Source organism: Acinetobacter sp. YH01020 (assembly GCF_013420275.1).
Taxonomy (GTDB): Bacteria; Pseudomonadota; Gammaproteobacteria; order Pseudomonadales; family Moraxellaceae; genus Acinetobacter; species Acinetobacter amyesii.
Genome location: NZ_VOYN01000018.1, coordinates 1 through 57,671, shown reverse-complemented (window position 1 = coordinate 57,671; position 57,671 = coordinate 1). Strand labels below are relative to the sequence as shown.

55 protein-coding genes (1 of these 55 running past the window's edge) are annotated in these 57,671 nt (G+C 39.7%); 34 read left to right on the top strand and 21 right to left on the bottom strand.

Features of this window, described 5'->3' with window-relative positions:
* From FTT85_RS09020 to FTT85_RS08960, 13 genes are all read left to right on the top strand, one after another.
* Nucleotides 1-358, top strand: the final stretch of a protein-coding gene (locus tag FTT85_RS09020; protein WP_180183368.1) for a lysine N(6)-hydroxylase/L-ornithine N(5)-oxygenase family protein. Its footprint begins 1,100 nt before the window's first position; 358 of the gene's 1,458 nt are visible here — the last part of the coding sequence; the start codon falls outside the window, past its left edge; its stop codon occupies nt 356-358.
* A complete protein-coding gene (locus FTT85_RS09015; protein ID WP_180183367.1) occupies nt 358-2,193 on the top strand; it encodes an IucA/IucC family siderophore biosynthesis protein in 1,836 nt (611 codons plus the stop codon). The genes FTT85_RS09020 and FTT85_RS09015 overlap by 1 nt, the downstream gene beginning before the upstream one ends.
* A 54-nt stretch (nt 2,194-2,247) precedes the next feature.
* Nucleotides 2,248-2,880 (top strand): GNAT family N-acetyltransferase, encoded by a 633-nt coding sequence (locus FTT85_RS09010; RefSeq protein WP_168378659.1) that lies wholly within the window; start codon nt 2,248-2,250, stop codon nt 2,878-2,880.
* Nucleotides 2,877-3,269: a hypothetical protein gene (locus FTT85_RS09005; protein WP_078190999.1), complete on the top strand. Its 393-nt coding sequence runs from the start codon at nt 2,877-2,879 to the stop codon at nt 3,267-3,269. The genes FTT85_RS09010 and FTT85_RS09005 overlap by 4 nt, the downstream gene beginning before the upstream one ends.
* Nucleotides 3,245-4,516 (top strand): MFS transporter, encoded by a 1,272-nt coding sequence (locus tag FTT85_RS09000; protein WP_257232134.1) that lies wholly within the window; start codon nt 3,245-3,247, stop codon nt 4,514-4,516. Before FTT85_RS09005 ends, FTT85_RS09000 begins: the two co-directional genes overlap by 25 nt.
* A 15-nt stretch (nt 4,517-4,531) precedes the next feature.
* On the top strand, nt 4,532-6,799 hold the full coding sequence (locus FTT85_RS08995; protein ID WP_180183365.1) for a TonB-dependent receptor: 2,268 nt from the start codon (nt 4,532-4,534) through the stop codon (nt 6,797-6,799).
* 111 nt (nt 6,800-6,910) lie between these two features.
* Nucleotides 6,911-8,131: an MFS transporter gene (locus FTT85_RS08990; RefSeq protein ID WP_180183364.1), complete on the top strand. Its 1,221-nt coding sequence runs from the start codon at nt 6,911-6,913 to the stop codon at nt 8,129-8,131.
* A 235-nt stretch (nt 8,132-8,366) separates the two neighbouring features.
* A complete protein-coding gene (mtlD, locus tag FTT85_RS08985; protein ID WP_180183363.1) occupies nt 8,367-10,538 on the top strand; it encodes a bifunctional mannitol-1-phosphate dehydrogenase/phosphatase in 2,172 nt (723 codons plus the stop codon).
* A gap of 192 nt (nt 10,539-10,730) precedes the next feature.
* The gene (locus FTT85_RS08980) at nt 10,731-11,405 is read left to right on the top strand and encodes a 2'-5' RNA ligase family protein (protein ID WP_180133429.1); all 675 of its coding nucleotides are present in this window, start codon (nt 10,731-10,733) and stop codon (nt 11,403-11,405) included.
* Nucleotides 11,402-11,923 carry a bifunctional adenosylcobinamide kinase/adenosylcobinamide-phosphate guanylyltransferase gene (gene cobU, locus FTT85_RS08975; protein ID WP_180183362.1) on the top strand — a complete coding sequence of 174 codons (522 nt, stop codon included), beginning with the start codon at nt 11,402-11,404 and terminating at the stop codon, nt 11,921-11,923. Before FTT85_RS08980 ends, cobU begins: the two co-directional genes overlap by 4 nt.
* On the top strand, nt 11,920-12,972 hold the full coding sequence (gene cobT / locus FTT85_RS08970; RefSeq protein ID WP_180133427.1) for a nicotinate-nucleotide--dimethylbenzimidazole phosphoribosyltransferase: 1,053 nt from the start codon (nt 11,920-11,922) through the stop codon (nt 12,970-12,972). The genes cobU and cobT overlap by 4 nt, the downstream gene beginning before the upstream one ends.
* Entirely contained in the window at nt 12,973-13,596 is a 624-nt protein-coding gene (locus tag FTT85_RS08965; RefSeq protein ID WP_180133426.1) for a histidine phosphatase family protein, read from the top strand.
* Nucleotides 13,593-14,339 carry an adenosylcobinamide-GDP ribazoletransferase gene (locus FTT85_RS08960; RefSeq protein ID WP_180183361.1) on the top strand — a complete coding sequence of 249 codons (747 nt, stop codon included), beginning with the start codon at nt 13,593-13,595 and terminating at the stop codon, nt 14,337-14,339. Before FTT85_RS08965 ends, FTT85_RS08960 begins: the two co-directional genes overlap by 4 nt.
* Nucleotides 14,340-14,406: 67 nt before the next feature.
* Here the strand turns inward: FTT85_RS08960 and FTT85_RS08955 are convergent, their stop codons facing one another.
* On the bottom strand, nt 14,407-15,117 hold the full coding sequence (locus FTT85_RS08955) for an LrgB family protein (protein ID WP_171262654.1): 711 nt from the start codon (nt 15,115-15,117) through the stop codon (nt 14,407-14,409).
* Nucleotides 15,114-15,566, bottom strand: a complete 453-nt coding sequence (locus tag FTT85_RS08950) for a CidA/LrgA family protein (RefSeq protein ID WP_180011411.1) — start codon at nt 15,564-15,566, stop codon at nt 15,114-15,116. Before FTT85_RS08950 ends, FTT85_RS08955 begins: the two co-directional genes overlap by 4 nt.
* 97 nt (nt 15,567-15,663) lie before the next feature.
* Between FTT85_RS08950 and FTT85_RS08945 the strand changes: the two genes are divergently transcribed.
* Both FTT85_RS08945 and FTT85_RS08940 read left to right on the top strand, forming a co-directional pair.
* Nucleotides 15,664-16,563, top strand: a complete 900-nt coding sequence (locus FTT85_RS08945; protein ID WP_180007851.1) for a LysR family transcriptional regulator — start codon at nt 15,664-15,666, stop codon at nt 16,561-16,563.
* A gap of 149 nt (nt 16,564-16,712) precedes the next feature.
* Complete coding sequence (locus tag FTT85_RS08940) at nt 16,713-17,192, top strand: helix-turn-helix domain-containing protein (RefSeq protein ID WP_180183360.1); 480 nt, start codon at nt 16,713-16,715, stop codon at nt 17,190-17,192.
* An 82-nt stretch (nt 17,193-17,274) separates the two neighbouring features.
* Here FTT85_RS08940 and FTT85_RS08935 read toward each other — a convergent pair whose 3' ends face one another.
* The 4 genes from FTT85_RS08935 to tusD are packed head-to-tail and all read right to left on the bottom strand — an operon-like array spanning nt 17,275 to nt 18,700.
* Complete coding sequence (locus tag FTT85_RS08935) at nt 17,275-17,586, bottom strand: TusE/DsrC/DsvC family sulfur relay protein (RefSeq protein ID WP_168378648.1); 312 nt, start codon at nt 17,584-17,586, stop codon at nt 17,275-17,277.
* A gap of 48 nt (nt 17,587-17,634) precedes the next feature.
* Nucleotides 17,635-17,922: a DsrH/TusB family sulfur metabolism protein gene (locus FTT85_RS08930; RefSeq protein ID WP_180115564.1), complete on the bottom strand. Its 288-nt coding sequence runs from the start codon at nt 17,920-17,922 to the stop codon at nt 17,635-17,637.
* Nucleotides 17,923-17,935: 13 nt separating this feature from the next.
* Nucleotides 17,936-18,286 carry a hypothetical protein gene (locus tag FTT85_RS08925; protein WP_111884337.1) on the bottom strand — a complete coding sequence of 117 codons (351 nt, stop codon included), beginning with the start codon at nt 18,284-18,286 and terminating at the stop codon, nt 17,936-17,938.
* Between the two features lie 45 nt (nt 18,287-18,331).
* The gene (tusD, locus tag FTT85_RS08920) at nt 18,332-18,700 is read right to left on the bottom strand and encodes a sulfurtransferase complex subunit TusD (RefSeq protein ID WP_078190984.1); all 369 of its coding nucleotides are present in this window, start codon (nt 18,698-18,700) and stop codon (nt 18,332-18,334) included.
* 301 nt (nt 18,701-19,001) lie between these two features.
* On the opposite strand from tusD, the gene FTT85_RS08915 reads away from it, so the two are divergent.
* From FTT85_RS08915 to FTT85_RS08895, 5 genes are all read left to right on the top strand, one after another.
* Nucleotides 19,002-19,598: a phosphatase PAP2 family protein gene (locus FTT85_RS08915; RefSeq protein WP_180003743.1), complete on the top strand. Its 597-nt coding sequence runs from the start codon at nt 19,002-19,004 to the stop codon at nt 19,596-19,598.
* A 515-nt stretch (nt 19,599-20,113) separates the two neighbouring features.
* A complete protein-coding gene (locus FTT85_RS08910) occupies nt 20,114-21,121 on the top strand; it encodes an SDR family NAD(P)-dependent oxidoreductase (RefSeq protein WP_180023610.1) in 1,008 nt (335 codons plus the stop codon).
* 199 nt (nt 21,122-21,320) lie between these two features.
* On the top strand, nt 21,321-22,715 hold the full coding sequence (fumC, locus tag FTT85_RS08905; RefSeq protein ID WP_180183359.1) for a class II fumarate hydratase: 1,395 nt from the start codon (nt 21,321-21,323) through the stop codon (nt 22,713-22,715).
* A 361-nt stretch (nt 22,716-23,076) separates the two neighbouring features.
* A complete protein-coding gene (locus FTT85_RS08900) occupies nt 23,077-23,568 on the top strand; it encodes a hypothetical protein (protein ID WP_180183358.1) in 492 nt (163 codons plus the stop codon).
* A gap of 206 nt (nt 23,569-23,774) precedes the next feature.
* On the top strand, nt 23,775-24,377 hold the full coding sequence (locus FTT85_RS08895) for a nitroreductase family protein (RefSeq protein WP_180183357.1): 603 nt from the start codon (nt 23,775-23,777) through the stop codon (nt 24,375-24,377).
* A gap of 155 nt (nt 24,378-24,532) precedes the next feature.
* Here FTT85_RS08895 and FTT85_RS08890 read toward each other — a convergent pair whose 3' ends face one another.
* Complete coding sequence (locus tag FTT85_RS08890; protein ID WP_180183356.1) at nt 24,533-26,320, bottom strand: acyl-CoA dehydrogenase; 1,788 nt, start codon at nt 26,318-26,320, stop codon at nt 24,533-24,535.
* 122 nt (nt 26,321-26,442) lie between these two features.
* Here FTT85_RS08890 and FTT85_RS08885 point away from each other — a divergent pair, with 122 nt between their 5' ends.
* Nucleotides 26,443-27,429, top strand: a complete 987-nt coding sequence (locus FTT85_RS08885; RefSeq protein WP_180183355.1) for a GlxA family transcriptional regulator — start codon at nt 26,443-26,445, stop codon at nt 27,427-27,429.
* Between the two features lie 7 nt (nt 27,430-27,436).
* Here the strand turns inward: FTT85_RS08885 and FTT85_RS08880 are convergent, their stop codons facing one another.
* The 5 genes from FTT85_RS08880 to FTT85_RS08860 form a co-directional block, all read right to left on the bottom strand.
* Nucleotides 27,437-28,636: an MFS transporter gene (locus FTT85_RS08880; protein ID WP_180183354.1), complete on the bottom strand. Its 1,200-nt coding sequence runs from the start codon at nt 28,634-28,636 to the stop codon at nt 27,437-27,439.
* Complete coding sequence (locus tag FTT85_RS08875) at nt 28,620-29,066, bottom strand: MarR family winged helix-turn-helix transcriptional regulator (RefSeq protein WP_180183353.1); 447 nt, start codon at nt 29,064-29,066, stop codon at nt 28,620-28,622. Before FTT85_RS08875 ends, FTT85_RS08880 begins: the two co-directional genes overlap by 17 nt.
* 190 nt (nt 29,067-29,256) lie before the next feature.
* Entirely contained in the window at nt 29,257-30,033 is a 777-nt protein-coding gene (locus FTT85_RS08870; RefSeq protein WP_180048921.1) for a DUF805 domain-containing protein, read from the bottom strand.
* 136 nt (nt 30,034-30,169) lie between these two features.
* Nucleotides 30,170-30,727 carry a thermonuclease family protein gene (locus FTT85_RS08865; protein WP_180183352.1) on the bottom strand — a complete coding sequence of 186 codons (558 nt, stop codon included), beginning with the start codon at nt 30,725-30,727 and terminating at the stop codon, nt 30,170-30,172.
* Nucleotides 30,728-30,912: 185 nt separating this feature from the next.
* Entirely contained in the window at nt 30,913-31,830 is a 918-nt protein-coding gene (locus tag FTT85_RS08860; RefSeq protein ID WP_180183351.1) for a LysR family transcriptional regulator, read from the bottom strand.
* Nucleotides 31,831-31,923: 93 nt separating this feature from the next.
* On the opposite strand from FTT85_RS08860, the gene FTT85_RS08855 reads away from it, so the two are divergent.
* From FTT85_RS08855 to FTT85_RS08835, 5 genes are all read left to right on the top strand, one after another.
* The gene (locus FTT85_RS08855) at nt 31,924-33,165 is read left to right on the top strand and encodes an acyl-CoA dehydrogenase family protein (RefSeq protein WP_180003722.1); all 1,242 of its coding nucleotides are present in this window, start codon (nt 31,924-31,926) and stop codon (nt 33,163-33,165) included.
* 110 nt (nt 33,166-33,275) lie between these two features.
* Nucleotides 33,276-34,397 (top strand): phosphotransferase family protein, encoded by a 1,122-nt coding sequence (locus FTT85_RS08850; RefSeq protein WP_180183350.1) that lies wholly within the window; start codon nt 33,276-33,278, stop codon nt 34,395-34,397.
* Complete coding sequence (locus FTT85_RS08845; protein ID WP_180183349.1) at nt 34,394-35,092, top strand: histidine phosphatase family protein; 699 nt, start codon at nt 34,394-34,396, stop codon at nt 35,090-35,092. Before FTT85_RS08850 ends, FTT85_RS08845 begins: the two co-directional genes overlap by 4 nt.
* Nucleotides 35,093-35,111: 19 nt before the next feature.
* Entirely contained in the window at nt 35,112-35,855 is a 744-nt protein-coding gene (locus FTT85_RS08840; RefSeq protein WP_078190968.1) for an SDR family oxidoreductase, read from the top strand.
* A 294-nt stretch (nt 35,856-36,149) separates the two neighbouring features.
* Complete coding sequence (locus FTT85_RS08835; protein WP_180183348.1) at nt 36,150-37,196, top strand: fatty acid desaturase; 1,047 nt, start codon at nt 36,150-36,152, stop codon at nt 37,194-37,196.
* A 64-nt stretch (nt 37,197-37,260) separates the two neighbouring features.
* Here FTT85_RS08835 and FTT85_RS08830 read toward each other — a convergent pair whose 3' ends face one another.
* Nucleotides 37,261-38,661, bottom strand: a complete 1,401-nt coding sequence (locus FTT85_RS08830) for an alpha/beta fold hydrolase (RefSeq protein WP_180183347.1) — start codon at nt 38,659-38,661, stop codon at nt 37,261-37,263.
* A 191-nt stretch (nt 38,662-38,852) separates the two neighbouring features.
* On the opposite strand from FTT85_RS08830, the gene FTT85_RS08825 reads away from it, so the two are divergent.
* Together FTT85_RS08825 and FTT85_RS08820 are read left to right on the top strand one after the other, a co-directional pair.
* Nucleotides 38,853-39,569, top strand: coding sequence for an SGNH/GDSL hydrolase family protein (locus FTT85_RS08825; RefSeq protein ID WP_180183346.1), 717 nt, complete (start codon nt 38,853-38,855; stop codon nt 39,567-39,569).
* Between the two features lie 39 nt (nt 39,570-39,608).
* On the top strand, nt 39,609-40,217 hold the full coding sequence (locus FTT85_RS08820) for a uracil-DNA glycosylase family protein (protein WP_180113996.1): 609 nt from the start codon (nt 39,609-39,611) through the stop codon (nt 40,215-40,217).
* Between the two features lie 107 nt (nt 40,218-40,324).
* Here FTT85_RS08820 and FTT85_RS08815 read toward each other — a convergent pair whose 3' ends face one another.
* Nucleotides 40,325-40,762, bottom strand: a complete 438-nt coding sequence (locus FTT85_RS08815) for a hypothetical protein (RefSeq protein ID WP_180183345.1) — start codon at nt 40,760-40,762, stop codon at nt 40,325-40,327.
* Between the two features lie 137 nt (nt 40,763-40,899).
* Between FTT85_RS08815 and FTT85_RS08810 the strand changes: the two genes are divergently transcribed.
* On the top strand, nt 40,900-41,568 hold the full coding sequence (locus FTT85_RS08810) for a class I SAM-dependent methyltransferase (protein ID WP_180113994.1): 669 nt from the start codon (nt 40,900-40,902) through the stop codon (nt 41,566-41,568).
* A 92-nt stretch (nt 41,569-41,660) separates the two neighbouring features.
* Here FTT85_RS08810 and FTT85_RS08805 read toward each other — a convergent pair whose 3' ends face one another.
* Complete coding sequence (locus tag FTT85_RS08805; RefSeq protein ID WP_180183344.1) at nt 41,661-43,217, bottom strand: phospholipase D family protein; 1,557 nt, start codon at nt 43,215-43,217, stop codon at nt 41,661-41,663.
* A gap of 126 nt (nt 43,218-43,343) precedes the next feature.
* On the opposite strand from FTT85_RS08805, the gene FTT85_RS08800 reads away from it, so the two are divergent.
* The 3 genes from FTT85_RS08800 to FTT85_RS08790 all read left to right on the top strand — a co-directional run bounded on the left by FTT85_RS08800 (nt 43,344) and on the right by FTT85_RS08790 (nt 46,944).
* A complete protein-coding gene (locus FTT85_RS08800; protein WP_180183343.1) occupies nt 43,344-44,459 on the top strand; it encodes an S-(hydroxymethyl)glutathione dehydrogenase/class III alcohol dehydrogenase in 1,116 nt (371 codons plus the stop codon).
* Between the two features lie 260 nt (nt 44,460-44,719).
* Complete coding sequence (locus FTT85_RS08795) at nt 44,720-45,739, top strand: flavin reductase family protein (protein WP_180183342.1); 1,020 nt, start codon at nt 44,720-44,722, stop codon at nt 45,737-45,739.
* Between the two features lie 35 nt (nt 45,740-45,774).
* Complete coding sequence (locus FTT85_RS08790; protein WP_180048929.1) at nt 45,775-46,944, top strand: acyl-CoA desaturase; 1,170 nt, start codon at nt 45,775-45,777, stop codon at nt 46,942-46,944.
* A gap of 96 nt (nt 46,945-47,040) precedes the next feature.
* Here the strand turns inward: FTT85_RS08790 and FTT85_RS08785 are convergent, their stop codons facing one another.
* Entirely contained in the window at nt 47,041-48,624 is a 1,584-nt protein-coding gene (locus FTT85_RS08785) for an ATP-binding cassette domain-containing protein (RefSeq protein WP_180183341.1), read from the bottom strand.
* Between the two features lie 700 nt (nt 48,625-49,324).
* On the opposite strand from FTT85_RS08785, the gene FTT85_RS08780 reads away from it, so the two are divergent.
* Together FTT85_RS08780 and FTT85_RS08775 are read left to right on the top strand one after the other, a co-directional pair.
* A complete protein-coding gene (locus tag FTT85_RS08780) occupies nt 49,325-50,407 on the top strand; it encodes a 3-deoxy-7-phosphoheptulonate synthase (protein WP_180183340.1) in 1,083 nt (360 codons plus the stop codon).
* Nucleotides 50,408-50,677: 270 nt separating this feature from the next.
* Entirely contained in the window at nt 50,678-51,868 is a 1,191-nt protein-coding gene (locus tag FTT85_RS08775; RefSeq protein ID WP_180183339.1) for a PilT/PilU family type 4a pilus ATPase, read from the top strand.
* A gap of 97 nt (nt 51,869-51,965) precedes the next feature.
* Here FTT85_RS08775 and gcvH read toward each other — a convergent pair whose 3' ends face one another.
* The 5 genes from gcvH to FTT85_RS08750 all read right to left on the bottom strand — a co-directional run bounded on the left by gcvH (nt 51,966) and on the right by FTT85_RS08750 (nt 57,271).
* Entirely contained in the window at nt 51,966-52,340 is a 375-nt protein-coding gene (gene gcvH / locus FTT85_RS08770) for a glycine cleavage system protein GcvH (protein ID WP_078193810.1), read from the bottom strand.
* A gap of 72 nt (nt 52,341-52,412) precedes the next feature.
* On the bottom strand, nt 52,413-53,441 hold the full coding sequence (locus tag FTT85_RS08765) for an AraC family transcriptional regulator (RefSeq protein WP_078190954.1): 1,029 nt from the start codon (nt 53,439-53,441) through the stop codon (nt 52,413-52,415).
* Between the two features lie 149 nt (nt 53,442-53,590).
* Complete coding sequence (locus FTT85_RS08760; RefSeq protein WP_180183338.1) at nt 53,591-54,040, bottom strand: MaoC family dehydratase; 450 nt, start codon at nt 54,038-54,040, stop codon at nt 53,591-53,593.
* Entirely contained in the window at nt 54,018-55,892 is a 1,875-nt protein-coding gene (locus tag FTT85_RS08755; RefSeq protein WP_180183337.1) for an ABC transporter ATP-binding protein, read from the bottom strand. The genes FTT85_RS08760 and FTT85_RS08755 overlap by 23 nt, the downstream gene beginning before the upstream one ends.
* Nucleotides 55,893-55,990: 98 nt before the next feature.
* Complete coding sequence (locus tag FTT85_RS08750) at nt 55,991-57,271, bottom strand: GGDEF domain-containing protein (RefSeq protein WP_257232133.1); 1,281 nt, start codon at nt 57,269-57,271, stop codon at nt 55,991-55,993.
* Between the last annotated feature and the right edge of the window lie 400 nt (nt 57,272-57,671).

Below are 57,671 nucleotides of genomic sequence, written 5' to 3'. Positions count from 1 at the left end.
GGACTACCGCGTACAGCATGACGCTGTCGGTGAAATTTTTGTTCAAAATCAGGAAATGCACAGCCACGGCGTAGGAACACCAGATTTAGGGCTGGGTGCTCACCGTGCAGCGGTCATTGCCAATCAATTATTGGGTTTTGACTTATACGATTTAGGCGATCAAGCACAAAGTTTCCAACATTTTTCACCCAGTGAAAATACTGAAATGCACAGTATGGGCATTGTGAAGAAATCAGCGCCAACCAATATCCAAAGACCTTTATCCGTTAAAAAAACCATTGCCAACTACGCAATGAACCGCAATACGACCATGCCGAATAAGCAAGAACAGAATACGGTTAAACTCGAGAAATTATAATGACATTTGCAAAATTACAGATAAATCAAACGCAGTGGCGCCGTGCAGGGCAAAGACTGATTGAAATGGCGATTGCTGAATTTTTATATGAAGAAATTATTCAGATTCAGCCAGTGGAAAATAACACTTGGCAACTTAAACTGGATGACAAAATGTATCAATTTGAAGCGACACAGTTTCTGCTTGGGCATTGGCGTATTGTTGAAGGGAGCGTTCGAGAGTTAAGTGAATCGACAACAGAGCCCGCATGGAATCTGCATGAATTTATTCGTGCTTTTTCAAATCAAGCTGAGGTGAAACCATTTACCAAGGCTTATTTGATTAAAGAAATGAACAATACATGGTTGGCTGAAGCACATGTTTTTGATGAACAGAGATTGCTAAGTCAGGCTGTGCTGTCAGCACCGCACTATCAAATTGAAGGCATGTTACGTGGACACCCCTGGCTCATTATGAGTAAAGGCCGTATGGGCTTTGGCTATGATGATTATTTAAGCTCAGCACCAGAGATTTCTCCAACGGTTAAAGTTCTGTGGTTAGCTGTTCATCGTGATTTAGCTAAGTTTCGTTCTACCGAGGCTTGGGATGCGCAAAGCTTATATCGCCATGAATTAGACTCAGGACAATTACACGATTTTCAACAGCAATTGGCGGACAAAGCCTTAGATGCTGCTGAGTATTACTTTATTCCTGTACATGCATGGCAGTGGCATCAGTGGTTAATCCCGACCTATGCCAATGAAATCGTCGATCAGCGCATTGTAGAGCTGGACATTGGACAAGATGACTATGTGCCAATGCAATCAATTCGTACTTTATGCAATACCAGTCATCCTGAACGTCATTATGTGAAGTTACCTGTCAGTATCTTTAATACGGCGGTCTATCGAGGTTTACCTTCAAAACGAAATTTGGCTGCACCTGCGGTGACCGCTTGGCTGAAAGACTTACAACGTCATGATGCAGACCTGCAAAAAACACAGGTAGCATTTTTGGGTGAAGTCGCAAGTCTCACTTTACAGCAGCCGTGTTTTGATCAGATAGAGGGTGCGCCTTATCAATTTAAAGAATTGTTTGGTTGCTTATGGCGTGAAAGTGTAGAGCCATGTATTGGTGAACATGAGATGGCACTTTCCCAAGCCGCATTGTTGCATCGAGACCTAAACGGTCAGTCTATTTTATCCGTGTTGATTCAGGCTTCAGGTTTGACACCTTTGCAATGGTTGAAGCGTTTTGCCGAAGTTTGTGTAACACCGCTACTGATTTGCTTATACAAATATGGTTTGGCTTTTTCTCCACACGGTGAAAACACCATGTTGATCCATGAAAATGGCTTACCGAAAAAAATGGTGCTGAAGGACTTTATTGATGATGTCAATTTAGTTGATGAAGATTTTCCAGAACTCGAAAATTTACCACCAGAAGGGCAAATTTTACTGCGTCATCCTGCTGAAGAACTTAGTCACTTTATATTTACAGGTTTGTTCATGGTGCATTACCGCTATATCAGTAATGTCTTCCTTGAAGATTATCCAGAGCATACAGAACTTGAGTTTTGGCAAACCATCTCCAGCGTGATCGATGAATTTCATCAGGCACATCCTGAATTGGCAGATCGTATTGAAAAATTCAGTATGTTCCGTCCAAGGTTCGAGAAAATTTGTCTGAACCGAGTTCGACTGTTTACCACCAGTTATAACGACGAAGCAGAACGCCCAGTACCTGTATTTTTAGATCCAATTGCAAACCCTGTGAGTCCAAGCACGTTAAATCAGTGGGCAGAACAACAGCATACTGCTAAGCAGAAAATGACAACCAACCGTATTGCTTCATAAGCAGATTTTTGAGCTAAGAACAGAAAAGATTAAAAAAATTTAAAGGACGACATCATGACAACGTTATCACGACAACTACCTGATTTTTATGAGTACCATGAGAATGAGACGCAATACTATTTACGACAAATGCAATATCCAGAAGATATGGCTTTGGTTCATAAATGGATGCATGAACCGCATGTGATTCCACAATGGCAGCTCAATAAGTCAGAAACTGAACTAAAAGTATATTACGAAAAAATGCTGGCGGATGATCATCACCGAATTTTGATTGTAGGAGTCAATGGTGAAGATGTGGGATACACAGAGATTTACGAGGGAAAACGGGATCGTTTAGGTTTGTACTACGACGGTGATGAGCTTGATCTAGGTTGGCATTTGTTATTTGGTGAAAAGTCCGTTTTTGGTAAAGGCTATTTACGTCCCGTCATGCGTTTATTGAGTTTTTATATCTTTGAAAATGCCGCATCAGCCAAGATTGTGGGAGAGCCTGATCATAGTGTGAAGCCTTATGCCGTCGTGGTTGAAGACATGTGCTATGAAGCGCAGCGCCTAATCCCAATGCCTGAAAAGACCGCCATGTTGTATTACTGCTTTAGAGAAACATTTTATTCAAAATTTGGTCATTACTTAAACGACTCCAAGGCATTTCAGCATCAGCAACTAGCTAAGGCGGTGTCATGAGTTATCGCTGCACCCACATGCACATACTGGACATGCGCTTTTCAGCGCATGTTTCAGTGGAAGAGTTTGAACAATGGTTGACTCAAGTTGAGCGCTTTTTTCTGAAAAGTCAGCCCTTTGTTTTGGTTATGCAAACGGCTGAGGGAACGACTTTTCCTGAAGAATATCGGCAAATACAGGCCGTTTGGTACAAGAAGTTTAAACATCTCTTTTTTCAATATTGTTTGGGTCTGGTGCGTATTGCGCAAGATCCAGATGACTTCAAACGTTTAAATACACCCGCGCTGCATGCAGCGTGGCGTGTGCCTTATTACGTTTCATTAGAACAGTCTGATGCGCTGCAATGGGCAGTGCAGAGGTGGATATGCAACAACACTCAAGAAAATTAAATCATGCAATTTCACCATCTCAAATTTCAGTCCTGAGTTTGAGCGTCGTGATTATTTTGTACTTAGCACATGCATTGCCTTTGTATTTTTACAATGTGGCTTTGCCTGCCATTTTACGACATCAAGGGGTAGATTTACGCTGGATCGGCATGTTATCGCTGCTTTATATTCCATGGGCATTCAAGTTTTTTTGGGCGCCTTGGATCGATCAGCTCTATGTCAAAAAACTCGGTAAACGTAAAACATGGCTGTTGTTTACGCAAATCGCATTGGTACTGGGGGTACTGGTTTTAGCCTTTACGCAGTTTTCTTATGGGCTGACTTTATTTGTCATTGTTGGTTTATGGATTTCAACGTTTGCGGCAACGCAAGATATTGCGATTGATGGTTATACCGTAGAGAAATTTACCGAAGGCAATTACCGTCTGGGCAGTATGGCACAGAGTATTGGGGTGGCCGTCGGTAGCATGCTTGGTGGCGCTGCAACTTTATGGATTTACCAATATTGGGGTTGGCAGTCAGCGCTCACAACTTTAGCGCTGCTGACATTTTTAACCATGTTTGCTGTGTTTTTTATTCAAGAAGAACCACAAACTCAAATTGCCAAAGCCAAACCAAGCCTACGACAAGCGTTTAAACGACCAGAGATTCGTTGGGCCTTGCTACTCATTGTTTGTTATCGCGTGGTTGAAGCACCCGCAATGGCGATGCTCAATCCCATGTTGATCGATCAAAAATGGTCACTGTCTCAGATTGGGGTGTTGATGTCTGTGGTGGGTGCCGGTGTCGGTCTGATTGCAGCCGTTAGTGCAGCTGTATTGCTGAAAAAAATCAAAGCAACGCAATTGTTGGTCTGGGCAGGATGGTTACGTACATTGCTATATGCCGTCATTGGGGCAGCCGTTGTATTGGGGTGGTTGAATCAATGGCATCTGCTTTTAGGTCTATTTGTCGTGCTGATGCTAGCCATTCGTTATATCGCCATGACATCACTCTATGCCTATTTCATGCAGACCAGTTCTAAAGAACAGGCGGGTACCGATTTCACTATATTAGTGTGCTTTGAATTGCTCGTTTACTTCATTGGCGGCGCATTTTCAGGCTTTCTCGCAAAATCATTAGGCTATGGACATTTTTACTTGGTATTGGCAATCGGCTCAGTAATCAGTGTCTTACTTAGTCAACGCATTGTTTTAAAAACACAAAATTTAAAAACTCAAACTCTTCCGACTCAATCGGAACTCTAAGAAATGGAAAAGAATATGAAACGTTTAGCTCTACCGATGCAACTGACTTGTCTCAGCTTAGCAATTTGCACTCAGCTTTATGCGCAAGACGTCACGACAGACACTGCACAAAATACTGCGGTCGAAACGCAAACTGCAGAAGCTACTAAAATGGCACCGATTGTTGTGACGGCAACTCGTTCTGCGAAAAGCATTGCCGATATTGCGGGTACGGTGTACAGCATTCCTAAAGAAGAAATTGAAAAACAAGCCAATGCAGGTAAAAGCACAGCCGATATTGTCGGTTTATTGGTGCCATCACTGACTCCATCGAGTGGTACAACGTCTAACTATGGGATGACCATGCGTGGACGTGTGGTGCAATACATGATCGATGGTGTGCCGCAAACGGGATATCGTGATGGATCTCGACAACTGGCAAGTATTAGCCCGTCGATGATTGAACGAATTGAAGTGGTCTCAGGTGCAAGTAGTATTTATGGTTCAGGTGCAACAGGCGGTATTATCAATATCATCACCAAACGAGGTGGATCAGAGCCGCTGAGTTTTGAAACGAAAGTCGGTGTCACTTCTGGTAATAACTTTAAGTCTGATGCGCTAGCTTATGAAGCTGCTCAAACCATGAACTTTAATCAAGGCAATTTACGCGGAACTTTAGGTGCTAGCTATACCAAACGTGGCGAAATACAAGATAGCCATGGCAACCGTATTGGGCCTGAAATTGCGCAAACAGACCGTCAAGATACCGACACTTTAGATCTAAATGGTCGTGTCAGTTGGAAAATTGCCGATGGTCAAACGCTGAGTTTCGGTGCGCAATATTATAATGATGAGCAAGATAGTGACTATGGTCCAGACTATGGTCCAAATTTAAATGCGCTGCGCTCACAGCCCGTGGGTGGAAAGCTGCCGTTGTCTTTAAATGCGGTAAAAGGCTTACAACTTGCCGAACAACCACAAACTGAACGTTATAGCGTCAATGCACAATATGAAAATCAAGATATTTTAGGGCATCGTCTAAACGCAGAAACGTATTATCGAAATGAAAAGGCACGTTGGTTCCCATCTGCACGTCAAATGGCACCTGAACTCTTCTTGGTGTATCAGTCAGAAACCGATATCGATGTTTTAGGCGCACGTGTTGCTCTACAAAAAGATCTTAACTTAAATGGTCGTGAACTAGGTCTAACCTATGGTGTGGACTATGAAAATGAAAAAGATCAACAAAATATCCAAATGTATGACAGCGCAACGTTTATTCAAAGTAATGGTCTGAATTATCAACCGTTTAACTACTATGCTTTTGGCCCTGATGTTGAAACAGAAAAACTTGGTGTATTTGCCCAAGCGCAATATGAATTAACCGACCGACTAGGCTTACAAGCCGGCATTCGCCATGAACGTGTAGAAAGCGATGTCGATTCATCTGTGCCTTATATGGAAGCCATTACTGCAGATTTAACCCCAGGTTATGTAGCGAAAACACTGAATGGCGGCAAAGTGAAACATGATGCAACGCTGTTTAATGTTGGCGCGGTGTATCACTTAACAGATGCACAGCAAGTGTTTGCCAATTTCTCACAAGGTTCAAACTTGCCCGATGTGCAACGTATGTTGCGCGATGTGCCGGTAAATTCTGTGATTAATAGCCAAACCATTGACCCGATTAAAGTCAATAACTATGAACTCGGTTGGCGTGTACAAAATGCCGGTGGTTTAAATGCAGGCGTGACGGCTTTTTATAATGACTCAGATAAAAGCCTGAAATTTGGTGCGCCGAATTACACCATTGATGTTATTGATACCGATGAACGTATCTATGGTGTCGAAGCCAATGCCAGTTATCAAGTTCAATCAAATTGGACGGTTGGGGGCACAGTTGCATATACCACGGGCCAATTTAAAAATACCCAAGGTGACTGGCAAGAATTGGATGCCATTCGTGTGGCACCTTTAAAAGGAACAGCATTTTCAGAATGGCAGTTTGATAATGACATGAGCCTACGTGTTCAAGCTTTAGCGATTGGCGGTACAGACAAAGCCCAAAAAGATGCTGTGAAATATGGATCTGCTCCAGCAGCGGCAATTAAAGGCTTTGCAACGATGGACGTGATTGCCAATGCAAAAGTAGGACCGGGTAATGTGGGCTTTGGTGTCTACAACGTGTGGAATACGGATTATAAGTCGGTGTACAGCCAGTCGGTTGAAACTGTCTATGGCCCAATTTCTAGCCTAGCGGCTCAAGGTCGCACCTACGGTTTAAGTTATACGGTGAAATACTGATTTAAAGCCTGAATCAGGTTTAAAGCACGGTATCGTGACTTACAAAATAGAGGTGGCTTAAGTCACCTCTATTGTTTATAACGTAGCCATTAAAAATGGATAACAAAAATAATGGATCGAAATAACAAACTGTTTATTGCTGCCAGTCTTGCCAATGGTGCAAGTTTCTCGATGATATTGCCGCTGTTGGCGCCATTGGTTCGTGAGTTAAAACTTTCTGAACTACAAGGCGGTGCGATGGTTTCCGTCGGTGCGCTGCTGATGGCTGTTGGTGCCATTTACATTTCAAAAAATCAATCTAAGTTTTCGATTTATCAACTCTTGAGTATCGGTTTTGTGGGCATGGCTGTGACATGGGGGCTATTTACAGCCGTGTTGATGTATGGCTTTACTGTTCATATAGGGATGTTGCTGCTATTTAGTTTACTAATGCTTTCACGTGCAGCGACTGGGGTATTTATGGCGATGCCACAGATTGCCTTGCAAACTTATGTGATGACCCGATTTAGTAATGAGCAACAGCGTTCACAAGCAATGTCAAAATTCGGTGCATTAAATAGTACAGGCGTGATCATTGGTCCATTTCTAACAACCTTGCTGCTGGGCTTTGGTGGAATCATGACGCCGCTGTGGGCTGCAATCATTATTTTAGCGTTGATTTCTGTGGTCTTGGTGTTCAGCTTTGACCGACATACTGAACAGCATAGCGTTGAAAAGCCAGTGACAGAAAAGCATGAGGCACCATCTACGGATTTGAGCATTCAGCAATGCTATCCATGGTTAATGTTGGGATTCAGTCTCTATCTTGCCATCGTGACCGTGAATTTAACGGCAGGGTTTTATATTCAAGACCGCTTTAATATGACTGCTGCAGAAGGCGCAGTGCATTTTGCAGAGTGTTCTCTCATCGTGGGTATTGCTTTGGTGGTGATGCAAACGCTGATTTCTAAATATTTAAATTGGTCCGTATATCGCTTACTGTGGGTTGGGCTGTTTAGCATGGCTGCAGCCTTGCTAATTTCGGTTTTCACCAATGAATTACGGATATTCCAAGCCACGTACCTGTTATATGGTATATCGGTTGCGTGTTTAATCCCTGCATTTACAACGGGTGCAGCGCAAACGGCGCCCAGTGCGTTACAGACCAAGGTGGCAAGTTGGTGTACAGCCACTCAGGCTTTGAGCTTTGTTGTCGGGCCACTGATTAGTACGGGTTTATATCAGTGGCACAAAGAATTTCCGTATTATTTTTTATTTTTAGTGATGCTTGGTTTAATCGTATTCTTTTTATTTCAAATCAAAACTCAAACCGTCAAGCGAGTAACTGGGTGAAATATGCAGAGACTTGTATACTTACTTCAATAGGTCGGTGTGAAGATAGGACTATCCTGACAATAGTGGGTTTTGATTACATGATGTTACTTGATCAGTGGTTAATCTTACAAAATAGATGTTTAAAGCAAGCACTTTGATTAAAAAATAATCACAATTGTTTCATTAATTATCAAAGTACTGAATCAATAGTTTTCTCCGTTATTCTTTTCACATAAAAAATAACGGAGGTTAAATGCTTAAATTTAATAATGATTTGGTTTTTGGCGCCATTTTTGATATGGATGGAACAATGTTTGATACTGAACGTTTACGGTTTCAAACATTGAAACAGGCATCTCTTGAATTGACCGGTGTTGAGTTTTCCGAATCGTATCTGATGAATTGTTTAGGGCTAAGTGCACAAAGTGCGCATCGATTGGCCCAAGCCGAATATGATGAAAATATTCCATACGCAGATATTCGCAAACGTGCAGATGAATTAGAGCTGGAGCATGTTCGTCAGTTTGGTGTACCGATCAAAAAAGGCTTGGTTCAAGTATTAGAACGCTTACGTAAGTCAGGACTGAGGATGGCCGTGGCAACATCGAGTCGCCGTGCAATCGCAGAAGAATATCTCATCAATGCCAATGTGTATAAGTTCTTTGATGTCTTAGTCTGTGGCGATGAAGTTGAAAATGGTAAGCCACATCCTGAAATATTTATGCGTGCTGCCGCAAAGCTGAATTTAAATCCTGCTGATTGTTTGATGTTTGAAGACTCGGAAAATGGTGTGACTTCGGCCTTTGAGGCTGGCGGTATTACCGTACTGTTTAAAGATATTAAATCGCCCAATCAAAACATGCTGTCCAAAGCCAAATATTATTATGAATGTATGTATGACTGTTTGACGGAACTTGACCCGTTCACTGCGCATTTAGAGATGCCGCATGTGCAAGAGGCTTTTCCACAAACCCTTAATCAGCTCACTGTTGGTATTCATGGTTTTGGGGCGATTGGTGGTGGTTATTTAGCACAAATTTTGTCGCATTGGGATGGTTATACACGCCCGAAAAAAATTTATGCATCGACTCGTAACCCTCTATATCGCTCTGCGGTCAATGCATTTGGTACCTACTGTATTCGCTATGGTCAATTGTCTTATGACGAACGCATTGAAAACATGGCAGTCATTGATGCTGAAAATATTCAGCAGATGCAAGAGATGTACACAGAGTCAAGTTTGGTTGCCATCTGTTTGCCTGAAAAAGCGATTGCAGAAGAGGCCAAAACCATTGCACAAGGCCTGTATGCACGACATATTGCACATGATGAGAAAGCCATCGAACCTCTAACGATGCTGATCATTTTGAACAAAGTCGGAGCAAAACAATTATTAATGTCACATTTAAAACAGGCTTTAACTGAGCTTGCTGGAGCGGTGGTTGCAGAGAAAATCATGCAACAACACTATTTTTGCGATACCGTGGTCAACCGCATGGTATCTAAGTTAAGTGACCAAAACTTATATCGTCAGCTCCGTATAAAATATAATATCTTCAAACAATTTCAATTAGATGAAGTTGAAGTGGATGCTCAATTAGACTTAGAAGATGCGACGAAATTAAATCCTGATCAGGAACGTCAAGCCACTTTATATGTTGAGGATATGCGCCGAAATTTCCACCCAAGTCATATATTGCAAAGCATGGATTTAATTTTATTTAACGCAGAATCTGACATGCCGATCTATGTAGAAAATAACAGTCCTTTGTTAGAAAAAATGCGTCAAATGATTTTGGTCGATCATATTGAAGATATTCAGCTAATCAAAAATCGCTTATGGAATGGCGTACATGCCATGTTGGCTTGGCAATCTGCACTGTTCAATCATCAAACCATAGGTGTGGCACTTGCAGATCATCGTGTTGATCAATTTATGCATGAACTCATTGACGAGGTACAGGCTGGTTTAGCACGATGCTTACCTAATCGTGCTTTTGATTTAACACGACTGGCAGAAAGCTTTATAAACTCTTGTGAACATGCGTATAAAGATCCATGTGCGCGTGTGGCACGAGATCCTTTACGTAAACTTGCAATTAATGAACGAGTGTTGGGCTCGTTGGCGACCAATGTGAAATATGGACTGGAGACAACACATCTACAACAAGGAATTGTCTATGGTTTGATGTATGCCGTGAGTGTAAATCAATGTTCGATGGATCAGGTTATCAACTTTATCCAGTTGCAATTTTCAGAACTGAAAAAGACAAACGAGCTTGAACAACTGGAACGTATTGAACAGATTGAGGCCAATGTAATGATACAGTTGCAGCATTTTTCTGATCAGTCCACAGAGCAGTTTACATCTTGGAAAAACCATGCTGTAACGCAAGATCAGAAAGGTACAGCCAAATTTGCCTAAAATATAACGCATATCTGTGTGCAATATGTGCTGAATCAAAAATGCTGAGTATGACTCGGCATTTTTTTTCTTAAATAGAGGTCTTAGATGAATGAATTTCAGTTCTAACTGAATATTACTAAATCAAAATTGGGTAAAGTCTGTTTTGATTCATGCTTTAATAAAGCAGATTGAATTTAAAGTGATTTATCTGTGTTTCTAAAACCTTCAACGCAAGTCGTACCGACGCTCAATCAGGATTATCCCGATTGGCATCAAGGTCGTCAGCACTATGCTTTGTGGTATCTAGAAATACAGGATCCTAAATTATTGGAATATCTCACAGCACTTCGAGCGCAGTTTTCAGATCTTTTATACACGCCGAATACGCGCCAATTTCATATCACCGTGTTTATTTGTGGCTTTTTTGAAGAGTTAAATAAAACCCAATTAATCGATCATTCTGAACAACGATGGAATGATAATTTCTCAGCAGATGAATTGGCACTGCACCAACAACAACTTCGACAGTTATCGCTATCTAATATTCGGTTACGTACAGGTCAGATCAATAGCTTTCAAAGCGCGCTGTTTATTGAAATTGTGGATGTAGATCGTAAGTTAGAGCATCTACGTCAAGCTTTGAATTTAAGTTCGAATGAAATTGCACCGATCGAATATTGTCCGCATATCACATTGGGCTTGTATAAACAGGCATGGAATAGCGATGATATTTTTGAAAGAATCCAACAAATTGAACAGCACAGCTTTGATTTTGAAAGCGAGCAACTAACTTTTGGTCATTATCAGGCTCAAGTACTACAAGGGGCATTAAGTCCGTATTATCAACATCAGTTCAGACAAAATATAGAGATGGCACAGTCATGATTCATTTCATTTTGGGTGGGGCGCGTTCAGGTAAGAGCCGACTTGCAGAACAAAAAGCCAAAGAAAGTGCTCAAGCCGTCATCTATGTGGCGACAGCACAAGCCTATGATGAGGAAATGCAGGAACGAATTCAGCATCATCAAGCGGACCGACCTGAACATTGGGGGCTGATTGAAGAGCCTTTGTATTTAGCCGATCGCTTAGTTGAAATAGACCAAGCTCATCAAACCATTCTTATCGATTGTTTAACGCTGTGGATGAGTAATTTATTGCTGCATGAACAAGCAGATTTTCAACAGCAACAATGCCAAAAATTACTTACGGTGCTGCCAACTTTAAAGTCAGACATTATTTTAGTCAGTAACGAAACTGGACTAGGCGTTGTTCCCATGGGACAAATCAGTCGAAAATTCGTCGATGAATCTGGGCGCTTACATCAACAAATTGGTCAAATTGCTGACCATGTGGTGTTTTGTGTTGCAGGTTTTCCAATAATCTTAAAAGGAGATAAAGCATGAACTGGTGGCAAGAACCCTGTCAAAATCCGAGTATCGAAGCTAAGCAACAGGCGGTAAATCACCAGTTACAGCTAACTAAACCTACGGGCTCGCTTTCAGAACTTGAAAATGTAGCGGTGCAACTTGCATCATTACAAAACACGGATCAGCCCAATATCGACTTCCCATGGATTAGCATCTTTGCAGGTGATCATGGTGTGATGGAAGAAAATATTTCGGCCTACCCACAAGCTGTCACACGCCAAATGCTACAAAACTTCACGACAGGTGGTGCATGTATTAGTGTCATTGCACGTGAGTATCAAGCCAAACTACAAGTGATTGACTGTGGTTCGGTAGGTGAAGCCTATGAATATGCAGGGGTAGAGCGCCACTGTATTGCCGCAGGTACGGCAAATTTTGCTAAAACTGTTGCGATGACCGAATCACAATGTATTGAAGCGATGAATCTTGGCCGTAAAAGTGTTGAAGATGCTATCGCTGCAGGTGCGTCTATTTATGTCGCAGGGGAAATGGGCATTGGCAATACCTGTTCGGCTTCTGCTGTCGCATGTTTTTTATTTAATGAGCCGGCCGAAAAACTGACAGGTGTTGGTACAGGTATTCGTGCTGAACAATTGGCACATAAGAAACAAGTGATTGATCAAGCTTTAGCTTTACATCAGGACTATGTCGGCCAAGATGTCTTTAAAGCGCTATGTGCTGTAGGTGGTTTGGAAATTGCCGCAATGGTTGGAGCATACATTCGCTGTGCGCAATTGGGGCTAGCAATGGTCGTGGATGGATTTATTAGTACGGTTTCTGCCTTGGTCGCTGTTCGTTTAAATCCTGCTGTACGTGAATGGATGCTTTTTGGTCATCAATCGGCTGAATATGGGCACCAACGTTTACTTCAAGCCCTTGAAGCTGAACCACTCTTAAAGTTGAATTTACGTTTAGGTGAAGGCAGCGGTGCCGGTGCAGCCTTGGGTTTAATTCGTTTGGCATGTCGTTTACATAACAATATGGCAACTTTCGCGCAAGCTGCTGTGATTGGTGAAAAAGTTTAAATGGAACATTTCCGTTTAGATATATTGCGTCATGGTGAGACTGAACTGAGCCATACCTTACGTGGCTCTACAGATGATATTTTGACGCAAAAAGGTTGGCAGCAGATGCAGCAGACCATAGATGATGTATTGAACGTCATACATACACACGGTTTAGTGAGTTGGGATGTCATCATTACTTCTGACTTACAGCGCTGCCGTTTATTTGCTTTAGAACTGTCTCAACAACTCAAATGTCCAATGTTTGAAAATGCGAAGTTTCAAGAAATGCATTTTGGCGACTGGGAAGCGGTATCAACCAAGCATATCTATGAAAACACCCCAGAGTTACTCGCACAGTTTTGGCAAAGCCCCAGCACATTTACGCCACCGAATGCAGAAAGTCTTCAGCAATTTCAACATCGGATATTAAGCGGTCTAGATGAGTTAGTCTTGCAGGCTCAACAGCATCATTGGCACCGCGTTTTATTGGTTTCCCATGGTGGCGTGATTAAATTATTAAAATGTACGGCACAGCAAAGTCACTTAGATGATTTATTAAAAATGACGGCTGAATTGGGACAATTAAATTCATTCATTGTGCAAAATCGTGCAAATATTCGTCTTTTGGAGCAAAGTGAATGACACCTTTTTGGATTGCTCTACAGTTTCTCACGACTTTCCCGATTCAACTTAAAGCGATGCCATCGAAACAGCAAAATGGACAATCTTTACTGTTTTATCCAGCGGTGGGATTGTTGATCGGTGGCATTCTTGCCTTGCTTGCTTTTACATTGCATAGTCTGCCGATTATCTTACTCAGCAGTATTTTGCTGGTAGTTTGGATTTGGCTCACAGGTGGGTTACATCTAGATGGTTTAGCCGATACGGCAGATGCATGGGTCGGTGGCTTTGGCGATGCCGAGCGTACACTTAACATCATGAAAGACCCTGCATGTGGGCCGATCGGTGTTTTGAGCCTCGTCGTGATTTGCTTACTCAAATGGTCGGCGCTTTATGTTTTGCTACAACAGCAAATGTATTTGGCATTAATTGTATTTCCAGTATTAGGTCGTTTAGCCCCTTTATTTTTGTTTTTAACAACTCAGTATGTTCGTGAAAAAGGCTTGGGCTCATCGATAGCAGCAACTATTCCACGAAAGTCGGCATACCTGGTCTTTATACTCTGCCTAAGTGCATGTTTGTATTTTAGCTGGACTGGAGTGGTGAGTATATTCGCGTTTATTTGTACTTTACTGTATTTGCGATGGAAATTTATTCAGCGTATAGGTGGCGTAACGGGAGATACAATTGGTGCAGCGATTGAAATTACAGAAGTGTCGAGTCTCTTAGCGTTTGTCATAGCACTACATTATGTAATTGCTTAGTTTTTACAGTGAAATGACTTAACTCTTGATTTAAAAAAAGCCCAGCTAATGCACTGGGCTTTTTATTTTATCCTAATAGATAAATGACCAAATGAATAAGTGATGGCCCAAGCAATACCATAAAGACCCCAGCTAGTACCATGCTCAAGCAGGCTGCAACACCTTCTTCTTTATGACGTGATAACGCCTTACTTGTACCAAATCCATGTGCAGCATTGCCAAGAGCCGCACCTTGCGCAAAGCGTGAATGCAATTTAAGCCCAGCCAAAACTAGGTCAGCCAAAGCCACGCCGGCAATCCCAGTAATCATGGTAAATAGAATCACCAATTCGACTGAACCCCCAATATTCGAGGTAAGTTCCATGGCAAAGGGGGTAGAAATGGAACGTGCCATTAAGCTATAAGACGTTTCTTGGTCAAACTGAAACAACTGTGCCAAATAAAAAGCACTGATAATTCCTGCTAACATGCCAATCACGATGCCCAAACTAATACTCAGCGCATGCTGACGGATAATTTGCCGATATTCATAGATGGGAATAGCAAAGGCCACAGTTGCCGGGCCGAGCATCCATACAATCCATTGGCTTTCTTGCATATAGGTGTCATATGAAATATGAAAGCAAAGCATGAGTATAATCAGCACAAACGGGACGAATAGTGCAGGGGAAAGAACCATATACGGTAATTTACGATGTAGCTTTTTCGCCAAAATATAACCGACAAGGGTCAGGACGAAAAACAACACTGAGATACTGTTCAACCCAAAATCGTTCATAAGGTTTTTCCTGCTGTGTTGACATCATGATCTGTCGCAGTTTGGTGTTTCGCTTTAAGTTTTGCCTCGAGTTTAAAGCCCCAATAAACCGTAAATGCTGTAAACACCATGACACAGACGGTACCCAGTACCACGGCTAAAATTAACTGCCAGCCAGAGCTGAGTAATAAATCTTGATATTTAATTAATCCAACTACACAGGGGATAAAGAATAGAACCAGTTCAGCCAAAATAAAATCTGAGCCTTGTTTAACCCATTGCATTTTAAATAAACCACTCAATAATGCGGCTAATAGCAGTAATAAACCAATTACGCCAGCAGAGATCGGCAAGTTAAACCAAGATTGAATGCAAGATCCAATCCACCAGATCAATATCAATAAACTTAGCTGCGCTAAGGTCTTGAGAAACTGGGTAAATTTGGAAGAAGATTGTGGAAGCGTATCCATGAGACAACAGCAGAATAGGAGATGACGCTATTTTAAAAGTGCATACCCTGTATAATTATGAATAATTAATTATTAATTATGCCTATATGGAATAATAATGGACATTAAAAGCTTAAAAGTCTTTGTGACCATCGTACAAAAACAGAGTTTCAGTCATGCAGCAGAAGCGCTTTTTGTCACTCAGCCGACCATTAGTAAATTAATTCGTCAGTTAGAAGACGAGATCGGCGTACCCTTATTTCATAAAGGTGAAGCAGGGCGTAAAAGGGAAGCACAGCTCACCTATATGGGAGAGCAGATTTATCAGCATGCTTTAGTGATTTTGAATGAACAACAACGGATGCTTGATACTGTCACCCAAGTTCGCGCCTTAAAACAAGGTAAATTGACCCTAGGTTTACCGCCATTGGCATCAGTGTTGTTCAGTCAGTTAATCGCGCTGTTTCATAAAAAATACCCGAATATTGAACTGAGCTTTTTTGAGGTAGGGGCGACGGGTATTGAAAGTGCCATTTTAAAAAAACAGGTCGATGTGGGGATTATTTTGGGTCACTTGAAACCGGTGTTAAGTGGTATTCCAGTGATGGAGTCACCTTTATGTTTATTATCTAAAAAAAACTCACAGTGGCGTAAGCGAAAAACCGTTTCGTTGATTGAATTAAAAGAAGAATCTTTTTTATTGTATGACGATACCTTCACACTCAATGACATCATTATACAGGCGGCAAATTACGTCGGATTTGAGCCCAATGTGGTGTGTAAAAGTAGCCAGTGGGACTTCATCGCCAAAATGGTAGATTCAAATGTCGGGATTGCACTCCTGCCTAAAATTTATTGTGAACAACTTGATGCGGCAAAATACCATATGGCTGAATTAGAAAATCCAAACCTAGACTGGAAACTCAGTATGGCCTGGAATACCACTGTTGCCATGAGTCCCGCAACGCGTGCATGGCTAGAAATAATTGAGGACAATAAAGACAAAATACATTTTTAGTTCATTTACAGATCAAGCAGATAAAATGAATGCGTTGAAACGATGGTGGATTTATGATTTGTACATCAAAGATTATTGAAAAGGATTTTGCAAAATCAACAGGCATGAATTAAATTGGGTGTTGGTCGTTATTTTTGATGGTTCATAAAATGAAATGGGATGATATAGGTCAACAACCGTGTTCAATCGCTCGTGCGCTTTCAGTGCTAGGGGATCGTTGGACAATGTTGATTATCCGTAATGCATTTATGGGCATTCGACGTTTTGATGACTTTCAACAAAATCTTGGCGTGACGCGTCATGTGTTATCCGACCGATTAAAGCGTTTGGTTGAAGAGGGTATTTTAACCAAAGTTGCTTATGTCGAGCGTCAGGAACGTTTTGAATATCGACTGACTCAAAAAGGCTTAGACTTGTATCCAATCCTTTTAGCCATGACACATTGGGCCGATCAATATATGGATCAGGGCTTGGGATCACCAGTTGAATATGTGCATCAGGCATGTGGGCAAAAATTTAAACCGGTTTTGGTGTGCTCATGTTGTGCTGAACCGATCCAAGCCAAACAGGTCAAACCGATATTTACCCAAGCCTATTACATCGCTCTAAATCAATTAAAACCTACCTAAGCTGTTTTATGGCTTTATTTAAAATGCTGATTTGCATCCATCTTGCTAAAATAGCCTAAGCGGTATTTGGGTTGCTTTAAAATCACAAACAATTTGCAGGTTTAGGGATGCCCGCTAAACGACTTAAATGTCGAGCGACCAAACCGGTGTTAAATTTGTCTTGTAACACCGCATTATTAATATCAGCGCTCACCGTTTTCATTAAAAATTTAATGAGTGGGCGAGTTGCCGGCGAGTGACCAAACTGTTGATAAAACTGTCGCACAGCTTGTAAAACTTCAAAATGCCATGGGCTTAACTCAAGATCTAAACTTTTAGCCAATTCTTGGGCAACAGTTTCATTCCAAATAGTGTAATCCACCAAATGGCCATCTTGGTCTAATTCAAGATTCATATTCATTCCAAAAGAGAAGATAGTAGTAATGGATCGCTTTTACTCAAATTATTTGAGTGAAATACATCTTTTAAATCTCAGGCATAGATCAGCAAAAGCGGCATAGTCGATTACTTTCATATGACTATAATTCATACTTTTACTTAAAATCTCAGCATCATTTTCGAGTACATAACATGTGCCAAATTGCTGAATTTGTTCATCTGCAATATGTAAGACTGCTTCACCCATTAGTATGATTGAATCTTCAGGGTTGATTAAACTGGCTAACTGCTGGATGTGCTGTAGGGTATTGGCATAGCTGGCTTGGACTAAATACAGCGTAGAATTTGACATCATCATTCCTCTTTTACCAATACAACACATGATCAAATTGTTGAATCAATTCGGTATTGAATTGAACAAACTCGAGTTCTTGTTCACTGTTGATCACAAATGGATGCTGTGAATTTTTTTGTTCAATATAAATCGGGGTGAGATCATAAAACTCAAAGCTATCAACCATGTTGGATGCGAGTTTAAATGCATGCTTGAGTTGACTAAACTCTTGTTCGGCTTGAAGTAAGCTTAGCGCAGCATCTTTGAGCAACACTTTTACGTTACAACCGAAGGTTGCAAGCACCATGGTCGCAGAAAGACTTTCATGTACTTGTAAGCTTGCAAGATTTGCATGGGTTAAAACAACCAGTACAGATTTCACGTAATTTTCCTTTTCAATGCTACAAATGCGCGGCAATCAAAATACTTAGAATTGCAATAAACGGTCAGCAGCTTGTACGGCATCAGCAAGTTCGCCTAGGCCCACAAGTTCAAATTGCTCAGCTAGATTATGTTGCTGAATATTGTGACGCTGTGCATTTTCCTGATCTGTGATCCCACGTGCGAGCGCTGCACTTACGCAAACAGGTAAACGAATGCCGAGTTTTTGCCATTCACTGCTGAGTTTGCGCTGATCATCTGGCACCCATTGCAGAGCATTTGCCACATTTACACCATCTTGATAGAAAAAAACCCGAAAGTTTTCGCCTTTCTGCTTCAACGCTTGTGCAAGACCTAAAGCATGCCAAGCCAATATTGAAGTAGGTGAGGAGGTAATTAGTAATAAAGTACTCATCGAAATTCACTAAATGAATAAACGGTCTAGATCGACAGTTTGTTCTGAGTTCAGAAGAAAAAGCTAGTATACAATGATTTACTCAATGATCTGAATATTTACAAAGTTTTGCTTATTTAGGCAGTGAAGTCATTGCCAATTTTTCTTCAAATATAACTTTTGGTTTATTTTGGATTCAGCCTCAAGCTAACACTTTTCATAAATAAACTGTGCGGTTACATACTGAAAAATCTTTATATGAATAAAACGCAATTTTTGATTTTACAGAGTGCTATGATCTTTTCATTTTTTAAACCAACTCATGAATATAGAGAAATTTAACTTAAGTTTATTTAATTCAATCAATGCTTCGGACAATGCTTTAGATTTCACCATTTCTTTCGCTATATTTATAGCCAATGATCTATTTTATATCGTGATTCTTTTGATGTTTTTGGCTTGGTTTAAAGGCAATTTTGATATCAAAAAACAAATCGTTAAAGCCACTGTGTTTACAATTGTCGCTTTTCTAATCAGCCAAGTGATTTCAAGTTTCTTTTACTATCCTAGACCCTTTGTCTTGGACGTTGGACGCACGATTATAGAACATTCACCGAATGGATCATTCCCGAGTGATCACATGCTGTTTTTTAGTACGATTGCATTTTCTTATATATTTTCAAAGCAAAAAGCTGTCGGCTATGTATTTCTCGCATTCGCTTTTCTTGTGGCATGGTCGAGAGTCTATTTAGGTGTGCATTATCCAATGGATATGGCGGGAGCGCTGATCATTGCGGTTTTGCTGAATTTTGTTGGACTGTCTTTATGGCGAAAATATGGGTCTTATTTGGTGAGCATGATCTTAAAAGTTTACGAGTTCCTATTCTCAGCCATGATTAAAAAAGGCTATATCCGCTAAATTAAGTTTGCTAGATATTTGCGATTACAAACTTTTGCTGCTGCTATAGTTACATTGCCAACATCCTGCCAGATGAATATTTCTGATGATTCATCTGGCGTTCACATCCAGATCCTATACCTCAAAAAATAGTCAGACTGCTCAATTCAATTTGCTCATTCGATAAGATCATCTCTAATATTTTGTTGCTGTGTAATATGTTTGCAGTGAGACTATTTTTAAATATCTTCTTCTAAACGCGTTCACTCAAATGCCACGAAAACTTGTGATGTCTTCAAAATGGATCGCTAGCGAGGTCATTTGTCGTAAATCAAATACAGTTAATATCCATAACTGCAACACAGTCAAAATTCTAAAGCAGTAAGATAAAACTAGAATGCTCTTGCAGATTGTTCGGCTCATGAAAAATGCTGAGGCGAAGTTTCAAAATTTAGATCTGTAGAAAAGTTGGTGACGACACCAAGATGATGCCAAAGAGTTGTAAAAGCTTGATAACTATAAGGAGTATCTAAACAATGATTTTAGTGACTGGTGGTTTAGGCTTTATAGGCTCACATATAGCCTTGAGTTTAATGGCTCAAGGTCAAGAAGTCATTATTGTGGATAATTTATCCAATGCAAATTTACAAACACTTGAACGACTAGAATTTATTTCAGGCATGTATGTACCTTTTGTCAAACTCGATATTCGAAATACTCCCGCACTCAATAAAGTATTTGAACAATATACCGTCGATGCTGTCATTCATACGGCAGGCTTTAAGTCATTGGAAGAATCCGTCCTTAAACCACTTGAATACTATAATGATAATGTCAGTTGTATCATGAGTTTGCTGCGTGCTATGCAGCGAACAGGTGTACGAACACTGATCCATTTATCAAGTTTAGCGGTATATGGACAGTCGTCGGCAGAATTAACAGAAGACACAGAAATCAATTTTACCTATCCAAATCCCTATGTGAAATCTCAACAAATGGTGGAAGAAATTATACGGGATACGGCACGTACTGATAATGAGTGGAAAATTGCGATTTTGCGTTTAGGAAACGTCGCAGGTGCATTCGAACATGCAGTTTTAGGTGAGTTTGTTGCGCCATTGCCAAAAAATATTGTGCCGCTTGCGATGCAAGTCGGGGCTTTACAACGAGACTTTATTGAACTTCGCAAACAAGCTAAAACTGAAGATGGTACTGTGGAACGGAGTTTCTTGCATGTACTCGACTGCTGTAAGGCGGTGTGGCAATGTTTGCAATGGTTGTCGCAGCAACAATTTACTTGCGAGGCCTTTAATATTTCAGGTGAATTGGTTTCGATACAGCAACTGTTGGATACGCTTTCAGAAGTGACACAGGCGGAGATTAAGACGGTCGAATCTAGTTTTTACCCAAGCCATGAATATGACCAGCTTGGGGCAAGTACACAGAAAGCGAAAAGTACTTTTGATTGGCAGCCTGAACAAGATTTAAAGAAAATGCTAGAAGATGAATGGCGTTTCTATCAACAAACATTAAGAGGGAATTAACTCGTCTTGTTTTCGGTAAATTTAATCATCGTGCATGATTTTCTTTATAAAATCACGATAAAGATTATCAAATAAACTGCTCATAATTGATAATGGTTATTATTTACAAATCTAAGCAAGTTACCTAAACTGTATTTATCAGCAGAGTTTGATTCTGCACAGACGTTCAAGTTTTATAAATAAGGATATGAGGTCATTTATGCAAACACGTATTGAACATGACACAATGGGCGATGTTGAAGTACCTAGCGATGCGATGTGGGGTGCACAAACACAGCGTAGTTTGCAAAACTTTAAAATTGGTGGTGAACGTTTACCGCGTCCAATGATTCGTGCAATGGGACTCGTCAAAAAATCAGCAGCGATTACCAACGCAGCTTTGGGTCAAATCCCTCAGGAACTTTCTGGATATATCGTCAATGCAGCCGAAGAAGTGATCTCCGGTCAATGGGATGTACAATTTCCACTGGTAGTTTGGCAAACGGGTTCAGGCACGCAAAGTAACATGAACTGTAATGAGGTCATTGCCAATATTGCCAATCAAAAACTGGGTAATCCATTGGGTTCACAAAAACCTGTGCATCCTAATGATCATGTCAATCGTGCTCAATCGACCAACGATTCTTTCCCAACTGCAATCCATGTGGCTGCAAGTCTACAAATCAATGAGCTTTTAATTCCTGCAGTAACAAAACTGCGTAATACCTTAGAAGCTAAATCTAACGATTTTAAAGATATTGTTAAAATTGGCCGTACACATTTACAGGATGCAACGCCTTTAACATTAGGCCAAGAGTTTAGCGGCTATGTTTCACAGCTCGATCATGGTTTGAAGCGTTTAAATCAAGCTTTAGAAGGACTGTATGAATTACCACTAGGTGGTACAGCGGTCGGCACAGGTTTGAATGCACATCCTGAATATGCTGTAAAAGCAGCAGCAGAACTTGCGAAGCAAACGGGTCTGCCATTTGTAACTGCGCCCAATAAATTTGAAGCACTTGCAGGACGTGATGCAGCTGTATTTGCGTCGGGTGCTTTAAAAACACTTGCTGCAAGTTTAAATAAAATCGCCAATGACGTGCGCTGGTTAGCCAGTGGTCCACGCTGTGGTTTTGGTGAGCTACGCATTCCAGAAAATGAACCAGGCTCAAGCATCATGCCAGGTAAGGTCAATCCAACTCAAAGTGAAGCCATGACGATGGTGGTTGCTCAAGTACTTGGAAATGACACAACCATTAATGTTGCCGGTGCATCGGGTAACTTTGAATTAAACGTGTTTATGCCTGTTATTGCCTTTAACCTATTGCAATCTATTCAACTCCTCGGCGATGCATGTAATAGTTTTAATGACCACTGTGCAGTAGGCATTGAGCCAAACCGTGAAAAAATCGATCATTTCTTACATGATTCATTAATGTTAGTTACGGCACTCAATCCTGTAATTGGTTATGAAAATGCTGCGAAAGTTGCTAAAACTGCATATAAAGAAGGTAAAACTCTAAAGCAAGTTGCGGTAGAACTCGGTTTAGTCACTGCAGAGCAATTTGATGAAGTGGTTCGTCCTGAGCAAATGGTTTCACCCAATACCAAATAAATTGTTTTGAGATCATTCATCTAGAGTGTTTGAAAATAAAAAGAGGGGCTGATTCATATTCAGCCTCTCTTTTTATTGGATAACTTTTTAATTCTTTTTATCGCTGAATACTGGCTAACACATATTTTTTTGAATCATAGTCATCTTGAAATGTATGTATATAAACAGGACTGTTTATTAAAAATAGGGCAACGAACAGAATGAAGAAAGGCCTGATGATGAAGCGAGTAATTCATTGGATTGGGCTTTGAATTCATTGGCACACTTGTTAAAATGCCTTTCTTTTTCTGTTTTCGTTGCTATTTGACATTTGTTTGAATAAATATTTGCAAGACAGTGTTTTATTTAAGGATTTCCCCCAATGCTCACCATCTATTTGACAGATGTCCAAAAGAACGTTCAATTTAAAGACTATCCGGGCGAGCATCCTGTTAAATTTGTTTTGAATTTTAAAAAGATTTTCCCAAGTGTTATGGAGCTTTTGCTACCAGTTTTGCCTGAAAATGAAAATCTAGAAGAAATGAGCTGGGAATCAACAACGGCAGATTTTGAAAAATTTAAATTGCTACTCAGTGGTTGGGGCGTAATCGAACTACGTTTGAATGCTATTGCCCAATATAAAGACCGTGCTTATGCAGATAACTTGGTAAAAAAAGCACAGCAAAAGCGCAAAGAATATAAAAAAGCACAGTCAAAATTACAAACTGTTGAACTGGATTATCTATTCATGCACGAAGTTCATGGTTTAATTGATGCAGAGTTGGTTGAGCTAGGTGAAAAATTCTATCTACCGACGTTACGTGAGCTTTGGAAAAACCAAGTGTCAGCGAATGTATTAGAAGCAAAATTCTAAACTGTACAAAGTTTTAGTCGAAAAATCCTCCGCTTAGGAGGATTTTTTATATGTACAGCAGAACTTCAGATTTACTTCGACAAGTGACTGTTTCATAGTGACCGATCTAGCAAGTAAAGCATTCAAAACATTTGGAAAGTCGCGAGACTTATCATTCCAAATGTTTCTGACTCATCTGCACATTTTATTTTAAAGGACCATTTTATATGTCAAATCAGTTTATTGACCTGATTAGCAAACGTCGCACTATTTATGCTATTGGGGACAATGTAAGCCAAAGCACAGAATATTTAACTGATTTGATCCAAACAGCGATTAAACAAAGCCCGTCTTCATTTAATTCACAATCTTCTCGTGCTGTTATTTTATTTAATGGTGAAAGCGAAAAATTTTGGGACTTAGTCGCTGACAAATTAAAATCTTATGCAAAAGATGAAGAAAGTGCTGCGAAGACCACGAATAAAATGGCAAGTTTTGCAGCAGGTTTGGGTACAGTTTTGTTCTTTGAAGATTTGGATGTGGTCAGTGGTCTACAAGCACAGTTTCCGTCTTATGCAGAAAACTTTCCGATTTGGGCCGAACATTCAACTGCCATTGCCCAATTTGCGACTTGGACCGCATTGCACACCGAAGGTTTAGGCGCATCATTACAGCATTACAACCCAATTGTGGATGAACAAGCGCATGCTGAATGGGACATTCCTGCGCATTGGAAACTTCGTGCTCAATTGGTTTTTGGTTCAGTGGAAGGTGAAGCGAAAGAAAAAGGTTATATGGATGATGCAGCTCGATTTAAAGTCTTCCAATAATTGCGGTGTATAGCACTCAATTTTGATAAATAAGGAACGAAATCTAAGTTCCTTTTTTTATTGCAGTTTTATTGAAATAGATAGGGTTGGACAAGATTTTCATCCGTGAAAACCTTGTCCAGATTAGCCCATTGAGGACTGAGCTAAACGGGTGACTAGAACCAACTTTCTTGCATGTTGAGGCAAGTATCATCAAGTTCTAGCAATAACTTGGCTTGGTGCTCTATTTCAGGTAATTCCCAGCGGATAAAATATTGCGCGGCTTGTAATTTACCGGCTAAGAATTGTTGATCTTCAGCTAAATCTGAATGTTCAAATTTCACAAGAGCTTGATTAGCCATTTCAAGCCATAGCCATGAAATGATGACTTTGCCCATCATGTCTAGATACAAGGCAGAATTACCCAGTACCTGATCGACACGACCTTGTGCGAGGACTTGTCCCAAACTTTGTGTGGTTTTCTTCACCGTGTTTAAATGCCCTGAAAAAATCGCTGCGAGCGCTTCCGTTTTTGGATGTTGAGCTTGATCAATCGTATTTTGCATACGTTGTAATAACAGCATCAAACCTCTGCTGTTGTGCTGCCAAAGCTTACGACCCAACAAATCCAAAGATTGAATACCAAATGTACCTTCATGGATCGGATTTAAGCGATTGTCACGATAGCATTGTTCAAGTGGATATTCACGGGTATAGCCCGCACCACCTAAAACTTGGATGGCTAAATCATTGGCTTTTGGACCATAGGCAGAAGGGAATGATTTGACGACAGGAATAATTAAGTCTAATAACAACGCACTGTCTTCATTGTTAGTGGCTTGATGTTCATCAATTAATCGTGCAGCAAATAGGCATAATGCAAGTGCGCCTTCCACATAGGATTTTTGCGCCAAAAGCATCCGTTTAACATCTGTATGTTGAATGATATTGACAGGTTTTGTGGCAGGATTTTTATCTAAAACTAAGCGGCCTTGTGGACGGTTTTTGGCATATTCGAGCGACTCTAAATAGCCACGGTATCCAATCATGGCTGCACCTAAGCCGACACCGACTCGTGCTTCATTCATCATCTTAAACATATATTTAAGACCAGCACCTGCTTCACCAATCAGATAGCCTGTACATTGGTCTTTTTCACCAAAGCTCAGTACCGTCGATGTTGTACCTCGGTAGCCCATTTTATGTAATAAGCCGGCCAGTTGAACGTCATTGGCGCCTGCAAGTGAACCATCGCTCAGGGTTTTAAACTTCGGAACAATAAACAGCGATATACCTTTCACGCCCTGAGGTGCATCTTGGATGCGAGCAAGGACCAAATGGACAATATTTTCAGTGATGTCTTGGTCACCTCCTGAAATAAACATCTTTTGGCCTTTGATAAGGTAAGTACCATCGGCTTGTGGTATGGCTTTTGTGGTCAAATCACCCAAAGATGAACCCACATCAGGTTCAGTCATGGCCATCGTTCCAGCAAAGCGACCACTGAACATATGCGGTACAAACATATCTTTTTGTTCAGTCGTACCGAAAGCTTGAATTACATTTGCAGCCGCAGCGGTTAGAAATGAATAAGCCACTGACGATGGATTTGCTGACATGAAATAAGCATTTGCAGCCATGTTAATTAAAGTCGGAAGTTGCATACCGCCTGCATCATAATCATGCTGCGCACAAAGTAGGCCGGCATCTGCAAATTGCTTCCATGCCGTTTTGACTTCTGTAATAGTTTTAACCTGTTGACCATCAAACGTAGGTTCGTTTTGATCGGCTGTTGCGTTATGGGGTGCAAAAAAGTCTTGAGCAATACCTTGTGCAGTTTCTAGGATGCTTTTGAAGGTTTCAGCATCATGCTCAGCAAAACGTGGGTTATGCGTTAAGTCTTGCGCTTTAAACACGTCAAATAGCAAAAAATTTAAATCTTTGTCATTGATTAACTGCGCCATTGATCAATCTCTAATCGGGTCGAATTTTATGGCTTAAGCCTAGCAGTTGATTTTTAGATATAAAATTGTCAATAATGACACTTAATAAGTCAAAAATGACATTTTGATAATTTGAACTTTAAATGAAGAAAATCATAATTTTAGCATTTGATGGTGCTTTGGCTTCTGCGATAACAGGGGTTGTTGATCTCTTTGCAATGGCGGGAGTCAGTTGGAACCGGATTCAAAAACAAAATGTGCAGCGGCTATTTCAGGTTAAAATTGCCTCACAACATGGTCAAGCTGTGCAATGTATTAATGGCATCAAGCTTTATGCAGATTTAGCATTTTCTGAAATAACAGATGCAGATGTCATCATTGTCCCAACGATAGGCGCGGCGATTTTAGATGTTTTAGCGCAAAATTCAGCACTGATCGAATTATTAAAAACTCGGCAATTGCAGAGCGGACTGATCGCAGGAAATTGTACGGGTAATTTTTTTCTGGCAGAAGCAGGGCTTTTAGATGGTAAGCAGGCAACGACGCATTGGGGCTTTCAGCAAATGTTTAGTGAACGCTATCCTTTGGTGAAACTGAATGCAGATCAGCTCATTAGCCATGATCAAAATATTTACTGTGCTGGAGGTGGCTTAGCATGGTTTGATTTGGGACTGCACCTAATCGAACGTTTTTATGGTTTTGAAACGGCAATCCACACGGCAAAATCATTTGTATTGGATTATCGTCGTGATAGTCAGTTGTCCTATTCATTGTTGAAAATATCTAAACCGCATCAGGATGGTTTGGTGCAAAAAGTTCAAGATTGGTTGGAACAGCATTATCATGAAAATATTGTCTTAGATGAACTTGCGGCGCAGTTTAATGTGACAACAAGGACATTGATTCGACATTTTAAAGCGGCTTTGGATATTCCTCCCAATCAATACTTACAATCAATACGGATTGAAGCTGCACGAAAGCGTTTAGAAGAAACGGGACATGCTTTAGATCCGATTATGCGAGAGGTCGGCTATAGTGACCCAAGCTCATTTCGACGGTTATTTCAAAAAAAAACGGGGCTGAGCCCCTTAGAATATCGTCGACGTTTCAGCCGACGATTTGATGTTTAATTATAGTTTAAGCAGTTCGAACAGTATAACGACCATGTAAAATGTAGTAGGCACCAATACATGCAAAGGCAGCAAATGCGCTATACAAATACAATTGTGAGTAGCCAATATGGTCGAGCAATTTACCAATAAAGTACGGTCCAAAGCCTAAGCCGGCATCCAAAAAGATAAAGAAAGTCGAAGTGGCAAAGCCCATACGTTCAAGCGGTGCACTTTTTACTGCAACTGTTTGGCAGACCGACTGAATATTGCCATAACCGAGTCCAAGTAGGCCTGCACAAAGTAAAAGCATCCATGAACTCTGAGTGATGCTGAGCAATACCAATGCCACGCCCATAATTACAAAAGCAGGGTAGATCACTACATTTTCACCTTTACGGTCCATCAACGGGCCTGTAAATGGGCGTGAAATTAAAATCGCAATGGCATACATCAAAAAGAAAAACGAGGCTGTTTCAACCAAATCGATTTCTTTGGCATAGAAGTTAATGAAAGATAAAACGCCTGAGTAGCAGATTGAAGCGAAAAGCATGATGAATGATATCGGTAATGCTTTAGGCTCTACAAATTGAGCAATCCAACTTGGTTTTTTGACGGCTTCAACAGTATCGAGGGGTTTATTGATTTTGGGTAAATCGGGCACTTGAATCAGCAAGGCAACCAATAGGCAGCTCAATGCGATAATCGTAGAAACGATAAAAATCGCATGATAACCAATATGTAACATCATCCAAATGGCAAGAAATGGCCCAATAGCCGTACCTAACGTACTACTCATGCTGTAGTAGCCAATGCCTTCACCGCGACGTGTCGCTGGTAAGATTTGGGCAATTAAGGTACCCAGCACTGTTGATGCCATACCCATCATAAAGCCATGCATAAAGCGTATGAAAAGCAACATGCCGACGCCAAACTGAATGAAGTAAAAACCAGAAAAGACTAAAAAGCCAATTAAACCAACGATCAGTGTTGTTTTACGACCAAAACGTTCTAGGAACTTACCCACCAATAAACGCCCGACCAATGTGCCGACAATGAACAAGCCTGAAACTAGACCGGCTTGAGCAGTTGTCGCACCCAATTCAGCTACCGCATAGCCCACGATCACCACAACCAAGAGATAAAAGGTTAAAACCAATTGGAAGTTAATGGCGCTGACTAAAATAAAATTTCGAGTCCAAAGTGGTGCTTTATCTTGCATGATCATCACCTACAGTGTTTTGTTCAAGTTCTTGCATGACACGGTGTAAAATTTGAATGGAGTGTTGGATATCTTGGCTAGCTAATGGCGCGATCAGGCGCTGCTCAAAGGTATCTATGTCTTTTGCACATTGCTGAAATAACTCACGTCCAGTCTCGCTGAGCATCATTTTCTTTTGACGTTTATCGTCAGTTTGTACATGACTCAAAATATCCATCTGCGCAAGAATTTTGACACGCTTAGTGATGGATGGCTTGGATACGTTTAAATATTCAGCCATTTCAATAGATGTACAAGCGGTTTTTTCACGGATGACAAACATGACTTGCCAAAGCGAATAGTTCAATTGATAGGGCAATAAAATCGTGTTGATTTCATCACTCATCAGACGCGCACAGCGCAGAAGTGAAGAGCGGAAACATAATGAGGTATTCATGATAGTTAACTAGGGTAACTAAATTATCGCAACTTTAAGCCTAATTTATTTTGAATTCAAGTGAACAACTCAAAGCATAAAAAACAGGTATAAAAAAACCTGTGCGCACACAGGTTTTCTTGCATAACATTTCATTTAAAGTTTATCGTTCAATGCATATCGTTGAATTGATACCTTAAACAATACGTGTTTATTCTACAGAAGCTTCTGCAGCTGCAATTGCAGCATCTTCCGCTGAACTGTCTGCATTTTCTGAAATTTCTACACTTTCACCATCTGCATAAGCAAGTTCTTCACCTTCTGATTCAGCTTGCTCTAAATAAGCTGCAAGTTGTTCATCTGTTAATTCTTCAGGTTCACCTTCAGACATCATTGCTTGTTCTTGTAATTGGGCTTGTTCTAAATTGCTCATCATACTTTGCATATTGAACATCAATGGGATCATGACCAATAAATAAACAATCATCAGGATTAGATACAATGACCCAATAACTTTCTCTGTTTGTTCCGTTGGACGTTTAAAGCCATATTTATTTTCACCATCAGTGCCTTTTGCAGCCATCACATAAATGCTAAAGATGGTACCGACGAGTGGGATGAGAAAAATTAAACAGAGCCAACCGCTTTTATTTAGATCATGTAAACGACGAATCGTAATGCAGATCATTGCGACAAACATTGCAACGATGGAAACGACAATCAGAGCGATTGCACTGAGCCCTAAGAATGAATTAAAAAGTGAATCAATACTACGTTCTGCTGAATTGAAAAATGCAAAAAGACCCAGCGCGACGCTGATGCCCAATAGGCAGGTATAAATCATACTAATGATAAATAACCACGCTAAATAGGACAGGCGGCCAAAACGTCCCTCAGGAGACAGGGGATGATCGGCTTTTTGAATTTGAGGCTGAATATTTTGATCTTGTTGAAACGGATTCAATTCGCTTGAAGTAAGTTCAGTCATTATTATTCCAATTTTAATTATCTAATTTATTTTCTATACCCAAAAGGGCAGCATTATTGTATAGCGAAGTAAAAAAAGGTCAAATATTAGATATGGCTAAGTCATCAAATATTCCTTAGCCATGCTGTAATGTGGTCTAGAGCCTATGTAATTTACGATACTCTTTAGGGCGCATTGGACGACTGGCTTTCCACAAACCTTTCTTTTGTTTACGTGCTTTGCTTTGTAAATTCATCATATAGTTCAAATGCTTTTGGTCACGGATGTATTCTTCGTATACCCACGCAGCCCCACGTTTTACCATCTCTTCATTCATGCATTTACGATAGCGATAAATGACCCCAACGCAGCGGCCATAACGGTCTACATCTGTGATTTTTACGCGAACAAATTTCTTGTAAACCATGGATTTGATCAGGCGTGCAGACTCTTTACCGTAGGCTTGTGTCGATTCTGGGGCATCCACATAAGCAAAGCGAAGTTTGGTTTTAGAACGTCTTAGATTCATCCGATAGCAGGTGAGGGTATCGCCATCACTAATATCGGATACACGGCAGAGGTAAGATTTTCCTTTCTTAAAAGGCTGGAAAAAATCCTTTAAGAAAATGGTGACTTTATAGAGAACATAAACTGTGATCAGGCACAGTACTGCACCTAAAGCCATGAGCCAATTCGCGGAGAGATTTGAAAGCATACAAAATGATATGAACGAGCTCATATCGCATAAAAACAGGAATTTAGATTTTATAAGAACTCATGATTTATGGCTGTCGAATAAACCGACGGTCAGTTAAAAATACCATAAATAATCAGCATTTGATCTATAAATATACAGCAAGTTTCATCACGCAAAATTCAATCTAAATCCATGTAAATAGCCTAAGCAAATATTTTAGAAATTTCGCTTCGCAAAAAAACATGCCGTGAATTTAATTCCAAATCATTATGCCAATACATTCCTAGTTTAATTTTCGGCAAGTCTACAGGTACATCAAAAATATTCAGTTCGGGAGCAACATGTAAATGCGTCAAAATATTTTGCGGAATCGTTAATATTGCCTTGGGTTGCTGTGCCAAAATTTGTAGCGCAGTAGAGTAATGCTGACAGCGTAAAAAAATCTCTCTAGAGTGTTTTTTACGATTTAAATAAATATCCTCGACTAATACACCTGCACGTCGGGAAGAAACCCCAATGTGAGGAGCAGAAAGATAAATAGACTCATCCATCTTAGGGTGTTGACTACAAATCACGAATTGGTCTTCAACTAAGGTTTGAAAATTAATCTTTTCACCAAAGTTTTGCTCAAGGTCAATCGCAAAATCAATTTGCTGTGCAGCAAGGTCAGCCACAATGGTTTTGCGGTCTAATTTGATACTGGAAAATTGAATCTGAAACTGCTGCTGTTGAAAGTGTTCAACTAACTTGGGAAAAATGATCGGTTCAATTTCATCATGTACCGCAATTTTCAAGCTCTGTACCATTGAAGGAGTAAATTGTTGTTTTTGGATAGAAATGCTTTGAATCGCAATAAGCGCATTTTTAATTACTGGATAAATCTGCTCAGCAAATGGGGTCGGAAGCATTTTTGCTCCAGCACGTACAAATAAGTCATCTTGTAAATGTTGTCTTAACCGTTGAAGTGCATGACTCGCTGCAGACTGAGTAATACACAAAATTTGCGCAGCTTTTGAAATGCTTTTTTGTTCATAAATTGCGATATACAGCGGATATAAATTGATATCCATACGGTGGAAAACACCCATATCGATGACGGTATTTTTATGAATACTATTCATGTTCATCTATTGAATTAAATCATTTTGTTCATATTAGATTTCAGGTTATGGTGTTGTAAAGCGTAAAGAACATAATATTTAAAGGATATTGTCATGTTTGAACTTTCAGCACGTGCACAAGATTATATTGAAAGAACAAAAAAATTTATTAAAGATGAAATTGAGCCTGTAGAAACTGAGTTTTGGGCAGAAGTTCATGAGTTGAACCAAGGTGGCGATTGGACCAAATGGCAATGGCCGGCACAGTTAGAGGTTTTAAAGGATAAAGCCAAAGCTGCAGGCTTATGGAATATGTTCTTACCTTGTCCTGAACTTGGGCAAGGCTTATCTGTACAAGAATATGCGCACATCGCAGAACTTTCAGGCCGTAGTTTACTTGCACCTACAGTATTCAATTGCAATGCACCAGACAGCGGCAATATGGAAGTGATTTGGCGTTATGGTACCGAAGAACAAAAGCAGCAATGGTTAACACCATTACTGGACGGAAAAATCCGTTCAGTATTTTGTATGACAGAACCTGCTGTTGCTTCAAGTGATGCAACCAATATGGAAGCAACGGCTGTCGTTGAAGGCGACGAAATTGTGTTGAATGGACGTAAATGGTGGTCTTCAGGTTTAGGTGATCCAAATGCCAAAATCATTATTTTTATGGCGCATACACCAGATGAAAGCAAAGACCGTCATCATCAGCATTCAATGGTTTTAGTACCAGTTGAAACTGCTGGAGTCAAAATCGAACGTATGCTTCCAGTATTTGGTGACTATGATGCACCACATGGACATGGTGAAATTAGCTTCACAAATGTTCGTGTTCCTGTTGCAAATTTCATTGGCGGAGCAGGTCAAGGTTTTGAAATTGCACAAGGTCGTTTAGGCCCAGGCCGTATTCATCATTGTATGCGTTGTATTGGTGCTGCCGAAAAATCGCTAGAACTGATGATTGACCGCGGTATGAGCCGTACTGCTTTTGGTAAAGAAATTTTAAAACTTGGTGGCAATTTAGAACGCGTAGCAGAAGCACGTGTTGCGATCGATCAGGCACGTTTACTGACCCTTTATGCAGCATATAAAATGGATACTCTAGGGAATATGGCTGCATTAACCGAGATTTCTGCAATTAAAGTAGTTGCGCCGAGTGTCTTAGAAAAAGTTGTCGATATGGCGATTCAAATCCACGGTGGTGCTGGGGTTTCTCGAGATACACCGCTCACAGGTTTCTTTGCGCAAGCACGTTCACTACGTCTAGCTGATGGCCCTGATGAAGTGCATAAAGGTATGATTGCTAAATTAGAATTGGCAAAGCGCGGTTACAGCAGCCGCCGTAAAAAATAAACAAGTTGTAGTCACATATTTGGCATGGCAACCCCGAGTTGTCCATGCTATAAATCTATAGAAAATTATATTTTTATCATCATGATAGATTCAAGTTTAGGAAGAAAAGCATGTCAGTGATCGATGTAGGCGGTTCAGTTCGTGAGGGTGAAGAACTGGATGTCCGTGCTGTAGGTAATTGGTTGATTGAACATGGCGTTGAAATAGAAGGGCCTGTTGAAGTCACTCAATATTCAGGTGGTGCATCAAATTGGACTTATCGCTTAAAATACGACAATGCTGATTTAATTTTACGTCGTCCACCGAAAGGCACCAAAGCCAAGTCTGCACATGATATGGCACGTGAGTATAACGTTCAGAAGGCATTATCTGAATTTTATCCTGTACTCCCTGAGATGGTGGCACTATGTCAGGACGAATCAATTATTGGCTGTGATTTCTATGTAATGAAACGCGTAGAAGGTATCATTCCACGTGCAAACTTACCCAAAGAAATTAATTTTGATGAAACTCAAGTTCGAGCGTTGTGTACCAACGTCATCGATAAGTTAATTGAACTGCATCAAGTGCCTTATGAAGGCACCGCTTTAGAAAAAATAGGCAAGGGCGACGGATACTGTCGTCGTCAAGTGGAAGGTTGGGACGCACGCTTTGAAAAAGCCAAAACATTAAATGTTCCTTCTTTTAAATATGTCCGTAATTGGCTCAAAGACAATATTCCTGCTGACTCTAAAACCTGTGTAATTCATAATGATTGGCGTTTTGATAACGTGATTTTAGATCCAAATGATCCTACCCAAGTGATTGGCGTATTGGATTGGGAAATGGCAACACTTGGTGATCCATTGATGGACTTAGGTTCGGCTTTGGCGTATTGGGTTGAAAGTGGCGATAACGCAATTTTTAAAGCCACACGCCGTCAACCGACTAATCTAAAAGGCATGTTTAGCCGTAAAGAAGTGGTTGAATATTACTTAGAAAAAACTGGGCTTCAAACGGACAATTGGACATTTTATGAAGTGTTCGGCATTTTTCGTTTGGCTGTGATCGCACAGCAAATTTATTACCGCTACTACCATAAACAAACCAATAATCCCGCATTTAAAGATTTTTGGATTGTGATCCATGCTTTACATATTCGTGCATTAAAACTTATTGGTTTGCAAAAACTTGAAGCCAATGACGTGGCACAAAAATATATTGAAAAAATGAAGGATATTTTAGGGAAATGACCACGATATATTTAATTCGGCACGGTCAGGCTTCTTTTGGTGCAGAAAGCTATGACAAGCTTTCTCCCAACGGTGAGCTACAGGCTAAGGTGCTGGGACAGTATTTCGACCGTATTTTAAAAGAAAGTCCTTATGTGGTTGCGGGCTCAATGCAACGTCATCAACAAACAGCCAATCTTGCATTGGCTGAATGCTTTCCAGAAGCACAAGTTGATACAGATAACGCGTGGAATGAATTTAATCATCAGCAAGTTTTTGCTCAATATGAACCTCGATTTAACCAGCCGCATTTATTAAAAGAAGATGTATCTAAGCATGAAAACCCGCGTGCTTATTTATCTAAAATTTTTGAAGGTGCCATTGAACGTTGGACAGGCGGAGAATTTCATCATGAATACGATGAATCTTGGCCACATTTTAAAAATCGAGTCGAAACAGCGCTAGATAAGTTATGCAGTCAACTGGCTGAAACCAAACCGCGTTATGCCGTTGTGTTTACTTCAGGTGGAGTGATCTCGGTTGCAGTAGGTAAAATATTAGGGCTGAGTCCAGAAAAAACATTTGCACTCAATTGGGCTATTGCCAATACCAGTATAACAACACTGCGTTTAGTCGGAAATGAACCGCAATTACTCAGTTTAAATGAACACCATTTTATAAAAGCAGTTGATCCAAATTTATTGACTTGGATCTAAGATAAACAAAGGAATTATCATGGCTAAAACAATTTTAATTACAGGTGCAAGCTCGGGAATTGGTGCAGGAATGGCACGTGAGTTTGCACAAAAAGGCTATAACTTGGCCATTTGCGCACGTCGTTTAGAGCGTCTAGAAACACTAAAACAGGAATTGGAAAGCCAATATGGCATCAAAGTGATTGCGAAAACCCTCGATGTCACAAATTACGATCAAGTGTTTGAAGTGTTCCGTGCCTTTAAAGCAGATTTTGGCAGTATTGACCGTGTTATTGTCAACGCAGGTGTTGGTGAAGGCCGTCGTATTGGTAAAGGTAATTTTGAAATTAACCGTGCGACAGTTGAAACCAACTTTATCTCTGCTTTGGCGCAATGCGAAGCTGCAGTTGAAATTTTCCGTAGCCAAAATGCAGGGCATTTGGTGGTGATTTCTTCAATGAGTGCTATGCGCGGCATGCCTAAACATTTAACGGCTTATGGTGCAAGTAAAGCAGGCGTTGCTGCTCTAGCTGAAGGTATTCGTGCAGAGCTGATTGATACCCCAATTAAAGTAACGACTATTTTCCCTGGTTATATTCGTACGGAGATCAATGAAGGTGCGAAAAAACTGCCATTTGAAGTCGATGAAAAAACGGGTTCACATCTTTTAGCAAAAGCCATTGAGAAAGCACCGGTTAAAGCCTATGTACCACAATGGCCGTGGTTGCCTTTAGGTCTTGCGATGAAAGTATTGCCATTGAAGATCGTGAATAAATTGGGTTAAACCTTTATGTAATAATAAAGCTCCAATATTGGGGCTTTTTTATTCTCAAATGATCTTCACCATCCTCTGTAGGTTAAAAAGGAATACATAAAACCTGTGATGAAAAGACATTAAAAGCAGCCGATTTTGCAAAGAAAAAATGGAGTAATTACTCAGATTATTTATAAATAAGATATTGAAAATAAATAAAATGTTGAATATTTGAACAGACGATGATTTGTTCTCAAAATAGCGATTTCCTTTTTTTTAATTTGCTTTAATGTACAACTGTTCATTAATTTTTAGGTTTGTACTATGTCTATGTCTTCCGATATGACAGATCAACAGCGAATTAACAAAGTCAGAACTGTTGTAACGAAAGCTGGTGAAGACTTACGTCAACAGTATCCCATTTTAAAACATCAAAACTTTATAGGCGCAGCCATCCTTATTTTTGCGCTACTAGGAATGTTGGGTTCAGCGTGGGCGTTTGCTGTTGGCATTTTACCGGCATGGGCTTGTGTGATTTTAGTGGCGATGTTTGCTTCACTGACACATGAATTAGAACATGACCTGATTCATTATATGTACTTTAAAAAGACGCCGTGGGCTCACCATCTCATGTTGGCCTTGGTGTGGTTAGCACGTCCGAATACCATTAGTCCTTGGGCACGTCGTCGTTTGCATCTCAACCACCATAAATATTCAGGTTCAGAATACGATTTGGAAGAACGGGGCATTAGTAATGGCATGGCGTGGGGTTTACGTCGTATATTGGTCATTAGCGATCAATTGATGACGGTTTATTTGCGCCCATTTCAAATGTTCAAGATGATTAGGACATTCATTGAAAAACAACCTGAAAAAGAACGTAAAACGGCATTGTTCTCTCAATTGACTGGATTTTTTCCTTTAAGTTTTGTTTATTACGGCATTTGGTATGTATTTGTCATTTATCATGTGGTGAATGGTATTGCTCCCATGTTAGGACAAAGTATTAGTTGGTCAGTCAATTTAGTGAAATTAATTCCAACGATTAATTTTTTAGCTGTGATTTGGATTATTCCGAACTTTATACGTTCTTTCTGCTTACAATTTATCAGCTCAAATATGCATTATTATGGCGATATTGACCCACGCGATGTTATTAAACAAACTCAGGTGTTAAATCCGTGGTGGTTGTTCCCAATGCAATTATTTTGCTTTAACTTTGGTTCGACCCATGCCATCCACCATTTTGTGGTCAAAGAGCCGTTTTATATTCGTCATCTAACCGCAAAAACTGCACACCAAGTCATGCGTGAGGTTGGTGTACGTTTCAATGATTTTGGAACCTTTAAACGCATAAATCGCTGGAATTAAATCAGTACTAGCTTCAAAAAAAGCCCTCAATTGAGGGCTTTTTTATGATCTAAACTTTTATAAATTACTTGTGTGCAAAAAAATGCTTGAGCGCATCTTGCAAGGCAACTTGCCATACCGCGTAGGAATGTCCGCCGATATATGATTGGTAATGCACATCATGACCTTTATTTTTTAAATCGGCTGCAACAATAGGTGAAGTCTCTAAAATACTCAGTTCATTATTATTTCGAGAGTTTTCATAACTATTGGCAGTAATAAACCAATGCTGTTTAGGTTGTGAGGTTTTATCACGAATGATTTTACTCATGCCATTAGGGAAGTCTGTCGGCGCATTTTGCCACCAAAATGATCCAGATAACGGTACGACATGACTAATTTGATTTGGATTTTCTAAGGCTAAATAAGCTGAACTTAAACCGCCAAGACTTGACCCAAGTAGTACCGTTTTCTTCGAATCGACTTTTGCAGGTGCATTTTTTTGAATCCAAGGCATCAGTTCATCACTAAAAAAAGCTGAAAATTTAGTATTTGGTGTTAATTCTTTCGGTCGTTCCTGATCGTTCGGTGGAGAAACAAATATGACTTGAATTGGCGGTAACTGACCTTGCTCAACTAATATATCTAATGCCTTTGGAGCATTCAGCAACTCGTTATATTGCTGACCATCAAAAAATATAGCGGTGATATAGCTTTGATTTTTCTTAGCTTTAGATTGGTAAATTTGGATTTTACGTGAGTTATTCAAAATTTTGCTGTCTAAAGCAAACTCTTGTAATTGGGGCGGGTTCACATTTGGATATTGTTTTGGATCAATAAAAGGCGCGGCATCTTTAAGCGCCACTAAATTTTCATTACGCAAGCCTGATGTGTCATCACTTGCGAGATAAGTGTTTTTGTTGAAAGGATCAATGCGTTGTACTTGTATCACAGCACGACGCTGCGTTCTTGATTCTTTAAGTTTAGGATTCAGATGCGGACAATAATTTGACAGATAACCTTCTAAGTTCGGTAAGTCGACAGCAAAGCTATAACTGCCAATATAACGATGATCAATAATCGATTCTTTAAACCAAATATCGGTATTTGGTAGGCGTGTTAACCATTCATGGTCATTACTCGGGCCACCAATAAGGCGTACATTATGCTGCGCACCTTTCCATAAAAAAATTATACGGTCATGTTTTTCATCATAGTTTTCAATGATTGGTGTACCTATAAGCTCTACACGCTTCCAAAAATCTTCAATAATTTGAGCATGTTGTTTTGGATTTTGATTTAACTGATGTTGTAGGTTTAATAATATTTGGCTTTGCGCTTTGACATCTTCACATGCAGCAGCATAGGGAAAATGTTTTTTTTTTATTGTATCGGTTAAAGCGGGTGAATTTTGAGTTTGGGCAAAAGCAGAAGTAACAGCAAAGCTAATTGAGCAAGCTAAAAAAAATGGGGAAAGTTTTTTCATTGAAATAATAAAATAGGTAGAATGAAATCAGATAAATGATAATCATTATTAATAGAAAAAACTAGCAATATGCCGCAGAATGGTGCTTTTAAAAAAAGAAAATGTAGAAAAATAACAATAGAGTCAATGCTTTGTTTTTTAAACTAATTAAAATAATGCAGTCGACAAGCTCTCAATCATTGCTAAATATTATGCTACTCAAAGTATCAACACTGCTGCTGTTACCTGCATTACTGATCCAAGGTTACCGTGTGAAAAAAAATACCCCACGTTTAGCAGAACCGGTGGGAGAGCGCTGTGGAATAATTGGTCAGGGTAATCGGCCATTATCGGTATTAATACTAGGTGATTCAGCAGCAGCAGGTGTCGGCGTCGAGCATCAGTCGGATGCGCTATTGGGACAATTGCTTAAAATTTTATCGCCTGATTATCAAGTTCACTATTGCCTTGAAGCCACAACGGGACATAACAGCCAGCAAATCATCAATGCTTTGGACAATGTCACTACGCAGAACTTTAATGTCGTGATCAGCTCTGTTGGTGTCAATGATGTCACAGCTTTAAAACAGCCAGACCAATGGTTGAACCTCCAGCAGCGTTTATATCAAGCTGTCGAGGAAAAGTTTCATCCACAGCTATTGATCATTTCAGGTGTGCCACCAATGGATGCGTTTCCAGCTTTACCGTTTCCATTGTCATGGCTGTTTGGACAATATTCTCAGAAGATGAATGCGCTGTTAAAAAATTTTATTAAAACAAAGCCTAATACGAGGCTAATTGAATACGATTTACAAGAATATCGTGAAAAAAATTTACAAATGGCAAAAGACGGCTTTCACCCGAGCAAAGAAATTTATCAGTTATGGGCTGAAAAAATAGCAAAACAAATCACTGAACAATTTTCATAGACATTTTATGATTCAACCACTGGGCGAAGTTAAATCTACATGAGCAAAGATATTTCCGACGCGAATCCGCAAATCGAAACGCATCCTTTAGCGCCATTTTTGCCATCAAATGGGAAACTCTTGATGCTAGGGAGTTTTCCGCCACCTAAAATACGCTGGAAAATGGATTTTTATTATCCAAATTTTCAAAATGACATGTGGAAAATCTTTGGCCTATGTTTTTTTCAGGATAAAAATCATTTTCTCAATCTAGAGAGCAAAACTTTTAAAGAACAGCTCATTCGAGATTTTTTAAATGAAATAGGCATAGGCATTTTTGATACGGCCTATCAAGTGATTCGTTTGAAAGGCAATGCGTCAGACAAGTTTTTACAGATCCATCAGCAAACCGATATTGCGAAGCTTCTTACGCAGATGCCGAATTGCCACAGTATTATGACGACGGGAGACAAGGCGACTGATACTTTGATGCTCTCGATGCCAGAAAATACGGAAAAACCACACATTGGGCATGCTGTTCGTACCGAATTTGCAGGCAGAGATTTGACTTTATACCGCATGCCATCATCATCTAGGGCTTATCCACTGGCACTGGAAAAAAAAGCCGAAGCCTACCAAAGCTTATTTAAAGATATAGGCTTCCTTTAAGTAAGTTTTCGGATTTATGAAATGCCTTGAATAAAATTTCTTATTTAAACAGGCAAACATTCAATGATTAAAACGTGGCATCTTAATAATGGATAAACATCAACTCCTTAGCCATCATATTCAACATAATCCCAAAGGTTTAAACGCGCTTTAATTTCTTTGCGAATATGAGGCAGCATAGGTAGTAAAGTACCATCGATCCATAAACTCAGTGTCTGAGATGAAACTTTTTTGTTTGCATCATCTAAAATTTGTGCGCCTTTCACGATCACCAAAGTTTCTTCGCTAGCTGCAGTTTCAATGCCTTTAAATAAAAGCTGTAATTCATGACCTGTATCTTGGATTAACCATTCCAACTCAATTTGGATATTGTGATTAGATTTAAGCACAGCTTGCCCTTCAATCATGTCATTGTCAGATAAGCAGTCATGCTCAACCCGAACTTTCGACAAAAACCATTCTTGATGACCAAGTTCAGGAAGTGTCGTAAAAGGCGTTAAAATATCACTTAAATTAAATTGGCGGCTTAAATCAAAAAATTGCATTAGAAAACTTTAGGAGGAGATAAAACAAAATAAGAGGTGGATGTTAAAGCATCATCAAGTGTGAGTAAAACCTTTGCTTTTATTGAGATATTTTATGTATAAATAGCATTCAATCTATCTAAATTAAGTCTAAGAAAATGAATTGTGAAAATAATAAACACATAACCGATGTGCCCAGCCCTATAGACTTAAAAGATACAATCGAAGCTAAACAATGGGCCGCTGAAGTGAATCTTAAACGACCGTGGCGTTATGACATCTTTCAAATGTATGTTGACTCTATTTGGGCTTTCAACCCGAATGCCCGTGTACTTGAACTGGGTTCAGGTCCAGGTTATTTGGCTGAATTTTTAATTAATCATTGTCCAAATATTCACTACACAGCATTTGATTTTTCCGAAGCTATGCATGACTTGGCAAAAGGAAAACTAAGTGTAGCGCAACGCTTAAAATGCAATTTTATAACAGGGGATTTCAAACAATCGGATTGGGAAAAATCTCTTCACTTCAATGAAAAAAGTACCTTTGATGTGATTATTATTCATCAGGCCTTACATGAATTGAGACATAAGGCGTATGCAGCAGAGTTTCATCGGACTGTAAAAACGTTGTTAAATACACAAGGCGTGTATTTTGTATGTGATCATTTATATGCAGCACATGCTCAGCAAAATCATGAGTTGTATAAGTCAGTTGAGGAACATTTAGCAGCGCTTAAAGCAGCCAATTATGGCCAAGTGGAATGTCTTGGCGAAATCAATGGTTTGGTTATTTTCAAAAGCCAGCACTCATATAAACGAGACTGACCAAGAACATCTTCGACTTGATCGAACTTTTCAGATTATTTCAATAAATAGCCTCGATGAGGAAAATTTAATCATTTAGCAGTGCATTGTCATTACATCATCCATTCAATCGGGAGGTATGACACTGCTTTTATGCTAAATCTTTGGAATCGGGTTGTTTCAGGTTCATGGGTATAGGTTTTGGTTTTTCCATTTTTTTGATGCTCTAACCAAATGATTTCGCCATTTTTATCTAGTTTTAATTCATACGCAATTTGCGGTAAGTATTGGTTTAATGCGGCAGAAATATCATTTTGTAATCGATCAGATTTCACGACAAGGCCAACTTCCGAATTTAAATTTGCGGAACGTGGATCAAAGTTAAACGATCCAATAAACACCATTCCGTCGATATCGAAAAATTTTGCATGCAAACTAGAGGCATTTTTGCCTTTTGCAGGGATGATATTTCCCGTCATGACCTCATACCATGTGCGTTTTGAACGCTCTATATAAGGTTTAAATTCATATAGTTTCACGCCATTTTCGAGTAAATCTTTGCGATATTTTTGATAAAACGCATGAACGACAGCGACGTCATTGGCTAAAAATGAATTGGTTAACACACGGACTTCTACATTTTTGCCTGCAAGACCCGTCAGAAAGTCAGTTCCTTGTTGCGTGGGAACAAAATAAGCTGAAACCAATTCCATACGTTCCTTGGGCTGTCCCATCAAAGTAGAAAATTGGTTATAAATTAATTCTTGCTCTTTAGCCTCACCACGAATTTTATTCGGACTATCTGCAATAAAATGAGCTTCAGCCCAGTTCACCGGTCTAAGTTTAAGCTGAGCCGCCAGTTGTTGCTGTGCATAGTTAATGCGCTGTTGATCTTTAGTCAACGTTGTAGAGTTTTCTTGGTACGTTTGTCTTAATTGATTTAAGTCTTCTTTTGTACCTGCACCAATCCATTGCTGAACAGAATAACTTAAATCATCATTCCAAAAGTTCAAAAACACTTGATTGGCTTGTTGAATGGCTTCCCCATAGAAAAGGATGTCCAAATCTGTAAATTGAAAACTTTCACTGGCATCAAAATATTCATTACTGATGTTACGACCGCCAGTTACGCCCATAAAACCATCGGCAATAATTAATTTATTATGCATACGATGGTTAATGTGCTTTAAGCGAAATCCATAATCAATGACACGTAATTTTCTAAATTTATAGGGATTAAACAGTTTGATTGAAATGTTGGGATGAGCTGAAAGGGCTTGTAAGGTCGGATCGAGTTTCGTCCCGTTTTGATCATCAATTAGTAGCCTTACTTTTACCCCACGGTCAGCGGCATGCAGTAATTCTTGAAACATCAGATGCCCAATAGCATCATTTCCCCAAATGTAATATTGCAAATCGATGGTGTATTTTGCATTTCGAATTAAATGTAGGCGAGAAGCAATGCTTAAGAAAGCATCATCTAAGGCTAAATAAGCCGTTTGTTTTTGTTTTAATTTTTCAAAATCCGTAGCAGACGTAATCCATTTTTCTGCATGTGATTGTATAGGGACATCTTTTTTTGACTGATTGCTAGGTAAGCTGCATCCAGTTAATAGGCTGATCGAAACAGTTAAACCGACAGTACAACTTATTTCACGTAATTGTATCATTCGAATAGCATTAATCATTCCTTGAAAAAATTCATCATAACATCATGTTTTAAGGTTGTATCTAGGCTTAAAAAGAGGTTACTGTAGCTCATCTGTTACTATAAGCCATACAGGATGTTTTTAGACATGAAATCACGTGCAGCCGTTGCTTTTGGACCGGGTCAGCCTTTAGAAATTGTTGAAATTGATGTGGCACCACCTAAAGCAGGTGAGGTTTTAGTCAAAATTAGCCATACAGGTGTGTGTCATACAGATGCATTTACATTGTCGGGTGATGATCCTGAAGGCGTATTTCCAGCAATTTTAGGGCATGAAGGTGCAGGTGTTGTGGTTGAAGTCGGTGAAGGTGTGACTTCAGTGCAACCGGGTGATCATGTTATTCCACTTTATACCGCAGAATGTGGTGAATGTTTATTCTGTAAATCGGGTAAAACAAATCTTTGTGTATCTGTACGAGCGACACAAGGGAAAGGTTTAATGCCGGATGGCACAACACGTTTTTCTTATAATGGTCAGCCGATTTATCACTATATGGGCTGTTCAACATTCTCTGAATATACTGTGGTTGCAGAAGTTTCTTTGGCAAAAATTAACCCTGAAGCGAACCACGAACATGTATGTTTGTTGGGTTGCGGCGTAACAACAGGCCTTGGTGCAGTTAAAAATACCGCTAAAGTTCAGGAAGGTGACTCAGTTGCAGTCTTTGGTTTAGGTGGTATTGGTTTGGCTGTGGTACAAGGTGCTAAAAAAGCCAAAGCAGGTCGTATCATTGCCGTAGATACCAATCCTGACAAATTCAAACTGGCTGAAGAATTTGGCGCTACAGATTTTGTTAATCCAAAAGATTATGATCGTCCAGTTCAAGAACTGATTGTAGAAATGACGGGTTGGGGCGTCGACCATTCATTTGAATGTATTGGCAATACCAATGTGATGCGCTCTGCTTTGGAATGTGCTCACCGTGGTTGGGGGCAATCTGTGATTATTGGTGTGGCAGGTGCAGGTCAAGAAATTTCAACCCGTCCATTCCAATTGGTTACAGGTCGTACTTGGAAAGGCACTGCTTTCGGTGGTGTTAAAGGTCGTTCACAATTACCGGGTATGGTAGAAGAAGCCATGTCAGGCGAGATCAAACTTGAACCATTCGTGACCCATACCATGGGGCTGGATAAAATCAATGAAGCCTTTGATTTAATGCATGAAGGTAAATCAATTCGCTCTGTTATACATTTTGAAGATTAAACTTTGATTTAAATATTAATGCGTTAATTTTCACTATTTAAAAACTAGGCTTTTGCCTAGTTTTTTTATTTGTGTCGTTATAACAAATCAAAACTTCAAATTAGGATTTGCAAAAAGTGACAGATTGTTAGACATAAAATGATAAAAAATGCCAAATGATAGATTTTGTCCCGAATTCACATGGTGGGAAATTAGCACTAAACATAAGGTAAGCATAATTTAAAAACAAATGTATATTAATGCATTATCCGAGGCAAAAAATGACAACTACAAGTTACAAGCCTGAGTGGATTCGGGAAGATTTTATTGATTTTATTGCAGAAAAATTTGATGCAATTTGGGCCTACAAACGTGTAAAAGCACAATTGGTTAAATCACGTTGTGTGGGAATCGGGTTTTATGAACTGAGTTTTTTAGCGAATCACAACTTTAAAGTAGCAAACTATCGACCAGGCCAATGTGTTCTGGTGACAGTGGTCAAAGATGGTGTACGTCATCAACGTAGCTATAGCATCGTCGAAATCAATACATCAGGTCATGTGGTGATTGCAGTTAAACAGCAAGGCAACGTGTCCAATTGCCTGACGCAATTAAAAACAGGTGATGTTGTTGAATTATCGCAACCGCAAGGTGAGTTTGGCCTAAAGCTAAATTCGGATCGACCAATTTTACTGCTTGCTTCAGGTAGTGGCATTACCTCAATCATGGCTTTGTTTAAACAAGCGATTCAGCTTGGGCGTACGGTTGACCTGATTTACTTCAATCGAGATGATGCGTATTTGGATGAATTGATTCAACTAGCGAAGCAATCAAACCATGCACACTTACATGCGATTAATACGCTGAAAACTAAATTACATATCTCACCAGAGGTGCTAAACCACATGGTTCCTGATTTTAAGCAGCGAGATTGCTATGCCTGTGGTGCAACGCAAATGATGCAAAGCATTGAGCAATTGTATCGTGAGTTAAGGCTTTCAGAATATTTAAATACTGAATATTTTCAGATGATTGCTGATGATTCAGTACCTGCTCAACCTGTTACTTTTAGTTTAGCCCAGCAAGATTTTTTGGCAGAGGGAAATTTACTGGAAAGTGCTGAAAAAGCCGGTTTAAAACCTGCGCATGGCTGTCGGATGGGTATTTGTAATACCTGTTCGTGTACCAAATTACAGGGTTCAGTGAAAAACTTACTCACTGGCGAAATTGATCATGCGAATAACACACAAATCAAGTTATGTGTCTCTCAGGCAATTTCACCCGTACGCATTCAACTCTAACCCAAGCCGCATAAAAACAAATCAGGGGCGTCATCATGAATCAATCGATATATATTAGTCCGAATAGTAAGTCACGTTATTTATCACCCGAACAAACTGCTGAATTTGGCGAAAAAGTTGAGCAAATTCGCCGTGAAATCATCCAGAGTGTGGGTGAAAAAGATGCAGCGTATATTTATAAAATTCGCAATTTTGTCCGTTATAGCGAGATCGCATCTCGTGGCATGTTGATGTTTGCAGGCTGGATTCCACCAGTGTGGTTACTCGGCACAGGCCTATTGGGTATTTCTAAAATCGTAGAGAACATGGAACTCGGACACAATGTGATGCATGGTCAGTTTGATTGGTTAAATGACCCGAGTTTAAATGGTGCTAACTATGACTGGGATACTATTGCCACGGGTCAAGACTGGAAATATACCCATAACTATGTGCATCATACCTATACCAATATTGTGGGTATGGACCATGATGTCGGTTATGGTTTGATCCGTGTGAGCGAATCGCAAAAGTGGGAGCCACGCTTCCTATTTAATATTCCACTGGCTGCTCAACTCATGGTTTTCTTTGAGTGGTATGTCGGCATTCAACGTTTACATTTAGAAGATGTTATTGCGTATAAAACCAAAACTTGGAAAGATGTATGGCATGAAGCGGCCGATGTACGTCAGAAAATTAAGCGCCAAGTGATTAAAGATTATGTGTTTTTTCCGCTTATTGCAGGTCCCAATGCGATTCCTGTCTTTGCAGGAAATGCTGTAGCCAACGTGATTCGTAGCTTATGGGCTTCCGCTGTCATCTTTAATGGCCATTTTACTGAAGATGCGGAAAACTTCGAAATGGACAATACCGAAAACGAAACTCGAGCAGAGTGGTATCTCCGTCAAATTCGTGGCTCAAGTAATTTTAGTGGAACACAATGGTTGCATATACTCAGTGGTAATTTGAGTCACCAAATTGAACACCATTTATTCCCAGATATGCCTGCAAACCGCTATGCAGAAGCCGCACCTAAAATTAAAGCACTTTGTGACGAATATGGTATTCACTATAACGAAGCCAGTTTTATCAAACAATTTGCAAGCGTTTGGGTTCGCCTCGCGAAATGCTCAGTGCCGAATGACTGGAGAGCCGAAATCAAGGAACGTTCAGCATCACTTCAACAGCATGTTAAACAAAAAATCATGAAGAAAATCGGGCGTTAAAACACAGTATCGAATGGATGATTTTTAAAGCATTAAATTAGCCAAAGTAGCTTTCATCTACTTTGGTAATTTTAGATATTTCTAAAAAAATAAGAGCTATTCTACGAATTGCACGCTACTCTGAATGCCACAAGATTCTACAAAATATGCATCATGTGAAACGAGGATCACTGCACCTGTATAATGCTGAATGGCTTGAGCCAATAACATTCTAGACTCTATATCTAAATGGTTTTCAGGTTCATCTAACAATAAAAGCTCAATATTCGGTGTTAAATAATTTAAGCCCAATAAGGTCACTTTTAAACGCTCACCACCACTTAAACAGTGAAATGGCAGTTCCGCTTTTTGACCACGGATTCTAAGTTGACCGAGTTGATTACGCCATTCCGTTGATGAAACCTCATGATTAAACTTTGCTAGATTGTCTAAAACACTCAATTCAGGTGATAAATCATTCAAGTTTTGGTCTAAATACAGGGTATGCACAGACAAAAATAATTCATGGTTAGACTGTGATGTGGTCTGACTCAGATACTTTAGAAATGTAGATTTACCAATACCATTTTTTCCTTTTAAATGAATTTTTTCACCTGCCTGTAAGGCCAAGTCAAAAGGCTGGTGCTGAGATATTTTGCTATGAAAATGTTTAACTCTTAAGATTTCTCCAGTTTTTTCAGCGCGATGTTGAAAAACAAATTGCTGCTCTTTGACATGCTCAAGTTGTTGCTGTGATTGAAGCAGTTGGGTTCTCTTTTCTTCCAATTGCTTCTGCTGTTGCGTTTGAACTGAAGCGAGGCTTTGACCGGCTTGTTCCTTTTTAAAATCGAGTAACACTTTGGCTTGGGTGCTTGACTTGCGTAGGACACGCCCTTGTTGTTCTCGTTTTTGCGCTTTCATCTGTGTTTCGTGTTGTTGTAATTTGAGTTGTTTTAACTCACGCTGCTGCTGTAAAGCATTACGCTGTAAGGCTTTATTTTGCAGATCATTTTGTTGAACGTAGTCTTCATAGTTTCCAGTAACATGACTGAGTCCAAACTCATTTAAAGCATAGATATGCTCTACATGTTGCAGCAATTCTCGATCATGACTGATGACGAATGCACCCGCAGGATGGTTTTTTAAACGATCAATGAGCCATAAGCGTGAGGATGCATCTAAATGGTTACTAGGTTCATCCAAAAGTAAATAGTGGTCAGTTTTTAAAAATAATGCACACAATGCCAATTTGGTTTTTTGCCCCTCACTCAGCTGAGCGACTGGGAAATTTAAATCTGTTGGTAGTGAAGCTTGCTTAAGTTGTTGCTGCCATAGTGCAGGACGGTGCCATTGGTTTTCAGTCAGCTCAAAGTCTTCAAAACTTGCGCTGCCTATTTCGATACGTTGAAATGAATCATATAAATCTTCAACACCGAGTGCAGAAGCAATCGTGTCAGCTTCTAGTCGAGAAAATTGTGATAAATAGGCATGTGGTACATTCCATGAAATTTCACCTTCATAGGGGAGATCTTTCAGATTTTGCGCATGTAAGATTTTAAGGATGCAGGACTTTCCTAAACCATTGCGACCAATACATGCCGAAAGTTGTTGTTGATTGAGGTTAAATTTCAGGTTTTTAAAAAGTGTTTTGGATGGAAATTCCAAGCTTAATTTTGAAATTGTACAAGCCGTTTGAGTCATAGATGCACCTTGCGATAGCAAAGATGCGCAATACAAATAACTAATTTTATTCTATAAAAAAGACAATATTTGAGAAAATGCAGTCGAAGTCATTAGCCATGTGTTTGCACATCAAAAAAATGGATTTGATGATGAAAAAAACAGGGCTTACTTCATTGGCAAATACTCAAATTAAAAATAAATGGAAAAAAGCTTTAAACAGCCTAATGTTGTGCAGTCTAATAAATGTTTATTTATTAATCAATACATCAAATTTTAAAAATAGGTCGCTATAATTGACAGCAGAGTTATTTAATACAACAAAATAGCAAAAAACTATTGTCAAACCGATGAATACAGCGTATTTTAATTTTCAGACAGATACTTTTTGATGAAATCAAGATGTTAAAGCAACCTTTAATCTCAAACGCATATTATTACTTCTGGCAGTTTAGATAATTGCCTGAACGCGTTCGGGCATGAAAAAGGTTGCCCACCAAGTTTATACCTGATCGGCAACCCTGATCAGGTTTTTTTATGTCTTGATTTTTATAATATTTTTGGAGAAATCTCATGTTTACAGTAAATAATTCATATTTTAGCAATGGTTATTGGTTTTACTTTAGTCAGTCTATGTCTAAAGCCCTGAAGTCCCAAAGTCCCATAACGCTCAGATAAAAGATCGGACTGTTTATACGTACAGTCCAAAGGAATAGAACCAATGAATGCGCTAAATACAGCTTTACAAAAAACTCAAAATTCAGAAATTCAGAAATCTACACAGCCAAAAGAAACGCTTTTGAGCTTGCCACATCAACTGAAACAACAATTACCTTTATCAGTTCATGCTGCAGAACAAATTGCCGTACATCGTGCAACGATTCAAAATATTTTGACGGGTCAAGACCCGCGTCTAATGATTATTACCGGTCCATGTTCAATCCATGATCCGATTGCTGCTTTGGAATATGCTGAAAAATTAAAACAATTACAGGCACAGGTTTCAGATCAAATTTTTCTTGTGATGCGCGCATATATTGAGAAACCACGTACTACAGTGGGCTGGAAAGGCTATATGTATGACCCAAGTTTAGATGGTTCATCTAATATGCAGTTGGGCTTAGAAAAATCACGTGAGCTGTACTTACAAATTATTGAAATGGGTTTGCCAATTGCCTCTGAAATTTTAAGCCCAATGGCGACGGGTTATTTTGATGACCTTTTGGCTTGGGGTGCAATCGGTGCGCGTACCAGCGAATCACAAATTCATCGTGAAATCTCAAGTCATATGCCATACAGCATCGGTTTCAAAAACGGAACAGATGGATCAATCCAAATTGCTCTAGATGCCATTCAATCTGCTTCGCATCCACACCAGTTCTTAGGTATGAGTCAAGCTGGCTTACCGTGTATTTTAGAATCCGTTGGCAATCCGCAAGCACATTTGATTTTACGTGGCTCCAATACAGGTCCAAATTATAGTTTGGCTGAAATAGACAAAATTCGCAGTAAAGTAAAAGGCGATTTACCGGCTTTAGTGATCGATTGTAGTCATGGCAATAGCCATAAAGACCCAATGAAGCAACCTGAAGTATTACGCACAATTGTAGCAGAGCGTGAGCATACCCAAGTGCGTGGCGTGATGTTGGAAAGTCATTTGGTGGACGGAAATCAAAAAATTAGTTGTGACATGACTTATGGTCAATCTGTAACAGATGGATGCTTAGGTTGGGACAAAACCATTGATTTGATTCAACAGGTTGCGAATGAACTTCGTGTATCACAAATCAAACGTAGTGCTTAACAATCTAGAGCATATTCAGTCTGAATTGATGTAGCCCAAAGCCTTAGAATATTGATTGTTCTAAGGCTTTTATTTTGAAAAATCCTTTGTTGTTTACTGTGATATAAAAATTGAAAAATGGCATATTTCCTAAAATATATACTGATAATTCAGTATTTTATGTTTGAGTGAGTTACACTTTTTATGCACAATAATGTCTAAGCCCAATACAGCGCCAGAAATAATGACAATCTGTGCTTGGGTGTTTGAAATTTTATATTGGGGAAGTTGATGTACACTGCTGAATTGTTGGAAGAAGCACGCCGTTTTATGTTCCACATGTTAACCAAAGTGGTTGAATATGGGGGTTCTGATTTATTTATTACGGCAGATTTTCCACCAAGTATTAAACATCAAGGCATGATGAAACCCTTTGGGCAGCAAACGCTTGATGCTGAGAAAACAAAGCTTTTCGCCTATAGTTTGATGAATGAGAAGCAGCGCAAAGAGTTTGAAAAAGAACTAGAATGTAACTTTGCGATTAGTGTGCCAAACGTTTCACGTTTTCGTGTCAATGTATTTCAGCAGCAGTTACATGTAGGTATGGTCATTCGTACCATTACCGCAGAAATTCCAAATTTTGAAAAGCTTAAATTACCGGCTTCGCTTAAGCATGTAATCATGGAAAAACGTGGTTTGGTTTTAGTGGTTGGCGGAACAGGTTCGGGGAAATCAACCTCTTTAGCGGCGCTGATTGATTATCGAAATGAAAACAGCGCAGGGCATATCATCACTGTTGAAGACCCAGTGGAATATGTCCATAAACATAAAAAATCCATGATTACGCATCGTGAAGTTGGTGTAGATAGTCATTCGTGGCATAACGCCTTAAAAAACACCCTGCGACAAGCACCAGATGTGATTTTAATCGGTGAAATTCGAGACACCGAGACGATGGAACATGCGATTGCCTTTGCTGAAACTGGGCATTTATGTTTAGGTACGCTACATTCAAATAACGCCAATCAAACCCTAGATCGGATCATTAACTTCTTCCCAGAGGAGCGAAGAAATCAATTGCTTATGGATTTATCGAGCAATATGAAAGCGATTGTTTCGCAGCGTTTAATCCGGACTGAAGATGGCAAAGGACGACGTGCAGCCGTTGAAATCATGTTAAACACGCCGCTTATTTCAGATTTGATTTTGAAAGGTGAGTTTCATGAATTAAAAGCGATCATGGCTAAATCTCGTGAACTTGGGATGCAAACTTTCGACCAAGCTTTATTTGATTTATATAATGACGGCGCAATTTCTTATGAAGAGGCCTTAAGAAATGCCGATTCAACCAATGAATTACGTTTGCAAATTAAACTGAAAAGTTCACGTGCAAATGGTACTTCAGCGGCAGCACAATCTTTTAGTATGGTTGAAGAAAAGAAAGAAGAACCCGAAAGTACCGAAGCTTCTGAAGAAATATAAGCTGGATATTTATGCAAATGGTATATAAGCCAATTCAGCTATCATATTGAAATAAAAAAATCAGCCTGAGGGCTGATTTTTTTGATATTAGAAATATTTACAGACCAGCTTCGTATTGCTCGCTTGTCAACAAAGCATCTACATCAGCCATATTGTCTGGTTTAATTTTATAAATCCAACCTTTGCTATAAGGTGCATCATTTACAAAATCAGGATCATCTTCAAGATCTGGATTGACTTCAACAACCACACCAGAAACTGGAGCATGAATATCAGAAGCAGTTTTTACCGACTCAACCACACCCGCTTGTTCGCCAGCTGTGATATGTTGACCCACATCTGGTGCTTCAACATAAACTAAATCACCCAATGCGTCTTGTGCATGATCAGAAATGCCTGTAACAACAAGGTCACCTTCAATTCGCACCCATTCATGTGTACTTGCGTACTTTAAATCTGAAGGATGATTCATTGATAACTCCTTAAATCCATTAAATTCATTTTTGGCATGAGTTATACATGCTTTTTAGGTAAAACAAAAGACTTATAAGTACGGATCTTTACGCCAATTGCTTGGGCTACGCCCACTCCAACGCTTAAAAGCACGGCTAAAATTGGCAACATCGCTATAGCCCAATTCATCAGCAATTTGCTCTAAGGTAAAATCAGTTCGTGACAGGAGCGAAGTGGCATGACGGTAGCGAACTTCGTCAACCAATGTTGAAAATGAGGTCCCTTCAGCAGCAAGTTGGCGTTTTAAGGTTCGATCGGACATGTGTAGCCGTTCAGCAACGCTCTCAATACTTAAATAGTGCTGCTCGGAGTTGGTTAAAATGTCACGAACGCGCATGGCAATACGGTGACGTTCGCCCAAAGCGGAGAGTTCAGCTTCACATTGATTAATCGCGATTTGACTGGCAATCGGGTCTGCATGGACCAATTTATTGGTTAAATATTGCTTATCAAAACTGAGTAAAAGGTGTGGCTGATCAAATCTAAATTGGTGCCGTGGATATTTGGCAATAAACCGCTCAAAACCTTCAGGTTGAGGGAAATCAAAATCAATTTCACCAGCAGAATAATCCACACCGGTAATTGCTTTGCCCATGCTGATCATGCCAAAAATTAAGGCAATCGAAATCTCAGTACGTAAAGGCTCAATCGTAACGTCTGTTTGTAGTTGAACAGTCGCTTTGGTTCCAAAAGTCGAGAAAAAAAGCTGTAAAAAGGGCATGCGTAGCTGAATAAAACGGTTTGCCAAGACTAAGGCATCGGTTATGTCCTTCGCCGTCATGATGGCATAGCCAATAAAACCATGAATAGAGATGCGCATTTGGTTGCCCAAATGAAAACCTAAAGTGGGCTCACCGGTTAATCGTAGTGCGTGCTCTACCAATTGATTGGCGATGGGTGTTGGAATACGGAAATCTGGTTCAGCCAATTGTTCGCTGTTTAATCCGAATGGACTAAATAATGTTTCTGCAGTGTAGCCCCATCGAGAGACCACATCTAAAAGGAGCAATCCATACACTCCGGGAATACCCTGATCCTGACGGGAATTAATTGTTTTCATAGCGTTCCGTTGCAATGCGGGTTTTTCTTCTGTTCAAGGTTATATTGGCATGATTCCGTGTTGTATCCCACAAAAATTGTTGGACAAACTGACTAGGCTCAACTATTTATAGCGGCCTACCTTAGCGTTGTAAAGTAGGCCGTTAAGGATTAATTCGGTTTAAAATCTTTGGAAAAGACCACAATTTTGGTCGTAGACATATAAAGAACGTCATTGTGCTGATTAAGCGCTTGCGTAACATAGGTCACAATGCCGCGGTCTGTCTTACTTTTCGACGGAGTAATTGCAGATATTTCAACTTCTACACGAATTTTATCTCCCGGACGTGTTGGGCATGGCCAACGCAGACTTGACTCAGAGCCAATTAAGCCATAAGCCACAGGGAAACATTCAGTCCATAAGCGCATCGTTACAGCAGCGGTATGCCAACCACTTGCCGCTAATCCTTGAAAGATCGGGTGCTGTTGGGCTTTGACTTCATCTGTATGAAATTCCTGAGGATCATAAGCGTTGGCAAATTGCTTGATTTCTTCAACAATCATTTCATATTCACGACTGCTAAAGTGATCACCAACTTTAAGGTCTTCCAGATACAGCATTTTCATCTTCCTTTGATTCTACTTTATGTTGTTCTATTAAAAATCCACCGGTTTGACGCTGCCACAAGTGTGCATAAATACCATTCAAAGCAACAAGCTCTTCGTGGGTGCCTTGCTCAGCAATACGTCCTTGATCCAAGACAATCAAGCGATCCATTTGCGCAATGGTTGAAAGTCGATGCGCAATGGCAATCACAGTTTTGCCTTGCATCAAATAATCTAAACTCGATTGAATCGCGGCTTCGACTTCTGAATCGAGCGCACTTGTGGCTTCATCTAAAATTAAAATCGGTGCGTCTTTTAAAAATACCCGAGCAATCGCAATACGTTGACGCTGACCACCTGATAATTTTACGCCACGTTCACCGACAAATGCGTCATAACCACGTTGACCACGTAAGTCGATCAATTGAGGAATGAATTCATCAGCTTTCGCTTTACGCACTGCATCATACATTTCTTCATCTGTTGCATTCGGGCGACCATATTTAATATTTTCTTCGACGGTACGATGCAATAACGAGGTGTCTTGAGTCACCAAAGCAATATTTTTTCTTAAGCTATCTTGGGTAATATCTTCTATATTTTGGCCATCAATCGAAATACGACCATGGTTGATATCATAAAAGTGGAGTAAAAGTTGAATTAGTGTTGATTTTCCGGCACCCGAACGTCCGACAATACCGATTTTTTCGCCTGGTCGAATGGTTAAATTAAATTGATCGATGACATTTTTATCATTATAAGCAAAACTGACGTCCTCAAATTTAATTTCGCCTTGCGGTACTTTTAAGTCGGTTGCATCAGCTTTGTCTTGAATATGAATTGGGCGGCCCATGGTTTTCATCCCATCTTGAATGGTCCCGACATTTTCAAATAGGGCAGATGTTTGCCACATCATAAACTCGGAAATACTACTGAGTTTTAAAATCATGGCGGTCGCTGCTGCAATGACCCCAAGCTCAGCTTGACCATCCATCCAGAGCCAAACGGCTGTTCCAAGTACGCCACCATATAAAACAATGATCAGCAAATTCGTCGCGATGTTGTATTTTGCAGCAAGTCGCATTTGCTTATACACCGTCACCATAAATTCTTTCATTGAGGCTTTGGCATATTGGCTTTCACGGCCTGCATGGGCAAACAATTTCACCGTTTGAATATTGGTGTAGGCATCGGTGACACGACCAGTCATTACTGCGCGTGCATTGGCTTGTTCATTTGAAATTTTGCTTAATTTGGGGATGAAATAGCATGCAGAACCAATAAATAAAGCCAGCCAAAGTAATAATGGAACAATCAACAGGGGCGATATAGCACCTAAAATGACGGTGATCGAAATCAGGTAAATGAAGACATAGGCCAACATATCCCCAAGAATAATCCAAAACTCACGTACAGCCAGTGAAGTTTGCATGACTTTGGCAGATAAACGACCTGCAAAGTCGTTGTGGAAGAAATCTAAACTTTGTTTCAGTAATAAGTTATGAAATCTCCAACGTAGGCGCATTGGAAAGGTACTGTATAAAATCTGATGTTTAATAATCGTTTGAAGGCAAGAAAAGAAGATATTTGCCAATAAAATAAAGCTTAAAATGGTCAGATTGGTCTGGTGCTGCTGTAAAAAGGTTTCAGGTTGAGACTTACTGATCCAATTGACTAATTCACCAATTTTGGCATAAAGCAGTGCTTCAAAACTCGCTACACCAGCTGTACAGAGTACCAATAACAAGAGGTATTTTTTTACACCCGTTGCAGCTTGCCATACAAAGGGGAAAAATTTTGTTGGCAATGGTTTATTCAAATCCTGTTCAGGATAAGCGTCAACTAAGTTTTCAAACCATTTAAGCATGCAGATAACCTGAGAATTTTACTGTAATTAATCTTTCTTTCTTCCGCTCTGAGTGTAATGGATTCGCTGGTTTTTCTCCATTTTGATTTGTTTATTTATTAAAAAGCTTGGCTGCAAAAATTCATAAAATTAAAATGTACAACCCGATTACGACCTTGGCGTTTTGCTTCATATAAAGCAATATCGGCTTGTTTAATTAACTGATCGAGTTTGGCGTGGTCAGGGTCAATTTTGGAAACACCAATGGAGATCGAAAATTTCACCAATTGACCATCCATATGAAACTGATGTTGCTCCATTTTATGTCTTAACCGTTCAGCAATTTTTAATGCATCTTCTGGGACGGTATAAGGCAAAAGTACAATAAATTCTTCACCCCCGAAACGCGCCAACATATCGTAAAACCGCATTTCTTTACGCGCAATTTCAGCAATTTGGCATAGCACTTGGTCGCCGACATCATGTCCGTATTGATCATTAATCGCTTTAAAATGATCGACATCAAAAATCAAAAGACTGGTACAGACCGTCATTGGGGTTTCTTGGATTTTTTTATTTGCAGCATGTACAAATTGGCGACGATTGCTTAACTGGGTTAATTCATCCGTATGGGCAATTTTGCGCAGGGTATGAAAGTTCCAGTCATCTAGCAGCGCTCTTAGAAACGTTTTACGAGAGTTGAGCGTAGAGTTCCAGCAGATATACATACTGAACAGCAGCACAGGAACGTACACCAATAAAAATATTGTAAAATCACCAAAATCATTAATGCGCCATGCGCCAAAAAGGATCGCTGCCGTGATCATGGCTGAGGTCATAATCGAAGGGCGAAAATGCACATGAATACTTAAATTACCCAATACGATCAAAATAATGGCGGCATATTGATAGCTATGAACCAGTTCATTTTTCGACTGAAGTAATATCTCAAACCAGAGTATCGCTGAAAGGCAAGTCGCTAGTGGTAATATTAAATCGAGCAATTTAATCTGTTTGATATATTTAAACAGAATATAATTCAGACTAAATGCACCAATAATAGCAATGATACGAATCACACCTGAAAGCATTTCTACGTCTGGCAGCACATAGCGATCTGCCCAAAAATAGATTAAAAATGCCAATTGAGCGAAATAGTTGACCTGCTTTAAATAGTCTTTCTGGTTGTAGTACAAAAATTTGTAATAAGCATTTTTAAACTGTGCCGGGATACGTGCAATCGGGTCGGATAAAGCACGCTCAATACGGACACGATTCTCTAGGTCACATGCTTCTGCCTGTATGAGCGTATGTTTGGCAGAAGTGCGATTCATCGATTCTATGAGTAATTGTGATTCGTTTTTAACTGATTTCTGAGAAGGTTGATTGGGGCCTTCCATGATCAAGTTCCTATTTTAGAAGCGTTTTTATGCAACTGTTAACAAATAGTATCTAAAATTGTCTACATTTGTATAGTATTTGTTTGGGTTTTTTTAATTACTGATGTTACGCAGTAACACCAGAAGCGTAATTTGATTTAAATAAAAGTATGATACGCGGTAACGTCATCCGCAAGTGTTTGAGACAGCACTTCTTCTAATCAAAAATGTTTTTGCGATACTTTGAATAATTTGACGCTAGTGAACGAGTTTTGCGGATGACTGAACCGTACCGGGTTTGTCGGAGACATTTTTATTTAAGTTAGGCCACGTGACCTAACGGGTTAATCTTATCATAGTACATTGCTTCAAACTCAAAAGGCGATACATAACCCAATGCGCTGTGTACACGCTTTTTGTT

Coding starts and splice junctions, on each gene's coding strand:
- FTT85_RS09015 (WP_180183367.1), top strand. CDS start 358: ATGACATTTGCAAAATTACAGATAAATCAAACGCAGTGGCGCCGTGCA.
- FTT85_RS09010 (WP_168378659.1), top strand. CDS start 2,248: ATGACAACGTTATCACGACAACTACCTGATTTTTATGAGTACCATGAG.
- FTT85_RS09005 (WP_078190999.1), top strand. CDS start 2,877: ATGAGTTATCGCTGCACCCACATGCACATACTGGACATGCGCTTTTCA.
- FTT85_RS09000 (WP_257232134.1), top strand. CDS start 3,245: ATGCAACAACACTCAAGAAAATTAAATCATGCAATTTCACCATCTCAA.
- FTT85_RS08995 (WP_180183365.1), top strand. CDS start 4,532: ATGAAACGTTTAGCTCTACCGATGCAACTGACTTGTCTCAGCTTAGCA.
- FTT85_RS08990 (WP_180183364.1), top strand. CDS start 6,911: ATGGATCGAAATAACAAACTGTTTATTGCTGCCAGTCTTGCCAATGGT.
- mtlD (WP_180183363.1), top strand. CDS start 8,367: ATGCTTAAATTTAATAATGATTTGGTTTTTGGCGCCATTTTTGATATG.
- cobU (WP_180183362.1), top strand. CDS start 11,402: ATGATTCATTTCATTTTGGGTGGGGCGCGTTCAGGTAAGAGCCGACTT.
- cobT (WP_180133427.1), top strand. CDS start 11,920: ATGAACTGGTGGCAAGAACCCTGTCAAAATCCGAGTATCGAAGCTAAG.
- FTT85_RS08965 (WP_180133426.1), top strand. CDS start 12,973: ATGGAACATTTCCGTTTAGATATATTGCGTCATGGTGAGACTGAACTG.
- FTT85_RS08960 (WP_180183361.1), top strand. CDS start 13,593: ATGACACCTTTTTGGATTGCTCTACAGTTTCTCACGACTTTCCCGATT.
- FTT85_RS08955 (WP_171262654.1), bottom strand. CDS start 15,117: ATGAACGATTTTGGGTTGAACAGTATCTCAGTGTTGTTTTTCGTCCTG.
- FTT85_RS08950 (WP_180011411.1), bottom strand. CDS start 15,566: ATGGATACGCTTCCACAATCTTCTTCCAAATTTACCCAGTTTCTCAAG.
- FTT85_RS08945 (WP_180007851.1), top strand. CDS start 15,664: ATGGACATTAAAAGCTTAAAAGTCTTTGTGACCATCGTACAAAAACAG.
- FTT85_RS08940 (WP_180183360.1), top strand. CDS start 16,713: ATGAAATGGGATGATATAGGTCAACAACCGTGTTCAATCGCTCGTGCG.
- FTT85_RS08935 (WP_168378648.1), bottom strand. CDS start 17,586: ATGAATCTTGAATTAGACCAAGATGGCCATTTGGTGGATTACACTATT.
- FTT85_RS08930 (WP_180115564.1), bottom strand. CDS start 17,922: ATGTCAAATTCTACGCTGTATTTAGTCCAAGCCAGCTATGCCAATACC.
- tusD (WP_078190984.1), bottom strand. CDS start 18,700: ATGAGTACTTTATTACTAATTACCTCCTCACCTACTTCAATATTGGCT.
- FTT85_RS08915 (WP_180003743.1), top strand. CDS start 19,002: ATGAATATAGAGAAATTTAACTTAAGTTTATTTAATTCAATCAATGCT.
- FTT85_RS08910 (WP_180023610.1), top strand. CDS start 20,114: ATGATTTTAGTGACTGGTGGTTTAGGCTTTATAGGCTCACATATAGCC.
- fumC (WP_180183359.1), top strand. CDS start 21,321: ATGCAAACACGTATTGAACATGACACAATGGGCGATGTTGAAGTACCT.
- FTT85_RS08900 (WP_180183358.1), top strand. CDS start 23,077: ATGCTCACCATCTATTTGACAGATGTCCAAAAGAACGTTCAATTTAAA.
- FTT85_RS08895 (WP_180183357.1), top strand. CDS start 23,775: ATGTCAAATCAGTTTATTGACCTGATTAGCAAACGTCGCACTATTTAT.
- FTT85_RS08890 (WP_180183356.1), bottom strand. CDS start 26,320: ATGGCGCAGTTAATCAATGACAAAGATTTAAATTTTTTGCTATTTGAC.
- FTT85_RS08885 (WP_180183355.1), top strand. CDS start 26,443: ATGAAGAAAATCATAATTTTAGCATTTGATGGTGCTTTGGCTTCTGCG.
- FTT85_RS08880 (WP_180183354.1), bottom strand. CDS start 28,636: ATGATCATGCAAGATAAAGCACCACTTTGGACTCGAAATTTTATTTTA.
- FTT85_RS08875 (WP_180183353.1), bottom strand. CDS start 29,066: ATGAATACCTCATTATGTTTCCGCTCTTCACTTCTGCGCTGTGCGCGT.
- FTT85_RS08870 (WP_180048921.1), bottom strand. CDS start 30,033: ATGACTGAACTTACTTCAAGCGAATTGAATCCGTTTCAACAAGATCAA.
- FTT85_RS08865 (WP_180183352.1), bottom strand. CDS start 30,727: ATGCTTTCAAATCTCTCCGCGAATTGGCTCATGGCTTTAGGTGCAGTA.
- FTT85_RS08860 (WP_180183351.1), bottom strand. CDS start 31,830: ATGAATAGTATTCATAAAAATACCGTCATCGATATGGGTGTTTTCCAC.
- FTT85_RS08855 (WP_180003722.1), top strand. CDS start 31,924: ATGTTTGAACTTTCAGCACGTGCACAAGATTATATTGAAAGAACAAAA.
- FTT85_RS08850 (WP_180183350.1), top strand. CDS start 33,276: ATGTCAGTGATCGATGTAGGCGGTTCAGTTCGTGAGGGTGAAGAACTG.
- FTT85_RS08845 (WP_180183349.1), top strand. CDS start 34,394: ATGACCACGATATATTTAATTCGGCACGGTCAGGCTTCTTTTGGTGCA.
- FTT85_RS08840 (WP_078190968.1), top strand. CDS start 35,112: ATGGCTAAAACAATTTTAATTACAGGTGCAAGCTCGGGAATTGGTGCA.
- FTT85_RS08835 (WP_180183348.1), top strand. CDS start 36,150: ATGTCTATGTCTTCCGATATGACAGATCAACAGCGAATTAACAAAGTC.
- FTT85_RS08830 (WP_180183347.1), bottom strand. CDS start 38,661: ATGAAAAAACTTTCCCCATTTTTTTTAGCTTGCTCAATTAGCTTTGCT.
- FTT85_RS08825 (WP_180183346.1), top strand. CDS start 38,853: ATGCTACTCAAAGTATCAACACTGCTGCTGTTACCTGCATTACTGATC.
- FTT85_RS08820 (WP_180113996.1), top strand. CDS start 39,609: ATGAGCAAAGATATTTCCGACGCGAATCCGCAAATCGAAACGCATCCT.
- FTT85_RS08815 (WP_180183345.1), bottom strand. CDS start 40,762: ATGCAATTTTTTGATTTAAGCCGCCAATTTAATTTAAGTGATATTTTA.
- FTT85_RS08810 (WP_180113994.1), top strand. CDS start 40,900: ATGAATTGTGAAAATAATAAACACATAACCGATGTGCCCAGCCCTATA.
- FTT85_RS08805 (WP_180183344.1), bottom strand. CDS start 43,217: ATGATACAATTACGTGAAATAAGTTGTACTGTCGGTTTAACTGTTTCG.
- FTT85_RS08800 (WP_180183343.1), top strand. CDS start 43,344: ATGAAATCACGTGCAGCCGTTGCTTTTGGACCGGGTCAGCCTTTAGAA.
- FTT85_RS08795 (WP_180183342.1), top strand. CDS start 44,720: ATGACAACTACAAGTTACAAGCCTGAGTGGATTCGGGAAGATTTTATT.
- FTT85_RS08790 (WP_180048929.1), top strand. CDS start 45,775: ATGAATCAATCGATATATATTAGTCCGAATAGTAAGTCACGTTATTTA.
- FTT85_RS08785 (WP_180183341.1), bottom strand. CDS start 48,624: ATGACTCAAACGGCTTGTACAATTTCAAAATTAAGCTTGGAATTTCCA.
- FTT85_RS08780 (WP_180183340.1), top strand. CDS start 49,325: ATGAATGCGCTAAATACAGCTTTACAAAAAACTCAAAATTCAGAAATT.
- FTT85_RS08775 (WP_180183339.1), top strand. CDS start 50,678: ATGTACACTGCTGAATTGTTGGAAGAAGCACGCCGTTTTATGTTCCAC.
- gcvH (WP_078193810.1), bottom strand. CDS start 52,340: ATGAATCATCCTTCAGATTTAAAGTACGCAAGTACACATGAATGGGTG.
- FTT85_RS08765 (WP_078190954.1), bottom strand. CDS start 53,441: ATGAAAACAATTAATTCCCGTCAGGATCAGGGTATTCCCGGAGTGTAT.
- FTT85_RS08760 (WP_180183338.1), bottom strand. CDS start 54,040: ATGCTGTATCTGGAAGACCTTAAAGTTGGTGATCACTTTAGCAGTCGT.
- FTT85_RS08755 (WP_180183337.1), bottom strand. CDS start 55,892: ATGCTTAAATGGTTTGAAAACTTAGTTGACGCTTATCCTGAACAGGAT.
- FTT85_RS08750 (WP_257232133.1), bottom strand. CDS start 57,271: ATGGAAGGCCCCAATCAACCTTCTCAGAAATCAGTTAAAAACGAATCA.